The following is a 57,671-nucleotide window of genomic DNA, read 5'->3' on the forward strand; positions in this document are numbered from 1 at the left end:
GCGACGTTCTCGATGATCTCGCGTCGGGGCACCCGATGGACCGCATCGTCTGCGGCGATGTCGGCTTCGGCAAGACCGAGGTCGCGTTGCGCGCCGCTGCGGCCGCCGTCCTGGCGGGAAAGCAGGTTGCGATCGTCGTTCCGACCACGGTGTTGGCGCGACAGCATGTCGAGACGTTCCGCAAGCGCTTTGCGACGCTCGGCATCGAGGTCGGAAACCTGTCGCGGATTGCGTCGACGGCCGAGGCGCGCAAGGTGCGCGAAGGATTGAAGAGCGGTGAGCTCAAAGTTGTCGTCGGGACACTGTCGCTGGCTGCCAAGGAGATCAAGTTTGCCGATCTTGGCCTGATCATCATCGACGAAGAGCAGCATTTCGGTGCGGCTGACAAGGCCATGCTGTCCGGTCTCAACAAGAACGGTCATAGGCTCTGGATGAGCGCGACGCCCATCCCACGCACGCTCGCTGCAGGCTTGACCGGCCTGCGGGATCTCAGCGTGATTGCGACGCCCCCGGTTCATCGTGTTCCGGTCGTGACCAAGGTGGCGCCGCTTTCCGACATCGCGATCGCCGCCGCCCTGGTGCGCGAGCAGCGGCGCAATGGCCAGAGTTTCGTGATCTGCCCGAGGATTCAGGATCTGGATCCGATGCTGGCCCGGATCCACGCGCTGGCGCCCGAACTTCGGATCATTGCGATTCACGGCAGGGTGCCTGCAGACGAGATCGACGAAAGGCTGATGAAATTCGTCGAAGGCAATGCGGACGTCCTGCTCGCGACCAACATCGTCGAGAGCGGTCTCGATATCCCGCGGGCCAATACCATCGTCGTATGCTGGCCTGAAAAATTTGGCCTGGCGCAGCTGCATCAGCTCCGCGGTCGGGTGGGGCGGGGCGGCATTCGCGCGTTCGCGCATTTCCTGACGGAGGGCGGTTCCGACCGGTCGGAGAAGCGGCTGTCCGTTCTCGAGGAGCTGAACCGCCCGGGCGCTGGCTTTGCGATCAGCGCGCGTGATCTCGACCTGCGCGGCGGCGGCGACATGCTGTCGGATCGGCAGTCCGGCCACGTGCAGGTCTTCGGCCCGACTCTGTATGGCCATCTGCTGACCCTGGCGCTCGAGGGCGACCGCGAAGGGATGTCCGCTCTTTGGGTTCCGGAGCTGAACCTCCCCATCGCCGAGCTGCTTCCGTCGGATTATGTGCAGTCGGAGGCGCTCAGGCTCGAGATCTACGCGCGCGCCGCGCGGTGCCGGACGGATGACGAACTCGAAGAACTCGAGGACGAAACGCAACGCCGCTTCGGCACTCTGCCACCGGCGGCCTGCGACTTTTTCGCTGTGGCCAGGCTCAGGGTGAATTGCAGGGAGCGCGGGATCATGCGTCTCGATGTCGGGCCGGAGGCGATTGCTGCCATGCTGCTTCCGGGGCGGATTGGAAAATCGTGCTCACGCCTGCTGCAGCGTGACGGCAATCGGCTCATCTATGCCGAGCGCAGCGGCGAGCCTCCCTTGCGAAGGATCGAACGGTTTCTGGACCTCCTGGACGAATAGCGGATGATACGCGAGTCCAGTTGTGGCGCTACGTGATAGACTAGGCGCCCTGCGGATCCCGAGAAGAAACGTATTTGAGGGGAAAACATGACTGGGCTTTCTGGGGTCTTCTTGCTGAAGGGGGAGGACGCTCTGGTCGCGATGGAACCAGGCCAGTTTGCGACCGAAGACGACTTCCAGCGCTTGCTGGCTCGATTTCCGGAGTTGCTTGTTGGCGATCAGATCGATCCGCAGAGCCCAAGGCGATGGCTCCTCGTAAAGCGCGAGCAGCCGATCTCGACGGGGGAGGCGAGTGCGTCTCTATGGTCGATCGACCACGTGTTCATCGACCAGGATGGCATCCTGACCTTGGTGGAGATTAAGCGGCAGAGCGATAGCCGTCTCCGGCGGGAGTTCATTGGTCAAATGCTGGACTACGCCGCCAACTGTGCGTCTTACTGGTCAGTAGAGGGGCTGCAATCCTCTCTGGACAAGACCACCCTGGAGCAAGGCCTTACGTCGGAGGCTGCGCTTCGAGAGCTGCTCGGCACCGAGACCAGTATCAACGAATTCTGGGAACGGGTCGGCACAAATCTTCAAGCGGAAAAGATTCGGCTCATTTTCCTCGCTGACGTGATACCCGTCGAATTACGCCGTGTCGTAGAATTCCTCAACAGACAGATGAATCCTGTGGAAGTTCTGGCGGTCGAGCTGCGTCAGTTCGTCAACAAGGATCTGAAGACGATCGTACCAACAATCTACGGTCAGACTCAGGCCATGACCCGAAAACGTCTAGGGGGCGTGACGAGGTGGAATGAACAAAGTCTGTTCGAGAAGTTGTCCCGGACCGTCGGGCCCGATGAGCTGAATGTTGCGAGGGAAGTCTTTGCATGGATGGCCAAGGGAGGAAAACGTCCCCTCGTCTTTGGGACGGGAAAGGAGAATGGCTCGGTCTATCCGGTATTCAAACCAGGCGGGGTGCTGATCAATCCAACATATCTGTCGTCGGACGGAAAGCTATGGCTCCAATTTGGGGCCCTAGAGAACAAGCCGATATTCGGATCGATGGATGCTCGACGCAAGCTGCTGGAGCGGTTTAACGCAATCAAGGGGGTGGACCTTCGCGAAGCTGATCTGTCGAAATACCCGTCAATTTCATTGAGGACGATCGCACAGGACCCTGCGGGCAGAGCCAGCTTGATAGCGGCCTTGAAATGGATGGAGGAACAAATCTACCCATCCAACGAGCTTGCCGAGCTGGGATGACAAGCCTCGCGCTTGGGCGCCGGCAAAGCCGACCTCGTGCTCGGGACGGCATGTCGAGGATGCATTCCGCCAACATGCGGAAGCGGCCTCCGTCGGTCCAGCTTATCATCAACCCAGCGATCCAGGTCTCGGTCTGATTGACCGAGACGAGCGATATCAGGGAGCAACTGCTGAGGAAGGACCGTGCACTCTTCGAGGTCACGGGACATGGCGACAACCGGCGGCCATACCGAGGGGCGCATTCTCACGACCGACACGCAGACTTGTCAGCGGCCCGGAATTGGCGTCTGCTTGCTTGGACAACCCGTCGGAGGCGTGATCAGTGTCAAACGCACTCGTCGTCCGTGAGACCCACCTCCCCCGATCCCTCGATGGGCGCGCAGCGCAATATGTCCGCATGTCCACGGACTATCAGCGGTACTCAATCCAAAATCAGGCTGCAGCGATCGCGGCTTACGCGCATGCCCATGGACTTGCGATCGTCAAGACCTATGCTGACCATGGTGAGAGCGGTCTCAAGATCAAGAACAGACCGGGACTTGCCAAGCTGATCGAGGATGTCAGCAATGGACGCGCCGAGTTCAACCACATCCTCGTCTACGACATTAGCCGGTGGGGGCGGTTCCAGGACGCCGACGAAGCTGCACACTACGAGTTTATCTGCAAGCAAGCCGGGATCAGTGTCAACTATTGCGCCGAGCAGTTCGACAACGATGGCAGCATGCTCTCTAACATCGTCAAGAACCTCAAAAGGGTCATGGCCGCCGAATACAGCCGTGAACTGTCGGTCAAGGTGCATACGGGTATTTGCCGCTTTGTTCGACTTGGATTCTTGCCCGGCGGGCCCATTGGCTACGGCCTTGAACGCGTTCTGGTCGACGAGCGCCTTCAGCCGAAGAGGGTCATGGGAAAGGGAGAACGGAAATATCTTCAGACCGATCATATTCGTCTGCGGCCTGGCGATGCACACGAAGTCGCCATTGTGAGGCGGATCTTCGCTCGCTTCCTTCAGGTTAAGTCCGAGAAGGCCATCGCAAAGGAATTCAATCGCAACCGGGTATGGTGCCGAGGGAAGCCCTGGAGAGCCCCCACGATCAGCCGCATGCTGCGAAACGAAAGTTACGTCGGCAATCTGGTCTATAACCGGCAGTCAAGCAAGCTGGGCGGTGAGCGTATCAACAATCCCCCGAACCTATGGGTCCGTGCTGAACATTGCTTTGAACCTATCGTTTCGAATGACGTCTTTCTTGCTGTTCAGAAAATCATGAAAGAGAGGCGCGTCGACATCAGTGAAGAGGAGATGCTGCTCCGTCTGAAGAAGACATTGAAGAAGGAGGGGCGTCTCACCCCGACGATCATCAACGCAACGGCCGAGCTCCCGTCCGCCCGAACCTTTGTTGATCATTTCGGGACTTTGCGAAACGCCTACAGGCTGATTGGATATCAGTCGCAGCGACGCTGTGAGTACATGGACATCCGTCAGGAGTGGGTTGAGCCACTCTCAGCTCTCGCCATACGCATTTGCCAAAGGATGGAAAAAGAAGGATGCGGCGCAAACCTTCACAGCGTGAAAAGCCGTTGGATCAACGTCGGTGTTCCAGAGCAGCATCTGATTGTTGACAAGAAGTGGCAGATCTATTTTCGGGTGGCTTACTGGACGGCTGGAGCGCGACCGGGATTTTCTCCCTTTTGGACGGTCTCGTGTCGACGTCTACCGGTCGGGTGGATCGTAGCAATCCGGCTAGATGAACATAATAGGGCCATTCTCGACTACGTCCTGATGCCAACGGTTCCAAACGACAGCAACATGATCAGATTCCGTGAACATGGACGAGCCGATCATGGCGTCGCCTACTTCAAGACGGAAAGTGAACTTACCCGGGCGCTGGTCCGCCTGCTTACCAAGGACAGGCGTGTCGTGCGAACAATGCAGCGACAGCGGTCCCGATCAGTGAAAACATCCCGATCCGCCGAAAAGGGCGCTGGCGTACGGCTTCGATAGAGCGCAAGTAGAGATACGCTCCAAGGAACGGTCCGTAGTTGCGTCGGAAATCGCCGTTCATTTTGGAGATTTGAACAAGGTCGGATGCCGGATCTGATTGTTCGGCCATCACTGTCTCCCGAGTTGAGCCAGCACCTTATTAACCACTGATTTGCCCGACGGCGCAAGGCAAAATTCCGTTTAGGCGAAATCGGTTCGACGGTTACGGCTGCCCAGGTGAGGCGATCTGCTCCGAACCCGCGCTGGCCGCCTCCTCCGGAGCAAAGCGAATGCGGACTGCCCGGTAGACGGTTTGTGCGCTCATGGCTCTCCTAGAGGAAGAGTGCAGGCCGAGTTGGCCGTGACGGGTTGGAAGCGGCGAGAGAGTTTTGCCGCGCCCGTCGCGGAGATCCGCGATGCAGGGACGGAGAGTTGGAGCGCATGCCGGTGAAGGCCGGGCGAGCCTCTATGAGGAGATTACGAGCAAGATCATCAGTGAGCTGGAGGCCGGCCGCGTGCCTTGGATCCAGCCATGGGGAAGGCAAGCTGCGAAAGCTCAGCTTACCTTGCCCGGTAATGCCGCGACCGGGCGATCGTACTCAGGGATCAACGTCCTGATACTCTGGGGAGCGGTGATCGAGCGCGGTTTTCGCAGCCAGAGCTGGCTGACGTTTCGACAGGCTTTGTCTCTAGGCGGCCATGTCCGCAAGGGCGAACGCGGTGTCACGGTCGTCTATGCCGATCGCTTCGTCCCATCCGACGAACGGCGGCGTGCGCGCGAAACCGGCGATGAGGCGCACGCCGTTCCGTTTCTGAAGCGGTTTACTGTCTTCAACACCGACCAATGCTCTGCTCTGCCGGACGATATCGCGACCGCGGCACCGCCGGCGCCGGCCGGTGCCATCCAGCCCGCCGTGGAGTCGTTGATTACGAACAGTGGCGTCGACTTCCGGATTGGCGGTGACCGGGCTTTCTATGCTCCGGTCGAGGACTTCGTGCAGGTCCCGCCGCCTGCGGCGTTCTTCGAGCCGATCAACTGGCACCGCACAGCCTTGCATGAGCTCGCGCATGCCAGCGGTCATGCCTCCCGGCTCAAGCGTGATTTGTCGGGGCGGTTCGGCAGCCGCGAATACGCCTTCGAGGAGTTGATCGCCGAGATAGCATCAGCCTTCAGCTGCGCGGCGCTTGGCATCGTGCCGACCCTGCGCCACGCGGACTATATCGGCTTCTGGCTCGATGTCCTGCGCGAGGACAGTCGCGCTATCGTCCGGGCGGCGAGCCAGGCAAGCCGCGTGGCCGACTATCTCCTCGGCTTCGCACCTGGTGCGGCTGGCGGCACTGAGGCGATCGGACCGGTTTGCACCGCTGCCTGAGCGTGCTCAACGAGGAGGAGAGGAAGAGGGCGAGAGGTGCTCTGCGAGGGGTGAAGGCCTGAGAGAGAGGCTCCGGGCTACCCTTCGCGGAGAACCAAGAGATGACCAAAGCCGCCCAGAAGATCACGCTGTCGCCGTCGCGCGACATCCCCTTCAACAAGCTGGTGCTGAGCCAATCCAACGTACGCCGCGTCAAGGACGGCATTTCCATCGAACAGTTGGCGGAGAGCATCGCCGAGCGGACGCTGCTGCAAAGCCTCAACGTTCGGGCCGTCCTCGATGCTGACGGCAAGGAGACCGGGATGTTCGAGGTGCCGGCGGGCGGCCGCCGCTACCGTGCCCTCGAACTCCTCGTCAAGCAGAAGCGGATGGCGAAAACGCAAGCTGTGCCTTGCGTGGTGCGCGATTCCGGTTCCGCCCTGGACGACTCGCTTGCCGAGAACGACCAGCGTGTCGGTCTGCATCCCCTGGATCAATTTCAGGCGTTCCAGGCCCTGCGTGACGGCGGCATGGGAGAGGAGGAGATCGCGGCGCGGCACTTCGTGACCGTTGCGGTGGTCAAGCAGCGGCTGCGGCTGGCCGCGGTCTCGCCGGCGCTTCTGGACGTGTATGCCGCCGACGGCATGACCCTGGAGCAGCTGATGGCGTTTTCGGTGACGACGGATCATGCGCGCCAGCAGGAGGTCTGGGACAAGGTCAGCCGCTCCGGTGGCGATACGCCCTACCAGATCCGCCGGCAGCTCACCGAACAGACGGTTCGGGCGTTCGATCGCAGGGTCCAGTTCATAGGGCTGACTGCCTATGAGATGGCCGGCGGCGCTGTGCTGCGGGATCTGTTCGAGGCCGACGATGGCGGCTGGCTCCACGATGTCGCGCTGTTGGATCGGCTCGTGGCGGAGAAGCTGAAGGCGGAAGCGGAGCGGATAGGCCTTGAGGGCTGGAAGTGGATCGCGGCCGCAGGGAGCACGGCTGATCGGGATATACGATAGCCAGGTGACGGCCGGGCAATCGCGCGTGCTCCTGGTCTGGACCAGGCTGATCATGCCCAATGGCCGGTCGATCGTCCTGGAACGGCAGCAGGGCGCCGACGCTGCCGGTTATTCGGGCCTCTCGGACGAGGTCGATAACCACTTCTGGCAGCTGGTTGGCGCAGCGCTGCTCTCGACGCTGCTCTCGATGGGTAGCGAGGTCAATGCGGGCACCAATCAAAATACGAACAATGCCGCGATCATCCAGGCGCTCCGCCAGGGCTTCGGCAGCTCCATGAGCCGCACAGGTCAGCAGCTGGTTGGTCAGCAGATGAACGTCCAGCCGACTCTGACAGTGAGGCCGGGCTTTCCGGTCCGCGTGATCGTCAATCGTGATCTCGTGCTCGAGCCGTATCAGGGGTAGCAGTCATGGCGAAGCTGAAGATCTCGGAACTTCCCGATGAGAAGCCGGTCAAGATCACGGTCGAACTGTCAGCGAACGTGTTTCGCGATCTGCAGGCCTACGCCGAAGCTGTCGGCCGCCATTCGGACCAGCCGGCCAATGATCTTGGTCGCCTGGCCTCGGCCATGGTGGCACGTTTCATGGCGACTGATCGGGCGTTTGCCAAGTCGAAGCGAGCACCCGCCATCAAGGCCAGATAGACCCGGAGCCGCGCATCGCGTCGGCTTGCTCCGCAATGCATACAAACCAGGACCGCCTGGCGCTCAAAGTTGATACATTCGGCGTTCCTGAAGCAGGAAGCTTGTGAGCGCCAAATCCAGCGTGGCGGGCTTTCTTGAGCGAAGGAGCCGACGCGTTGATCGCCACCGATTGCGGTGATGCCGCATCTTCTTCAGAGACCGTCAATCGCGCTTAGGCCCAAAGCCTGATGCAAGCGCTGATCGGCCCTCGCTGGCGGGCCCTACGGCGGCAAGATGGTCAAAGGTTCGGGATCGCGCTCATCCAGCCTCCAAGAGCCCTTCCAACTCCGGGCCGCAGGCCAGTCCTTTGGGCTCCGATGGAGCATCCTCTGCCAAGCGCGGGGACAGTGCTGATGCGGCAGGTCCAGGAGAAAGGCTCTCATGCAGCGCCCTCGGAAGGCCGGTATGCTGGCGAACCAATTCCAGCACGGCTGATGATACCTCGATATAGGCTGCCCCTATGTCATGCCCCGGAAACGGCAGCTTCGCTCCCAGTGGCCTCACCGGGCAGCCATGGGCAGCGATGACATTCTTGAAGATCCAGCTGGGCATGACACCAAGATAGGACGAGATGCCGTTGGCGAGGCCGAATTCCTGACAGGCCTGTATGAGCTGCCCGATCACTCGGCGCCGTCCGCCGGCGCTCAGCGCACGATCGCAGCCGAATCGCGATGCTTCCCAGATTTCGTCTGAATGCGGCAGCAAGCCTTCAACCAGGTTGGGCCACAAGGACTTGACCATGTAGGGGCGTGTGGTCGGAATCAGCCGTGCAGTTCCAAGCGCCTGATCTCGCTCGTCCACGACCAGGATGTAGGTGGCTGCCGGTGTGTCGAACTCATCATATTCCATGCCCTGATAATGAGGCACGGACCACCCCTGGCGCTCGACGAACATCCGGTACCGCAACCGATGATGCGAAATCCAGGCTTCGCCATATCGATGGACGGTTTCCCACCTGATCAAAAGGGTACGCATGAGCATCTTCCAATGTGCCACGTGACGGGAAGATGCAGACTAATCGGCACAGCGTCAGCGAGGCAGCTACCCAGTCGAGTAGTTCATGCGTCTATGGAGCGGCTGCAGTCCTACCGGCTGCCCAGTGGAAGACAACTGTCAGACATCGCCCCAATATCACCTACAATCTGACGCAATTCTGAGTTGCATTGGGGTGTAGTTCTTGGCTTTTGCAAGGCTCGTCCAGGCCCGTTTGAACGGGTTCAGTGTGGGATGGCCGCGAGGCCTGACTTGCGCGTGCTGCGTGCCGGGAAGAATGTCCCTAGTGCGCATGATCCGATCGAAACTTAAGCCGGCAATCTCATGCATGCTGACACAAGTGCCGAGGAGCGCTTATCAAACAGGCACTTTGCTGCGCGATCTGGTTGCCTGAGTCGGCAAGACCGTCAGGGCCGCCGCTTCCGGAGGAGGGCGATGTTGATGACATAGCGACTTCTGAAAAGATCAATCGAATATGATCGTCAATTGCACGATGAAGCGTATCATGGTACGGTCTACCTCAGGTTGGGTCGGGGTTTGGACAATCGAGCGCCTGCTTCTCGCCTTGATAGAGGCAGACGAGGGGGCAAGGACGGACCGTCGGCAATCGGGACATTCAGACGGATTCGTTTTCACGATTACATCTGGGCCGAAGTTTGCGCAGCTTTGTCTGCCGTGAGGTAGCAATGGACCTCTTCAGCTTCATCGATTGTGCAAACCGCACGCAGTCGCTGTCCGACCTCTTCGATCTTCTCGTCGGTTCTGCAGCCGATGAGGGGTTCGGCCAAGTGGCTTATGGCGCCCTGAACTATGAAGAGACGGTACGGCTGCCAGAGCATCCTATGCCGGCCGTCGCTCTCAACTTTCCGCTCGATTGGCGAGAGCACTATTTCGAGCGCAAGTATCACGAGATCGATCCGGTCGTCAGGCGAACCCCGTTTCATAGCAGTCCATTCATGTGGGATCAGCTGCTCGAGCAGAAGCAGCTGCAGGACGGTGAGCGGTTGGTCCTTCGTGAGAGCCGCGAAGCCGGTCTCAAGCACGGGGTGAGCGTGCCGCTGTTTGGGCCGTCGGGGCGCATCTCCGTTCTATCCTTTGCATCCAGCTTCGACGATGCCGAGCCGATCCGGCACATGAAGCATCTTCACGCCTTGGCGTGTCAGTTCCATGTTGCTTTTGGCGAGCTTGCCCAGCCAGCGATGGGTAAGAAGGCGATTGGGCTCTCGCAGCGCGAACGCGAATGCCTGAAGTGGACCGCAGAGGGCAAATCCTCCTGGGATATCGGAATCATCCTCAAGATCAGCGAAAACACGATCAATTTTCACCTCAAGAAGGCGATGAGAAAGCTTGGCACGAACAGCCGGACGGTCGCCGTCGTGAGGGCAATAAGGCTTGGTCTCATTGAGATCCCTGGATTATCCGGCTCATCCGTGTCGGCGTGGACCGATACGCCACCGACTGAAGCCGACGCCGCCCAACCGTTGCCGCTTTGACACTCACGAAGAAGCGCCGGTCCTGCGCGGCGCGCAATTGGCGAAACGGCGCGATGGTCGCGCGCAATCGCTAGCTTTGAGATCGATCGCTTCCGTAAGCCAACCACGGCGCGTTCTCCGCCGATGCGCGCGGCGGTGTGGCCGCACTCGGTTCCGCGTGCCGCCTGTGACGGAGCTATGCTCACGCTCTCGTGCGGGCCGTTCCGGATTGAGGCGGCGCGCTCCGGGTAGACGATTCGCCGGGTCTGCAGTCACTGCCGCCGCCTGGATCCTGGTACTCGAACTTTTCCTGCCGCGGTTGAGCTTCGCCGTTAGCCCATAACGCCCAAGAATAGGTCTCCTTGATTTCGGACTTTGACAGAGACGCGGGACTCTTCCAGCCTGACGCGTGGGCAACGGGCGAGGCACCGGATGAAGTACGTCTCTACGAAGTACGTCTCTATGAAGTACGTCTCTATTTTGGCTTTCTGCATCGCCGTCACGGTGAATGCGACCGGTGATGTGTCTGCAGCGGAAGCCCCGGGGACCACCCTGCAAATCGGGGCCGGTGGATCAGACATTACCACGCTTGACCCCCATCGTGCGACGACCAGCACCGACAAGCCGCTGATCGGCCTGATGTTCAACGGCCTGGTTCGATTCAAGCCAGGGAGCGCGGACCCCAAGGATCTCGAACCCGATCTCGCCGAGCGGTGGGAAACGTCTCCAGACGGACGAGTCTGGACCTTCTTCCTCCGGAAGGGCGTCAAGTTTCACGGCGACTGGGGCAGCCTCACCGCAGATGATGTCGTCTACTCGCTGACACGTGCCGCAGACCCCAGCCGATCGAGTTTCGCTGCAGACTTCTCCGCGGTGGATAGCATCGCCAAGGTAGACGGGTCCACCGTTCGCATTGCCCTGAAGTATCCAGATCCGAATTTCCTCGGCCGCTTGTCCAACTATCACGGTGGAAACATTGTCTGCAAAAGAGCAGTGGAGGAGCTCGGAGACAAGTTTGCCTCCAACCCCGTTGGTACGGGTCCGTTTGCGTTTTCAGAGCATGAAACGCAGCGGCATGTGAAGCTGGTCGCAAACGAGGGCTATTTTCGCGGCCGGCCGCAGATCAGCAATATCATGTACCGTACGATCCCCTCCGACAGCGCCCGCGAGCTCGCCTTTGCGTCCGGAGAGCTCGACGTCATCCAAGGCCGGCGCGAGCAACGCTGGGTCGATATGACCCGCCAGCGCGGCAACATGGTCGTTGATGTCTTCCGTCCAGGAGAGTTTCGAACGCTTCACATCAACAACAGTATTCCGCCGCTCGATGACCTGAAGGTCCGACAGGCAATCGCCGCTGCGGTCAATCTCGACGATCTCGTGCAGTTTGTCGGTAAGAGCGTGAGTCTGAAAGGCTGCTCGGTCGTGCCCCCGGGCTACATCGGAGAGGATTGTTCATCTGGGGCTTATGCTTACGATCCGGTGAAGGCCAAGGCGCTTCTGGCCGAAGCGGGCTACCCAAATGGCCTGACGCTCAAGGTCGTGGTGTCCAATATCTCGGCTATCCTGCCGACAATGGAAATTATTCAGCGCCAGCTCGCAAAGGCCGGTATCAAGCTGGATATGAGCGTTGTCGATCACGCCACCTATCAGAGCCAAATTCGCGGCAATGCCAGTGCTCTGGTGTTTTATGGCGCCGCCAGATTTCCGGTCGCCGACACTTATCTGACCGAGTTCTATCACTCGAGCTCGAGCATTGGAAAGCCGACGGCGGTTGCAAATTTCTCCCATTGCGAAGTTGCGGACGCCGACATACAGGCGGCGCGGGTGGAAGGCAGTGTGGAGCGGCAGCAGGAGCTGTGGAAGGAGGCTCAGCGCAAGATCCACGACGCCGTCTGTTCTGTTCCGCTGTTCGAGCTTCAGCAGGTCTGGGGGCACAGCAAGCGTGTCAACTACGGCTATGAGCTCAAAGGAGCCATGAATCTCGCTCCGCCGATCACCGAGGCGACGACGCTTATGCCGCGCTGAGCGACTCCTGGGAAAGCCGTGCGGCCGTCGTGCGCGCCTGCTGCAGGAAGGCGTCGACCAGACTTGCATTGCGGCTGTCGCGCATTCGACAGAGCTGGAAGTCGTAAGACAAAGCGGGCTCGAAGCGTCTGATGGCCAGACGATCCTGAAGCCCGCTGAACATCAAAGGGTGCACCAGCGCGACGCCGAGGCCAGCTGCCACGAATTCGCACAGGGTCGGCGAGACATTGGCAACGAGCACGGTGTTGGGTCTGACGTTGTAGGCGTCGAACATCGTTGCAATGCACTGACCGGCCTGGCTCTCAGGGTCGAAAGACACGAAGGGAATGTTGTCGAGATCATCCGGCTCCACAACGTTCTTCATGGCGAGGGGATGATCGGTCGGCATGATGCAGACGAGCGGGTGCTGGGTCAGCGGTTCGGCGATCACATAGGGATTGTCGATCCGCGAGCTGACAAGGCCGACATCGAGCTTGCGTGTGACCAGCCAGTCCACGATCCATTCCGAGCTGCGTGACTTGACCGAGCAGAACACGTTGGGATGCTGCTGAAGGAAGCCCATCGTCGCCTGCTGGATGAACGAACGCGACAAAGCCGGCATGACTCCGACAAGGAGCTGCCCCTGCTCCTCGCGGCGGATGGCCTCGACGGCATTCTCCACCTGGCGGACACCTGAAAAAATCCGATCAATCTCCTTGTAAAGCCGCATGCCGCGTTCTGTCGGAGCAAGGCGCCCCTTGACGCGATCGAACAGGCTGAGCCGGGTATCCTCTTCGAGATGAGCGATCAGTTTGCTCATCGCGGGCTGGGAGATGTTGAGGATCAAAGCGGCTCGGCTGATCGAGCCGCTCTCGATCACCGCTTTGAACGCCTCAACCTGTCTGAGATTGATCTGACGAGCCATCCCATAACCCTGAAGAATACAGCCAGAGATTTTCGACTTTGACCAAATATCTCTTTTTGTCGTCATATTGGGCAAGAGGAAATCTGATGCATCCTGAGATAATAGTTATCGGTGCGGGCACGGTTGGTGCTGCGATCGCTTATGGGCTTGCGCGAAGACAACGCCGAGTACTCGTGCTCGACGGTGACGATCGCGACCATCGTGCGGCGCGGGCCAATTTCGGCCTTGTTTGGCTACAGGGCAAAGGCCAGAACATGCCCGCCTATCAGCAGCTGTCACGCCGTAGCGTCGACATGTGGTCCGACTTTGCGTCGGAACTCACTGATCTGGCCGCGTTGGATCTTCAGTATGAGCAGAATGGCGGTTTGGCGTTCTGCCTCGGAGATGACGCGTTCGAGAAGCGCCGCTTGGACCTTCAGCGGCTGCAGAATAAGCTCGGCGGAGCGGAGGCGGATTGGCGGATGCTCGATCGCGCTGAACTGGGCAAACTGCTTCCGAAGGTTCGATTGGGGCCCGACGTGGCCGGCGCCAGCTTCGGCCAGCGGGACGGGCATGCCAATCCGCTCCAGCTCCTTGCGGCTCTTCATGCCGGAATCCTGCGTCTGGGTGGGGATCTGCGCCGAAACGCTGCGGTGCGGCAGATCGTGCCCAGCGAGGCGGGCTTTACGGTGACGTTCGGAAACGAGACCGTCAGTGCGCCGCGCGTGCTGATCGCTGCGGGTCTCGGGTCTCAGGCGCTGGCGCGGCAAGTGGGTCTTGATATCCCGCTGCGGCCTCAACGCGGGCAGATCCTGGTGACCGAGCGCCTTGAACCATTTCTGCCTCTGCCGACGAGTGGCTTGCGTCAAACCCGGGAAGGCACTGTGATGATCGGTGCTACCCATGAGGAGACCGGTTTCGATAGTTCCGCGACCGCGATCGCGGCGGCAGATCTCAGTCGGCGGACGCTTCGCATCGTGCCGGGGCTTGCCGAGGCTAAATTGGTTCGGCAGTGGGCTGGGTTGCGCATCATGACCCCTGATGGGTGTCCCGTCTACGCCCAGTCCCAGAAGCACCGGGGAGCCTTCGTGGCGTTGTGCCATTCAGGCGTCACGCTTGCAGCTCTGCATTCCACCGTCTTGGCCGATGCCATCTCGGCCGGCCAGTTGCCGGATTCGCTCGATATCTTTCATCAGAGTCGCTTTGATGTTCCGAAAGCTGCATGAGCCCGCTGAGACCGTGACTGTCTATGTCGAAGGCAAACCTGTTACGGCGGAGCCCGGCGAAAGCTTGGCAGCTGTGCTGCTCCGGCAGGCTGTCGTCTGGTCGCGCCCCACGCCGGTCAAAGGGAGCGGGCGAGCTCCCTATTGTATGATCGGCGTCTGCTTCGACTGTCTCGCTCAGGTGGATGGAATCGCCTCGGTTCAGACCTGCATGACCCCGGTTCAGGACGGCATGAAGGTTGAGCGCCAGCAGCGTAAGCGGTGCTTGCCGTCATGAGCACCACCGATCTTCTCATCGTAGGGGCTGGCCCTGCTGGCATGACAGCGGCCACCACAGCCCGCGGCTATGGAATTGACGTCCTGGTTGTGGACGATCAAAGTTCGCCTGGCGGGCAGATCTGGCGCTCGGTCGAAACCCAAGCGGCGACCCCGAGGGGAGCCATCCTTGGAAGGGCTTATCAGGACGGAAAGGCTGCGACCGATGCATTCCGCGCCAGCGGCGCGCGGTACGAGCCTCGTACACAGCTTTGGCAGGTCGAACCTGGTTTTCGTGCCTTCGTGACCCATGATGGCAAAGCCCGGACGATCGAGGCGCGCGCCATCATCCTCGCAACCGGCGCCCAGGAGCGGCCTGCTCCCTTCCCAGGCTGGACACTGCCGGGAGTCCTCACGGTAGGTGCCGCTCAGGTCCTGTTGAAGACCGCCGGGCAGATCCCCTCCAAGCCAGTCTGGGTCGCTGGTTGTGGCCCGTTGCCGCTTCTCTACCTCGTTCAGTTGCTCAACGCCGGAGGTCAGATCGCCGGCTATCTGGACACGACACCGGCCGGGAGTCATTGGGCGGCGCTCCAGCATCTGCCGAAGGCCCTGCGTGCCAGTGGGGCGCTCCTCAAAGGACTCGCGTGGAAGGCCGTCCTTCGACGCCGGCGTGTGCCCGTCGTCCGTCATGTCGTCGACCTCGTGGCGCACGGATCGGACCGGATCGAAGCCATCAGCTATCGAACGGCCGATGCAAAAGAGAAGACCGTTTCCGCGGATAATCTGTTTGTGCATGAAGGTGTCGTGCCGAACGTCCATGCACCGCTGGGGCTGGGCTGCGCGGTTGAATGGCGTGACGAGCAGGATTGCTACGTTCCGGTTCTCGATCAATGGGGTGAAACGACCAAAGCCGGTATCTTCATTGCCGGGGATGGCGCGGGTATTGCTGGTGCGAAGGCCGCGCAATGTCGCGGGGCGCTCGCAGCACACAGGCTGGCGGTCAAGCTCGGCTATGCGGGCGAGCAGGTCGTGCTCAAGGAAGCGTTGCGCGTTCAAAGGAGTTTGGCTCGCGAACTTGCCTTGCGGCCCTTTCTTGACACCATGTTTAGACCCCACGGCAGGATTTTCAGTCCGTCTGATGAGACTGTCATATGCCGCTGCGAGGAGGTCACGGCAGGAGAGATCCGGGCGATGGCGCAGATCGGCGGCTCCGGCCCGAACCAGATCAAGGCCTTCACGCGTGCAGGGATGGGCCCCTGCCAGGGGCGGCAATGCGGTTATAGCGTCACCCGCATCCTCGCGGAAATCCAGGATTGTCCCGCAAAGGAGGTCGGCTTCTATCGCGTCAGGCCCCCGCTCAAGCCCGTGACGCTTGGAGAGCTGGCCACACTCGATCAAAAGGAGGAGGTGTTGTGAGGCACTTTCCTTGTCTGGAGAGAAGAGTTCAGTCCGAACATTCTGGTTTCTGTTCGCGAATGTGCTGGGTGGTCCAATGATCAGCTTTGCCTTCAAGCGGCTGTTGCTGGCCATCCCCACCTTGCTGGTGATGCTGACAGCAATCTTCGTGCTGGTGCGTCTCGTTCCGGGTGATGCGGCATCCGTCATCCTTGGCGACCAGGCAACCGAAGCCTCGCTTCGCGCGATGCGAGCCCGGCTCGGGCTCGATCAGCCGATCCAGGTTCAATATCTTCACTTTCTCGGTGAGGTGCTCACTGGAAATCTCGGGCAATCGCTCAGCAGCGGCCGGACTGTCGTGCAGGAGGTCCTGCTGGTGTTGCCCTCCACGATCCAACTCACCTTGGCGGCCATCGTGATCGGAATCGTCCTGGGTCTGCCGCTCGGAATTCTCGCCGCGCTCGGCCGCAACAGCTGGATCGACTACGTCTCGCGGCTGGTCTCGTTGGTCGGGCTATCGTTCCCAGCGTTTGTGTCAGGCATTCTGTTGCTCATCGTATTCGCGATCCAGCTGGGATGGTTCCCCGTTCTCGCGTCCGATAGCACTGATCCGATCGAACGGTTACGAAGCCTTGCCTTGCCTGCGCTGAATCTCGGCTTGATCCTGATGGCCTATGTGGTGCGTGTCACGCGGTCATCCATGCTGGGAGTTCTTGGCGAGGATTACATCCGCACGGCGCGCGCGAAGGGAGTGACTCCCACGCGCCTCGTCATGCGACACGCTCTGCGCAATGGCCTCATTCCAGTGGTTACCGTTGTTGGCCTCTACTTCGGTACGTTGATCGGAAATTCGGTGCTCACGGAGATCATCTTCAACCGACCCGGCCTCGGCAAGCTGATCTTCGGGGCACTCAACGCTCGCGACTATACGCTGCTCGAGGGGCTGATGATCATCTTTGCCATCTGCGTCATCGTCGTGAACACGCTGACGGACATTACCTATGGGCTTATCGATCCGCGGGTGAAATACAAATGACGGTCGGGGTTGCATCGGTTGCAGTGTCGCAGCCTAGTCGATTGTGGCTGGCCTTCTCCAGAAATCCTCTGTTCTGGCTGGGTGCGTTGCTCCTCGCGCTCATCGTCGTCGTGGCGGTGCTCGCGCCGCTGATCGCACCTCATGACCCGCTGGAGCAGAATATCGTGGCCAGGCTCGAGCCGCCGTCAGCGGAGTTTCTGTTCGGAACGGACAATTACGGCCGAGATGTCCTGTCCCGTCTGATCTATGGAGCCCGCATCTCCCTGATGGTCGGCTTCGTCGCCATCCTGATTGCGATGACAATCGGCTGCACGATAGGAATCGTTGCGGGTTATGTCGGAGGAGCGCTGGATCAGCTCGTGATGGGAGTGCTCGATGTCATGCTCTCGTTTCCAGCGCTCCTGCTCGGCCTCATGATTGCGGCGATGCTCGGTGCCAGCCTTCAGAACCTGATCATTGCAATCGCAATCACGGAGATTGCGCCGTTTGCACGAGTTGCCCGGGCGCCAACGATTGCCTTGAAGCAGCAGGACTTCGTGATCGCGGGCCGAGCGCTTGGGTTCGGGCCCGTCCGGATCATGGGGGTTCATATTCTCCCCAATCTCATCTCGGATGTCGTGGTGATGAGTTCACTATGGATGGCTTCCGCGATTCGTACGGAAGCATCGCTGAGTTTCATCGGGCTGGGCGTTCCGCCACCGACACCGACCTGGGGCAGCATGATCCGCGAAGGGTTCGACAACATCCTCGACGCCTGGTGGCTCGCGGTCTTCCCGAGCCTTGCGATCTTGTTGACCGTGCTCGCCCTCAATCTCCTGGGAGACGCTCTGCGAGACGCCATCGATCCAAAGCTGCGGGGGGAATAGCAGGCATGACATCGTTTCCTAGGCCAGCTCTCGACCTGCGCAATCTGCGGACCGAATTCCGAATCGGCGGCCATTGGTACCCCGCAGTACGAAACGTCTCGGTATCGCTGATGCCAAACGAGACGCTCGCGGTCGTCGGCGAGTCGGGCAGTGGCAAGAGCGTTACGGCCCTGTCCATCCTACGGCTGCTTCCGCATGCCGGTGCTCGCATCCAAGGCGGAGAGGTGTTGTTCGAGGGGCAAGATCTGGTGACCTTGTCCGAGCGGGACATGAGCGCGATCCGGGGCAATTCGATTGCGATGATCTTCCAGGAGCCGATGACGAGTCTCAATCCGACCATGACCGTGGGAGACCAGATCGCGGAGGCGATCCTCATTCATCGCGGAGGGTCGCGCATGGAGGCCAAGGCCGAGGCGCTTCGGCTCTTGGCGGAGGTCAAGATTCCATCGCCGAAGAGCCGTCTGGATGAGTATCCGCATCAATTTTCGGGAGGGATGCGCCAACGCGTCATGATTGCCATGGCACTTGCCTGCCATCCGAGGGTTCTTCTGGCCGACGAGCCGACGACGGCACTCGATGTGACGATCCAGGCGCAGGTGCTGACTCAACTCGAAGAGCTCAAACAGGCCTACGGAATGTCGATGCTGTTCATCACGCACAATCTTGGCGTGGTTGCGCAGATCGCCGACCGCGTTGCCGTGATGTATGCGGGCGAGATTGTCGAGCTTGCGACTGTCGACGCGCTGTTCGCAAAGCCAATGCATCCTTATACGGCGGCGTTGCTGCGCGCCATGCCGCGAGCTGACCGGGCCAGCGAGAGTCTGGAGCCGATCCCCGGCAGCGTTCCGGCCCTGTCTGCTGTTCCAGCAGGCTGCGCCTATGCGCCCCGCTGCCCGTTCAAGGACCGCAGCTGTACCGAACTGCACCCAGAGCTCGTATCATCAGGTGATCCCGGACATTTGGTGCGCTGTCCCGTCAGACCGGTCGGAGGAGTGCATTGATGACGACATCCCTGGGAAGCGGCGACTTTGTTGTACGTCATCTTTCGAAGACCTTCGTGAGAAACGGAGGTTCAGGCGCTAGACGCGTCCGGGCGGTCGATGATGTGTCCTTCCGCATTCCAAAGGGGGCTTCCCTTGGCCTCGTGGGCGAGTCCGGTTGTGGCAAGTCAACCGTCGCGCGTGCCATCCTGCGGCTCATTGAGCCCGATAGCGGATCAATCTTATTCGACGGCATCGATGTCCGCGCCGCCAAGGGGGCCACCTTGCGAGCGTTGCGGCGCCGGATGCAGATCGTGTTTCAGGATCCGTATTCTTCGCTCAATCCGCGCCGGACAATCCGCCAGACTCTGGAAGAACCCCTTCGTGTTCATCTGCGACTCTCGTCCAAGGACATCCGCGAGAAGGCAGAAGCCGCCATGCTCGAGGTCGGGTTGCCGCGAGAAGCACTGGAACGCTATCCGCACGAGTTCTCCGGCGGGCAGCGGCAACGGATCGGCATTGCACGGGCGCTGGTCTTGGATCCCGAACTGGTCGTCGCAGACGAGGCCGTTTCTGCTCTCGATGTGTCGGTCCAGGCGCAAATTCTTCGACTGCTGGAGGGGCTGCGCGAACGCCGCGGCCTGTCGTTCTTGTTCGTTTCACATGATCTCGGGGTGGTCCGCCATTTCTGCGACCGGGTCTCCGTCATGTATCTGGGGCGCATCATCGAAGAGGGGCCGACGGCGGATGTTCTTGACCGTCCGTTGCATCCTTACACCAGGCTTCTGCGCGACAGCTATCCAGTGCCGGATCCGAGGGCCCGCCGGCCTCTGATCCAGATCGTGGGAGAGGTTCCTTCTGCAGCCAATCCGCCTCCGGGCTGTGGCTTTCATCCGCGTTGCGCGCGAGCGGAAGGTCTGTGTTCCGTCGAACAGCCGCAGTTGGAGACGTCGGCGGACGGCCGATTCCGGGCATGCTACTTCCCAGAAACAAGCGAGATCGCGTGGGGAAGCTTGCGCATCGGAGCGCGATGATCAAAGCCCCGCCAAAGAAGTTCATTGGCGAGTATGCCGTGATCGTAATCCGGTCGCCCAATTCCTTGGATTGAAGTGGACCGAGCGGAAGCTTCGCTGGAGGCGAGCGCCAGAGCCGCTCCCTGGTCAGCGGCGAGCGGGGTTTACCCGATCCGATCGGTGCAGCATTCGCGCGTTGCTGACCGGCTCAGGTCGGGGAAGGTAGGTGGCAGGTCCGTCCGGGGCGAAGTCGAGCGAATAGCCCAATCCTCGCACCGTACGGATATAGTTCGGCTCGCCACGTTCGCAAAGAGCCTTGCGAATGCGGCTGATATGAACATCGATCGAGCGAACGGCGTTCTCCTGAGTATGTGCTCGGATGCCGGATAGGATCTGCTCCCGAGAAAAGACCTTTCGGGGGCATTCGAGGAGCTGTCGCAAGATCCGATACTCGACGGGGCAGAGGCGAATGCAGCGCGCGCCTCGGGAGACGCGATGCGCGTCGGCCTCCATGACAATGTCGGCAAATCGAAGCACTTTGGGACTGGGACATGTCGATTCGCGCAGAAGACCATGCAGCCGGTCGATGAAGATGTCCGGAAGAAACGGCTTCAATATATAGCTTGTCCGATCCGTATGGACGCACGCCTCCTCGAGGTGAGGCGATACGCTTGCCATGATCAGCGCCGGGACATTCTGCGTTGCAGGGTCCCGGTGCAACTGTTCGAGCGCGAAGGCCACGCGATCCCCGCACGATACATCGTCCAGGGCAATCAAGCCGGGGCGCGCGGCGGTGGCGGAGGCGATCGCATCTGTCAGGGTGTCTGTCAGCATGCAGTCGAAGCCGTTGCTCTCGAGAATGTATTTGAGCAGGCTCGTGAATCCCTTGTCGCCGACCAGCAGGACGCGTGGTCTCGAAGGCACGGAGACGGAGCGTCCTCCGTCGCGGGCTGCAGGAGCAGACATCTGGCCGCATCCCGCCGCAGGTTGGTTGGCCCCCGAATCCGGTGTCCAGCCGGTCGCGAATGCAAGGCTCTTGTCCTGATTTTTAGCTGAGTTTGCGACACCGCAGAACTCTTCTGCCCGCTCGTCACTGCCAGCTAGGATTGCCCTGTGCACCATTCCCATCTCCATCATGTGTCTGCATCGTCAGATGCAGTAGAGCAGCTTCCGGCGCGCGCGGAAGCTACCAAGCCGGATAGGGGGCCGGACGTGTACGGCTGCCGTCGGCAACCATGGGACGGGTACGGATCCGTCAATGGTGATGCAATTCGGCATATGCGGTCGTCGCTGCGGAACAAGAAGTCTCCGCTCCGGACCGCGGACCTCTACCAGGGTTGGTAGTGGCAGTGTGTGGTCGGTCGCCCTATCTTTGCGGTGCAGGCTCTCCGTGCCGCAGCCGGTCGCAAGTCATCAAGCTTTGGCGCGTCCAGTCGAAGGATCCATGATATGATTTTCGGAGAGGCGCAGATGGTCAGCCGCATCGGATTCATGCAGGGTGATCTGATCGAGCCGGCTGACAAGAGAGGACGAGGCTTTCTCACGGACTGCTGGCGCGAGGAATTCTCGGTTGCCCAAAAAGTCGGCTTCGAATTGATCGAGTGGAGGATTGGTGAAGAGCCGATCCTGATGAATCCTGCGATGTCTTCCACTGGACGAGATCAGATGCGGCAGCTTAGTCGCGAGTGCGACATCTGCATTCCATCGCTGTCCGCCGACTTCATGATGCAATCCCCCTTCTACAAGGTCACCGGCCGTGAGCATTGGGCGAGGCTCGATCTGCTCGGTGCCGTGATCGAGGCGTGTGCTGAGATCGGCATCAAGCTCCTGGTGGTGCCACTCGCGAACGGTGGGCAGCTTTCCTCCCGCGAGGCGGCGGCACTTCGATCCGGACTGGATCGGCTTGCGCCGCTCCTCGAGGCTTGCGGCGTCGTCCTCTCCCTTAAGTCTGATCTCGATCCGCCGCTCTTGGCATCGCTGATCGAACCATACCCGGCAGACCGGTTCGGCATTACATACACGGTTGGATGTCGACCTTCGACGAGCGCTGATGCGCATGAGGCCCTTGCCGCTTGCGGCAACCGGATCGTGAACGTCCACCTGAAGGACTGGAATTTGCACGTCAACCGCGCTTCGCCGTCTCGTCAGCGAACCAACCTCGCCGGCGCGCTCAATCAGCTGAGACTCGCAGGCTATCGGGGCGATCTTGTTCTTCAATCGACCCCTGGCAACTGTCGAGCAGCATTGCTCGCCCAGTACGGTGCCATGGCTGCGACCTGGTGGAGCTTCGGCGGGCCGGATCATCTCAGTCTTGCTCCAGGGATGGTCGAGGCGAACGAGAACCTGCAACTGCTGTCGCATACGCGGTGAGCTTGGAGCTCGACGCCACGCCGAGACGAACTCCCTGCAGGCTGTGACTTCGCGCCTCTCTGCTCTGCATGAATTGGTGCATCCCAGAGCTCGCTTTGGACGAAGCATGATCCTGGCGGTTGCCCTTGGCCGAGCGGAGGATGACGCCTCCGCGCGCGTGAGCCAGTCGTGCAAGGATAAAGGCGATCTATTGACTGCACAGGCAAGTCAATGCGCGCATCTTTGTGTTTCCTCGCCAGCCATTTATTAGTGTCCGAGGCGCGTACGTTAGCGAGATGCTTCCGTATGTTTACAGGATTATTATGTTGACCGGATCGCGCTGCTCCAAGAATATTTAAATCTACGTTAGGTTGCGTAATGGAGCAGCGACATGCAGACGTCGGTTTCGATCATTGGTGCCGGGAATTGCGGATGTGCCTTCGCGGCCGATCTTGCCAGTCGAGGAGCGAACGTACTGTTGTACGCGCACCCCGAACATCGCCGGCACGCGGAGACAATCGACCGCAACGGCTATCTGGAAGCAGGCCTCAAGATCGAGGGGCGCTTCCATCCGGATGTCAGCTCGGACATGGCCGACGTCGTCCGGTTCTCCAAGTTCATCATCATCACGGTCCCGTCATATGGCCATGAGGCCGTCCTGAGCGAACTCGCAAAGTTCGACCTCAGCAAGCATGTCGTCATTTCGATCACGGGCAACTTCTTCGCTCTCATGGCGCGCAGACAGATCAATGCGCGGTACATCCTCGAAACCGCCACGGCGCCCTACGCCTCGAGAATGCAGGATGGCAAGGTGACGGTGATGGGCATCAAGAGCATCATGCCGATCGCAGCGATGCCGGTCGATGTCAGTGAAGCGTTGCGCGATGAGATTGGCGCGATCTTCCCGATGCCGCTGGAGTGGCGCAGCAATGTTCTCGAGATCGGCATGTCTTGCATTACCGGCGTGATTCATCCGACGCCGGCGCTGATGAACGCCGGATGGATCGAGACGCGAAAGGGCGACTTCTATTTCTATCGTGAAGGCATGTCGACGTCGGTCGCCCGCGTCATCGACGAAGTCGACAAGGAGAGAATGGCGATCGCCAGGGAATTTGGCTTCAAGCCGCAGCCTGTCGTGGCGATCATGAACAGCTACTACGACAGGGCCTTCACCAGTTTCGGCGAGTTCGCCAGAGAGACGGTCGAACACAACACGACCAAGATGGCCCCTCAGCACATGCGCGACAGGTTTATTGTGCAGGACGTTCCATACGTTCTGGTTCCCTGGTTCGAGCTCGGCGTCAAGGTCGGCCTCCATTCCACCGCGATCAAGTCGATCATCGATCTGGCCTCCATCGTCAACGAGACGGACTATCTGGAGACCGGCCGAAATCTGCGCAGGCTGGGACTGGATGCGGCTTCCAAGGGCCAGGTGATCGAGACATTCAGCGCGCCGCTTGCGCCCTGGGACGATGAGCTTCGCCGTATCGCGTAGATCTTGGCCGCTTCTCGACCATGAGGCTTGTATGACGATCATCAGCAGCCGGCAGGACGTGACAAACTCGGTGTCATCTCACCTGCCGGCAATCGGCTATAAGGTGCTCTCGGCAGCGGTGCTCGCCGTCATGTTCGCCTTGATCAAAAAGCTGGGCGGCGAGTACCCCGTGGGACAGATCGTCTTCGTTCGGAGTTTCTTCGCTCTGCTGCCGATTCTCTGGCTTGTCCGGCGTCTCGGAGGTTATCGTCTGCTTCGCACCGAACGGCCGGGCGCTCATCTGCGCCGCTCCGTTGCCGGTCTTTGCTCCCTCTTCTTCAGCTTCACGGCGGTCGGGATGTTGCCGCTCGCGACCGCGACGGCGCTGGGCTACGCGGCGCCGTTGTTCATCACGCTGTTTGCCATTCCCTTGCTCGGGGAGAGCATTCGCCTCCATCGCCTTGTTGCCGTCGTTTTCGGATTTGGCGGCGTGCTGCTGATGGCCCATCCCGATGGCCGGGGGCTCTCCTCGGGAGTCCTGTTCGCGCTGGCCGGTGCGGTGGCTACGGCCCTTGCATTGATCTCCATCCGCAAGATGCGGGACACCGAGACGAGCATGGCCATTGTTTTCTACTTTTCGCTCTCGGGCACATTGGTGAGTGCAGCGACACTGCCGTTCTCTGCAGTCTGGCCGAGCGTGACTGACCTGCCGATCCTCGTCGCAATTGGCGTTCTGGGCGGCGCTGCCCAGATTCTGCTCACCAAGGCCTACCAGATGGCGCCGGCGAGCGTCGTTGCACCCTTCGAATACGCCACCTTCGTCTTTGCCTTTCTGCTTGGTCTCCTCGTCTGGCGTGAGATGCCGGTCCCGATCGAGCTGGCCGGGATTGCCGTCGTAATCGCCTCAAATCTCTTCATAGCGATGTACGAGCAACTGGCCGGAGTTTCGTCAAAGCTTCGCCTGCCCGGCAAGTGGCACGACACCGCGACGGCCCGCGCCAAAACCGACTGAAAGGATCGGCGCGGATCCGGCTCAACCCCATAACTCCGACGAATAGGTGCTCACAAAATTCGACTTTGACTTCCTGCTGCCATTCGCGCGGAAGATGCTCAAGGCCAGCTTCGTGCCACTTCGATAGAGTTCGGTTTGCCAATCATGGGTCGGACGGATGCGCTAGCTCACCTCGTCCGATCTGCACACATGTTGAAGAATCCCTGGAGGCCCGCATGACATACACCGCTGCCGAGCTGTTGGCCGAATGGGTCAGCGCGAGCAAAGTTCCAGAAGAAGCCCGGATCAGCGCGGCGAAATGCGTGCTCGATTTGATGACCGCCGCGATAGCCGGCCATGAGACGCCAAATGCGGTCGCCGTGCGCCGAATAGCGAGCGCGACTTGGGGCCATGGACCGGCGGCGATGTGGTTTTCAGGAGAGCGGTCGACCGCTGCGGGGGCAACCTTCGTCAATGCGGCCTGCGCGTGCTCGCTCGACCTGGATGATGGCCACCGCGCCGCTTCGGGGCACCCCGGCGCAGCGATCATTCCGGGGGTATTGTCACTGCTCGGCAGTCCGTCCTTGGATGGGCAACGGGCGCTTGCAGCCATTGCCATCGGATATGAGATCGGCGTTCGTATTTCTGCTGCCCGGGATCTGCGAAGCGTCCCGACGGTGAACAGCGGCCTCTGGAGCGGTCAAGCCGTTGCGGCAGCGGTGGGCTGGCTGAGAGGGCTGTCGCGGAGCCAGATCGCACACGCGATCTCGATCGCTGGGACAACGGCACCGAGCCAGTCGGCTACTCCATACACCCGGTTCAGAGGCAACAGCGTCAAGGAGGGCATCCCATGGGGAGCTGCCAATGGCGTCCTGGCGGCCGATCTGGCCAAGCAGGGCTTCACCGGACCGATCGACATTCTGGACAGTTCAGAACGTTACGATCGCGCGCGGCTTCTCGACGGGCTCGGAACGAGTTGGCTCATCAACAGCACCTATTTCAAGCCCTATAGTTGCTGCCGTTGGATTCACGCGCCGATTGACGCGCTGATCACATTGCTGAACGATCATGACATTCATCCGAAAGCCATCATCAGCATCGATGTGGAGACCTTTGGGAGGTCGTTGACCCTGAGCAACGAGGCGGCGCCGCGTACGCTGGAAGGAGCGCAATACAGCCTTCCGTTCTGCCTCGGTGTCGCCGCGATCAGCGGCGCACCAGCGTTGCTCCCCTTGAGCAACGAGTCGCTGACAGACCAACGAGCCATCGAGATCGCTGGACGCGTCCACATGACGGTCAATCCCGAATTTGAGCTGATGTTCCCGGCTGCGGTTCCTGGGCGGGTTCGCATCAACACGGCTTCGGGCACCTTTGAGCGGACCGTGTTGGCGCCGAAGGGAGAACCTACGAACCCCATGAGCTGGGACGACATCGGGTACAAGTTCCAAGCCATTGCAGCTGGTCGCGCCGATGCTCGTGTCGCGGCTGGGATTCCAAATGCGATCGGCGCGTTGCGAAGGGGAGACGTTGCGCCGTTGCAATCGATGCTGGAGGCAAGGCTGTTCGCCAGCTCGAATGACGCGTCGCCCGTCGAGCGGCTTGCGGTCGCCCAGTAGGCGCAGCGGGCGATGAGACGGCGGCAAAGGTCTTCCTGGCAACAGGTCTATACAGATGGCTTTGTCCCATCCCCTGGACGGGAGCGTACGTGTGAAGCCGGCGAGGAGGGACCGGCCACTCAGTTTCTGCATATCGGGAAATCCTTCAGTGCGAAGACGACGCTACGGTCGCCGTCGACGTGAAAGCGCCATACGTCAATCGGATCGACCTTTAGTCTCTGTTTGAAATCTTGTTTTGAGCAGCGAGAAGGCCGGCATGGTCAAGACACCTGTTTTCATCGGACCGAGCGTCGCAATGGATGCTCCCGCCCTTGCACGAGCGGATACTGCCCGTCTGCTCTGTCCCCATCGGGCAGATTGCGGGACGAACTGGCGGGGATCAAGGGCGAACCTTGTGTTCGCAGCAAAGCTGCTCGGCTGCTTGCGCACGGGAACGTCACCGCCACCATCTGCGCTCGAATGGTCCGGATTTGTTGAGCACTGGACTGTCATCGTTCGCGACGACATATGTGTGCTTGAGGGAACGGTATGGCGTCTCCCATTCTGCCAGGGCAGCTTGGCTGCACCTCTTTTGGCAATTGATCCTGCCGCAGGGTGGGCGCGCGCGCTCGGGGAATGGCTTACGATAGGGGCGCCTCACAGGAGCACCGGCGTAGCCGGACTTCGTCCGGAGCTGATCTCTGATCGTGCGGCACGATGGCTGGAACATCAGCTCGCCCCCGCAGATTGAGCTGTGGCCAGATCGCTTGACCGAAATTACCAAGGGCGGACGAAGCACTTCTCAAACGGATGTGAGCGCCATTTGAGAGCGCGCGTGAGCTTCGAGCGTAAGCAAACTTGATAGGGTCGCACGGCCGCCGTCGATTCTGCTGAAATCCTTGGCAAAGTGGACCCGAGGCAAGGCCAGTATGGCGCAGACAGCAGCGGGGCCTCATCATCGCTGCTCGGAATCGCGCGATTTGAGTGAAACCGAAAGTCCCAGGAATACGCAAAATCCACCGTGTTGCGCTCGATCGGTGCCAACTCCGCAGATTGATAGCCCCGTGCAGAAGCCCTCGTTGCTAGCCTCTGCAAACGTTGTTGAGAGAGCGGAAATGGCAGGGACGAGTGTGTAATGAGCGAGTTCAACTGGCGGTCGGCCGAGTCCTACAAGAAGCTCGAAACAGCCGATGCGGCCGATTTTGCCTGGGAATGTCTACGTCGTAATCCAGACTATCGGCGAGATTACAGCGATCTGCTTGCACAAGACAAAGACGGCCCGACCCATCCTGAATTCCGGCAGCGATGGGGGCTTTCTTTTCGCGGCTGACCCAATGCGCCGGTTTGATGCTCAGGCCATATTCTGGGCGCCGGAGGTGCTGCCGACCGTGCTTCGCCTTGCTCCGGCCTCGCAAGGCTCGCTTGCGCCATTCTCGCATCTCGACCTTCGCGGATCGCCCGGCGCCGAGCTGAGACGGGCGTCCGATGGCTGGTACGCGGTGCTGCAGTTGGGCGGCGCCACGCACCGGCTGATGCTCTCCCGGCTTCCGGCGAAGGGGACGGCCGTGGCTGTCGAACTGCCGCTCGACCGTGATTTCGATTTGCAGACGCGCGCGGCCTATCGGCTTTGGACGGCGCTGAGACGAGGTCCAATCCGGCTGCCGGCTCACACCGGGCCCGTTCAGCAACGCCGGCGCCTCGTTCTTGCGCTGCGCGCCTTGGATGGCCGCCTCGCGGGCCAGAATTATCGGGCGATCGCCACGGCTCTGTTCGGGTCCGAGCGAGTTGAAGATCGGGGATGGAAAACGCACGACCTGCGCAGCCGGACGATCCGGCTGGTTCAAACAGGTCAGACCCTGATCCGAGGCGGCTATCGAAATCTGCTGCGTAGCCAGCGGCGATCAGCATGATCGGCGCGCTGGTCCGTCTCGCAGCCGCCGCGGACGTCGACCCTTCTGGCAAGGACTGCATGAGGGATGCGAAAACTCAGTCATTCGGCTTGGCCGATGTCCTGAGCGCATTACTCGTCGTCGCGCGAGCGGAGAAGTTCAGCCATCTGCAGCACCTTTCGGCGAAGCCGCTCGTCGGATATGCCGAAATAGAGCTCGAGCAGTTGGCGAGATTCGCGCTTGGTCACAAGCTCACTGAAGTCCGCCCTCTGCTCATGAGACGCCTCTGGCACAGCGGCGCCTGCCTTGACGTCAATCTCGTCAAAGAACCAGGTGATCGGAACAGCGAGCTGGTTTGCGATTTCGTACAGCCGAGATGCGCTGATCCGGGTCTCGCCCGCTTCATACTTCTGAATGAGTTGAGCTGTCACGCCGAGGCGTCTTGCCAGGTCATCCTGGCTGAGATCGAGCAGGTTCCGTCGCAGGCGCAAGCGCGTTCCCACATGCTGATCGACATGATTGGGCTTCTTGGATGACCTCCTGAGCCGCTTGCCTTGGTTTCGGGACACAGCGGGGCGGCCGTCAGGGAGCTGTTTGGAAGTCGCCACGTCCGCTTACCTCATGCCGTATCCAAGATGTTCGTCCATGAAGCATCAATCTCAGCTTGAAACAATCAACCAGAATTATGTCATTCGCGCTACAACTACAGAGGATAGATCAAATGCAATCGTCGCCAGCCACGGTTTGATGTGCGTGACGTAGCAAAGGGCAAGGAATGTCGATGCAGGATTGCTGTCCTCAATCTGGCCGCGTGCCTTCCAATCTGAAGATCGATCATGGTCCGATCGGCCTCCTGGGACGCTTCTTCCTCGCCGCTGACACCGCCGCCCAAAAGCGCGGCGTCAGCGTCTATTTTGCGAGCCTACAGGATTTGCTCGACGTCAACAGCGCAAATTCCGACAGCTGGCGACCGCTGGTGCCGATCTTCCAGCCCGACCTCGGCGGCGCGACAGCTGAGAACACCTTCGTTATGGTCGGAAAAGACAAGAACGGGGAGGTCGTCGCGACACAGGCGGGTCGGTACTACGACTGGACAGCCACGACGCTGTTCGAGGAAGCCATCTCGCTTCGTATGTTCTACGCAGATCCGGCAGCCGCCTTGGCGCGCGGCGACGGTTGTATGATTGCGACCCCGGTGGCGTCGACGATTGCGGGCAGGGTCGTGTTTTCCGGCGCCGGTTGGTACCGGCGCGATTTTCGCGGCAGAGGGTTGGCGCGAATCCTGCCCCGGATTTCGCGTGCCTATGCTCATGCGCGCTGGAATACGGATTTCACGATCAGCATGATGGCCGACGCTGTGATTGCCGGCGGCATGGCGGATCGCACCGGCTACACCCGGATCGAGCGGTCGAGCGTCGAACTGGTCGTATCTCCGCTCGGATCGATGCGCTGTGGTCTTGTCTGGATGCCGGTGCAGGAGATGCTGGCCGATCTGGAGGCCGCCATGGGCGTAAGCTGGCGCGAGGAATCCGATCCGCGCGCAGCGGCGATGTGAGCAGAGCCGGCTCTCAATGGCGGGGGAAAGCATGCAGGGACCGCTGGGTCACCGGGAAGCCGAGGCATATGTCAGGCACCTGTTCGCGTGTATCGACGCTCACGACTGGGCAGGCTTGTCCAGCCTGCTGGACGACGGTGCCGTCTATGAGCGTCCAGGATATGAGCCCTTTGTCGGCAAGTTGGCCATCATGCAGTTCTATCGCCACGAGCGCATCGTGGCCTCGGGCGAGCACCTGCTTGAGCAGGTGCTGAGCAATGGCGAACAGATCGCCTGCTGGGGCAGCTTTGCGGGCCAGGACAAGAATGGGCGGCCCTTGAAGACCAGATTCGCCGATATCTATCATCTCAGCGGTGGCCGCATCGGCCTGCGGCGGACGTTCTTCGACAGTCCGGCGCTCTGATCAGCGCAGTGGCTACGCGCTCTCGGCACCAGTGAACAACTGCTCGCCCCAGGGGGCATCGACAGGATGGGGGCTGCGGTGCGGCCGGCAGGCATTGGCCACAGATGCTTGGTTGGACATCGTTTGGGCCAATGCGTGTACAGCGCGGGCGTCAGGCCGTCATGGCGCGCGTCTCGGAACGCCAGGCTGCCGCCTGCAAGGCCTCGCCGTCCATCCCTGTGCGGGGCAGCCCGAGATGGGACAGCACTGTCGGCGCGATGTCGATGACGCGCGCGGGTGACTTGCGGATCCGACCCGGACTGAAGCCTTCGCCCCATGCCATCAGGAACGGAGCCTGCTCGTAGGTCCCGAGTCCTCCATGCTGTCCGCATCCAAGTCGGTCGGGCTTGCCGAGGGCAGGCTTGGCCGCGAGGCTCGAACCGCGGATTCCGAAGCGGTTGGGGACGTCGCTGGACCGCATGGACACAGCAAAGGCAAGGCCGCCGGTGTGAGCTTGTCCAACGCGGTCGAGCTCGTCCGGCCCGAAGACCTGCCCGGCCCAATCACTGCGTTCCAGAAGCGATCGCACGTTCTGCAGCGAGGGGCCGCGCTGGGAATCGACATAGATCAAGGCCGAGGTCCCGTTCGAGATGGCCAGAATCTCGTCGGACATGGGGTTGGCTTTGAGACCCGCGGTGATCAGCGCTGCATCGATGTCGACGATGTCCTCGACCGTTTGATGACCATGATCGGATCCGATCAGAAGCAGGATGTCCTCGCCCTGGTCGCGCTGTCTTTCGACGGCTGCGATCACCTCGGCCGCCCGACGATCCGCCTCCGCCAGCACGGCAAGATGGTCCGGAGAACCGAGCGGTGCGTTGTGTTGAATGCGGTCCGGTTCGCCAAGCCACAAAATGCCGACCGCCGGGCGACGCTTCACCACCACGTCGTCGATGAAGCGGGCTGTCATCCTGGCGTCACCGCCACTGTCCAGCGTGACGTCCAATCGATCGCCGGCCGCGACTTCAATGCGGCCAGGTCCGAACGAGCCGGCCCGGTGATAGACAAATCCATGCCCGTCGGGATCATGGGCATAGGCAGCCCCGGGGGACACGTTGCTGAAGACGATCTGGCCACCCACGGTCTTGACGCGTTCCGCCAGGGTCGGCACTTGCAGTGAGGATCCCGTGACTCGGCGCTTGTGTTGCAGAAACTGCGGATCTCCGGCGTCGCGCAGCACCAACCTGCCGGATTCGATCAGGGCAACGGAATTGCCTTGCAGTCCATGTCTTGCCGGAGTGCATCCGGTTGCAACACTCGCCGACACGACGCGTGTGCACGAAGGAAAGACGGTCCGGTAGTCCTCGAACCATTCGGCGCGCGCGGCGAAATCTGCGAGATGGGGCGTGGTCGCAGGCGAAATGAGGTCCCGTCGAAGTCCGTCGAGGATCATGATGACAACGCGCTTCATGGTCAAAGGTCCACCTCATTGAGTGCGACACTGAAAATATCGAAATTGCGCAAAGTGCGCCCATCGGGCGCGCCCGGGCTCGCGCGAAGCCGATGAGACAGGATGAAGGGGACGCGCTGCTCGGCGAGACCGCCATGCGAGCGCAGCCTCGCGCCCGCCAGGTTGGAAAGCTCGTGGTCGCATGCCCGGGCGCCCAGTGCGACTCCCTTTGCTGCGATCACGCAGACGTCGCCCTCGCGGTCGCGCGGCAGCTCGAAGCGGGCGGCCGCATCGTCTCCGGTCAAGGCGAGACCGACGCCCGGAAGCCCCGCGAGAAACGAAACGACGTCTGAGGCGCGCAGGACTGGATCCTGGAGGTGAACCCGGACGAAGCCGCCGAGCGCGCCGTGATGGCGGACGAACGGGTCGGTGATGGGGCAGATCACCCGCGTCCGCCCGAGGCCGAAGACTGCGTCGAGCCGATTGCCGAGAAACATGACATTGGGCGAACCATCGGCGTGCGCCATATCACTCATACCGTGATCGGCGACGATCCCGACGAGCGCGCCCTCGGCGAGCAGTGCGCCGAGTCTCTGATCCACCTCGGCCATGAAGGCCAGGGCTTCCGGCTCGTGCGGTGCGTAGGCGTGCTGGACATAGTCGGACAGCGACAAATAGATCAGATCAGGACGATGATCCGCCAAGAGCCTGAGACCCGCGTCCAGGACGAACAGGGACAGGTCCGCCGAATACTGACGAGGGACGGAGCGGCCGATCCGCGCCGGCACGTCTGCAATGCCATTCTCGGCTTCGCTGCAGCAATCGGCCTTCTCGGCCGAGAACACGATGCCCTTGAGGTCCTTGCCAAGCGCCTTGCGGAGCTTGTCCTTGGCCGTCACGGCGGCCACCTTGGCTCCGGCACGGGAGAAGGCGGAAAGGATCGTCGGCGCCCGCATCGGCGATGCGTCCACCATCATCACCTCCTCTCCGCTCGCGGAATCGATGTAGAAGTTGCCCGACACCCCGTGGTGCGCGGGCGCAACCCCGGTGACGATCGAAACGTTGTTTGGGTTGGTGAAGGACGGCATGGCCGAGAGCGCCGTGGTCGCAAAGCCGTCGCGTCGCATGCGATCGAGGGCAGGGACGATGCCCGCGCTGCTTGCCGCTGCGATATAGTCGGGATCGCAGCCGTCGAAGCAGATGATGACGGTGGAAACGCGCGGCCAATTGTAGACCCGTCCGTTCACTTCGATCTGCGTGTCGCAGCACGTTGTCGGCTCGGTGGCGGATGTATATCGCATCAATGATCAACCCGTGTTGGCAGGCGGCAGGTGTGAGCAATCCAGGCGGCGCTCTGAAGCAGCTCACGGTCAGAGCCATGACGCCCAATGAGCTGGAGACCGATCGGCAAGCCGTGTGCGCCGCAGAGCAGCGGCAGTGAGACGACAGGCAGACCGCACAGGCTCCAGGGCATGGCAAGACTCCCCGAGCCGGGACCTTCATCGAGCCTTGTCGCCTCGCCCGGCGCCGAAAGGGTCACAAGCACATCGTGCTGCGCGAACAGCTTCGACGTCAGTCCGATCAAGCGATCGGCCGACGCGTTCAACTCGATGTAACGTTTTGCGCCGAGCGCGATGCCTGCGGCAATTCCATCCCGCAGCGGTGGACACAGCTTGGCAGCGAGATGCTGGGGTAGATCCCCGAAGCGAGCCGCCAGATGAGCGTTCAAAAGGCCAAGAGCCACCTCGATCGCATCGCCGAACTCGCTCGGAAGATCCAGCTCGTGGACCGCGACCGGCAACGCACCGATGAAGGCCGTCAAAGCCTCGCCCGCGTCCGGAGCGACCTGCTCGAATCCCGGTCCGCGCACCACAGCGAGCCTCGGAGGGCGTCCGATCCGATCGGCGGCGCTGTCGACAACGGGATCAAATGCGCCGGCAAACAAGCAGAGATCCTGGACGGATCTCGCGAGATAGCCAATCTGCGCAAGCCGCGGCACCAGGATGTTGGAGCCTTCCATGCTCGCAAACCCGAACGACGGCTTGAACGCATGCGCTCCGCAGAATGATGCCGGCAGCACCGTCGACGCCGTGTGCTGAGTCCCGAGTGCAAGAGGGACCATCCGGTCGACCACAGCTGCCGCCGAGCCGGCCGAAGACACACCGGGTGAGCGCCCAAGATCACTGGGATTGCGGGTCGCGCTCGGATGATACATGCCGAACTCCGACGTCGTCGTCTTGCCGATGATGATGGCGCCGGATCGCCTCAGCATCGCGACCGCCGCGGCGTCCGCTGCCGGGCGACGGTGGCGCAGCAGGCTGCTGCCATATTCCGATGGCATGTCGATCGTATCGAAGACATCCTTGACGCCGACGGGCAGGCCGTGGAGCGGTCCGGAGAGCCGGCCTTCCGATTGCGCCTTGTCGGCGAGGAACGCCTGTTCGCGCGCCGCGTCCACCGCGACATGAGTGAAGGCGTGGACCTCGCCGTCGCGTGCCGCGATGCGAGCGAGGCAGGCCTCGAGTAGTGTGGCCGCGGAGAGGCGTCGTTCGCGTATGGCCGAAGCTGCAGCCGTGGCTGTCAGCTGCGAAGGATCGCCATCCATCTGGCAAAGCTGACGCCGACTGTGTGGGATCGCCATGGTCATGATCGGCCCGTCTCCTCGAGGGTCTCGGCAGGTGCGAATGAGCTGGCGTTGGTCCCGCGGAGCCGCGAAGGCCAGGCGAACGCGTGTCGAGGCATCATCCCGTCACGAAAGGTCAGGACGCATGATGCGAAGACGACGCCCTGGAGCACCTGCACCCAGGCCCCATAGGGAGCGAGAAAGTGCTGCATCGTGACCAGGACCGTGGCGCCGACCAAGGGTCCGCTCAATGTGCCGAGGCCGCCGATGAGGCACATCAGAACAGCCTCTCCGGAGAGGTGCCAGTGTGCGCCGGACAAAGTCGCGAGCTGAAAGGCAACCGCACTCAGTGACCCGGCGAGGCCGGCACAGCCGGCGGCGATCGCAAAGGCAAACAGCTTGAGGCCCCGGGCATTCTGACCAAGAGACAAGGCGCGCCGCTCGTCGTCGCGGACCGCGACAAGCATCATCCCAAGCTGAGACGACAGCAGCCGCTTGATGCCGAAATGGACGGAGCAGAAGGCTGCCACGGCAAGTGCATAGACGGCGAGGTCGTTGCGCAGATCGATCAGACCGAACAGGAGGCCGCGCGGCACCGCCTGCAGCCCGTCCTCGCCATGCGTGAAGCTCGACTGGACGAACACGAAGTAGACCATCTGGGCGACGGCGAGCGTGATCATGGCTTGATAGATGCCACGCCGCCGGATCGCCAGCGCTCCCATGACGATGCCGAGCAGAATAGCGGCAGTGATCCCCGCCAGCATGGCCAGCTCCGGCGACATCGCCCAGTGCTTCAGCGCATGCGCGGTGACATAGGCGGCCGTCCCGTAGAGCGCCGCCTGTCCGAACGACATGACCCCGGCGAACCCCAGCAGGAAGTTGAACGACGCGGCAAGAATCGCAAAGCAGAAGATCTTGACCAGGAAGATCGGGTAGAGCAGTGCCGGCAGGACAGCGAGTGCAGCTGCGATGATGACGACGATCAGGATGCGCTCGTATTTTCTGTCCGCGCGTACATCCGGCGTGGCCGTGACCGGGGGAGGAATGCCGGCAAAGGAATGATGACGCAGCACCTCGATGCCGAACAGGCCCTGCGGCCGGACCGACAGGACGATGCACATGAAAGCGAAGATCATGACATTGGCCGCTTGCGGGAACACCGCCAGTGTCGCGCTCTCGAGCAATGCCAGGCAGTAGGCCGCCAGGATTGTTCCTCCGAGGGAGCCCATCCCGCCGATCACAATGATGGCAAAGACAACAAGCAGGACGTCGGACCCCATCAACGGACTCACCTGATAGATCGGCGCCGCAAGAGCGCCGGCGAGGCCCGCAAGAGCCGCGCCCAGCCCAAAGGTTGCCGTCATCACCGCAGGAATCGGGACGCCCAGCGCTTCGGCCATCTTGGCGTTCTCGGAAGCCGCCCGAAGCGTCGCTCCAGCCTTTGTTCGTGCGATCGCGATCCACACCCCAAGGCAAACAATAAAGGCGACCATGACGACCCACAGCCGGTAGACGGGGAATACTGCAAAGCCGAGATCGACCACGTCCGACAGCCAGGCGGGCGTCGTGAAGGGCAGTCCCGTAGAGCCGAAGATGACCTGAAATCCGCCCTGGATCGCGGTTGCGAGTCCGAAGCTCAGCATGAATCCATAGAGCGGATCGAGACTGTAGGTCCGCCGCAATAAGAGGCGCTCCAGCACCATCCCGGTCGATCCAACCAGAACGGCAGCCGCACACAGGCCCACGAGATAGGGAAGACCAAGGCGCGCAACGGCCGCCCACGCGGCAAATGCACCCATCATGTAGAGCGCGCCGTGAGCCATGTTGAGGATGTTCAAGAGCCCGAAGATCAATGCGAGGCCGAGGCAGAGCAGGGCATAGAACGATCCATTGACCAGACCGATCGTGAGATAGGAGAGAACGAGGTTTGACATAAGTTTCACACGGCAACGTATTTGGAGAGGCGCGCTTCGATGCGCTCGGCCTCGCAGGTCGGGCAATTGTCGACAACCAGTCCGTTCTCGATTGCAACAACCCGGTCAGCGACGCCCAGCACGAAAGCGAGGTTCTGCTCGACCAGCAGGATGGTGTAGCCGCGCTGCTTGAGCGCGGTGATCGCCTGTTCGATCTGGTGGATGATGATGGGTGCCAGCCCCTCCGTCGGCTCGTCCAGCAGCAGAGTCCGGGCACCGGATCGCAGGATCCGCCCGATCGCCAGCATCTGTTGTTCGCCGCCGCTCAGCTGCCCGCCGAGATGGCGGGTCCGCGACCTGAGATTCGGAAACAGTTCGAAGATCTCATCATCACTCATGCCGGAGCCGCCCAGCGTGGGCGATAGCGCCATGTTCTCGGCCACGGTGAGGCTGGCGAAGATCCCTCGCTCTTCCGGACAGTAGCCGAGACCAAGATGCGCGCGCTCCGATGGACGCAGCGAACGCACCTCTCGCCCCTGCACCAGCACTTGCCCCGACTGCCGCTGCAACAGGCCCATGATGGCGCGCAGGATGGTGCTCTTGCCGGCGCCGTTGCGGCCCAGCAGCACGACGACCTCACCCTCCGATACGGTGAAGTCGATCCCGAACAGCGCCTGGACCTCGCCATACCAGGCCTTGAGGTTGGATATCGCAAGGGGAAGGCCTGCTTCGCTTCGTTCCGGATCAAGCATCAGCGGCTGCACCCAGATAGGCGGCGCGGACGCGGTGGTCGCGCGCAACGTCCTGATAGGATCCGTCGCTCAGAACGGCCCCGTTCGCCAGGACGGTGACGTGGTTCGCGAGCCGCTCGACGACCTTGAGATTGTGTTCAACCAGCAGGACGCAGCAATCCTGCGCTGCGTCGGCAATCATGTCGACGACTGGACCGATGTCTTCCCGGCCGAGCCCCGACATCGGCTCGTCGAGAAGCAGGAGGCGAGGTCTGAGGGCGAGCGTGGTTGCAATTTCGAGCAGGCGCCGCCGGCCATAGGAGAGTTCACGCGCCTGCCTGCGTCGGTCGGAGATCAGGCCAGCTCGTGCGAGCAGAGTCTCGTTGTGAGGGGCGAGATCGCCTCTGACGCGGCGGCGCAACAGCCGGAGTGGTGGGCTGGCATGGGCCTGCGCCACCAACATGTTCTCCTCGACCGACAACTCGGGAAATACCGCGCAGATCTGGAAAGATCGGGCCAGCCCGAGCCTGGCCAGCCGATTGGCAGGCCAGGCCGTGACGTCGCGTCCAAACAGTTCGATCTGGCCGCGGGTGGGCTTGATGAAGCCGCTGATCGCGTTGAACAGCGTGGATTTGCCTGCTCCGTTGGGACCGATCACCGCGTGAATGCAGCCTTCCCGAAGGTCGAGCGACACCTCGTTCAAGGCGACGAAGTCCTTGAACTGAACCGTCAGAGCACGAACCTTCAGCACGGGATTGGTCGGCAGCGGAGCAGAGACAGCTCTCGGATCTTCGAAAGCCTGGAGCGAGGCGCTGGCTACCATGTCTATTGCGCCTTGGCCGCCTGCGAGCCGCAGCCGGATGCCGACGCGGGACGGAATGCCGCGTTCGCAGGAACCGTGGCCGTGCGGACGTAGAAGTCCCACGGCTCCTTGCTTTCGGCAGGCGCCTTCACGCGATAGACGCCGATCTCATAGGTCACCCGTCCATTCGCCTGAATGTGCGCTTCGCGGCCGAAGCGGTCGACCGGCAGCTGCCGCATCTGGTCGTTGACAGAAGCGGCGTCGTCGCTGTGCCCTGCCCGTGCGGCCTTCAAATAGTGCAGGACGCTGACATAGACGCCGGCCTGCTCACGCGTTGGCATCCGTCCGTGGGCGGCAAAAAACCGCCGGGCGAATGCGCGCGTCGCATCATTGTCGTTCCAGTAGAAGCCGGTGCTGATGATCAGGTTCTGCGCCGTCTCCAGACCGATACTGTTGATATCCGTCACGAAGGCATGCAGCGCGGCCAGCTTCTGCCCGGCCCGCCCTATCCCGAATTGGCCGGCTTGCTTGATGGCGTTGACGGTGTCGGCGCCGGCGCTGGCAAGCGCGATCACCTCGGCGGAGGAGCTGCGGGCCCTCACCAGGAGAGTGGAAAAGTCGGCGGTGCCGAGCGGATGGCGAGCGCTGCCGATCACCTTGCCGCCGCGCTCGTCCACGACCTGTTGCGCCGCTCCCTCCAGATCATGGCCGAAGGAATAATCCGCGGTGAGGAAGAACCAGCTCTTCAAGCCCTGGTCGAGTAGCGACGCCGCAGTGCCGCGGGCCAGCGCATAGGTGTCGTCGGTCCAGTGCGTGACATAGGGCGAACAATAGCGGCCCGTGATGTCGGTGGAGGCTGCGCCGGAAATTAGAAGCGAGCGCTTCTTGTCGGTTGCGAGCGGGATCAGTCCGAAAACCACGCCCGAATGCGGCAGATCGACGATGGCATCGACGCCGCGCCGGTCAAACCATTCGCGGGCGATGCCGGATGCGATGTCCGGCTTGTTCTGATGATCTGCCGTGATGATCTCGATCGGGGTGCCGTCGACGGTTCCCCCGAAATCGGCAACAGCCATCCGGGCCGCGAGGATCGAGCCAGGACCACCAACGTCGGCGACCACGCCGCTCTGATCTCCCATGACGCCGATCACGACCTTGCCGTCCGAGAATTCGGCCAATGCGGCACTCATCGAGACGGACAGAAATGCAACGGACAGCAGTAGGCTTCGCATGGTCAGGCCCCCCATTTTTGGTAGGGGGTACTTAACCCGCTTCGCTGACACATTTGTGACGTGTAAGGTACAAATGGGCTGTCCGGTATGGCAGTTGTCGTAGCGACCGCGACGGGGCACACATGGGTCCTGACCCAAACCCGACTCAGGCTGTGACGTGACCACCTCAAACCTGAAACTGCGCGACGGCGAGACCGACAACGCCGATACGATCCTGGAAGACCGGGTCCTGGTTGCCAGAATATGCTGGTACTACTTCAAGGAAGGGCAGACCCAGGAAGCGATATCGCAGCGGCTGAACATGACGCGGAAGCGCGTCAACCGGATCCTCGGGCTCGCGCGGGAAAGCGGCTTCGTACAGATCACGATCACCGATCCCGCCGGGCAGAGAACGAAACTCGAGGCGGAGCTCGCTGCACGATACGGCTTGACGCAAGCCATCGTGGTCCCAACCCCTATGACCGACCCGGACGTCAGGTCGTTTCTGGGAGCGGCAGCTGCCAACTACGTTGCTGAACAGCTCCCCGCGGATGGCTCGCTTGGGATCACCTGGGGAGGGACGATCAACGCAGCCGCCCAGAACCTGCGGCCGCGTCAGGGTCAGAACACCAAGGTCGTCCTGCTCTGCGGCGGATTGGCGGAAAGCGCGCCGATCAATCCGTACGACAACGCTGCGATGATCGCTCGCGCACTTGGAGCCCGCTGCTATTATCTCACCGCGCCCATGTTCGTCGACGACGCGGCCTTCCGAAACCTGATCGTGGACAGCGAGCCGGTTCGCTCCGTGCTGGCCATGGTGCCAAGTCTGGACATGGCCCTCTTGAGCGCGATCGACCTTTCCGAGCAGTCCAAGGTGCTCGAATACAACGTCATCTCGCGCAAGACCTGGACATCGCTGCGAGCGGCCGGTGCGGTCGGAGACATTTGCGGCCACTACCTCGATCGCGGTGGCAAACGGGTGGATCATCCGCTGTCGCGGCGGACCATCAATCCGCCCTGGGAGCATATTCATCGGATCAAGCACCGGGTTCTGGCAGCGGGAGGACTGCAGAAGGTCGCGATCATTCGCGCCGCGCTCCTCGCCAGGCTCTGTCATGTTCTCGTGACTGATGAAAATGCGGCGGAGAAGCTGCTGGTCGACTAGGTGGGCATTGCATGCGCAGCCGCTTCGTTCCTGGCGCGGCGGCTCGACCGCTTACTCGCTCGGTGGCAGCCGGCGAGCAGGTCGAGGCCCTAGACCGGCCAGGGCAGGGAGTAGGTTTTCACCTGCGTGAAGCTGCGCATCGCCTCCAGGATGCCCTCCTTGTGACCGAGGCCGGACTGCTTGATGCCTCCGAACGGAGTGAGTTCGGTGCGATAGCCGGGAACTTCCCACACATTGACGGAGCCGACCGCGAGGCCCTCGATGAGCCTCGTGACGTGATCGAGGCGGTTGGAGCAGACGGCGGCGGAAAGTCCGAACTTGGTGGCGTTCGCAATCCTGATGATCTCGTCGATATCATTGTTGCATCGGATGATCGGCAGAACCGGGCCGAACGTCTCCTCGGCAACGAGCTCGCAAGCGGGCGAGACATGATCGAGCAGGGTGGGAGGATAAAAGGCGCCGCGAGGTTCACCGCCGAGCAGAAGCCTGGCACCTGCCGCGACCGCACCGGCCACGCGTCTGGCAATCAGCTGAGCTGCGTCTTCGCTGATGACGGTGCCGAGATCAACGCAAGGATCGCTGGGGTCGCCTGTTGAGAGCTGCTGCATGTGGTGCAGGGCACGCTCGGCGAAGTGATCGGCAAGCTCCTCCACGACGAGCGCCCGCTTCACGGCCGTACAGCGTTGACCGGAATGTCTGACTGCGCCCTGCACGGCCAGATGCGCGGCCCGATCGACGTCCGCATCCGAAAGGACGATGAACGGATCGTTCCCACCCAGTTCGAGGACGAGCCGCCGGTAACCTGCCCGTTCCGCGATCTGGTGCCCGACGCGAACCGACCCCGTGAATGTCACGAGCTCGGCGTCCTCATCGGTGAACACGCAATCTCCAAGATCGCGCGGCGTTCCGGTCACGATCGAGAGCATGCCCTCCGGCAAGCCTTGTTCGCGGAGGATCCTGCCCAGCGCAAGTGCCGTCAGGGGCGTCTGCTCCGACGGCTTGAGCACCACGCGGTTGTTGGTCGCAATTGCCGGCGCCAGCTTGTGGCTGACCAGGTTCAGCGGATGATTGAAGGGGGTGATGGCCGCGATGACCCCCGCGAGCGGCGTACGCATTGAAAAAATGCGCCGCTGATGAGGGGTTCCGCCGATGTCGCCAGGGTAGATCTCGCCATCAGCTTGAATCAGCGCATGGCCGGCAAACGACCAGACGTCGCAGGCGCGCCTGGTTTCATGCAGGGAGTCCCTCAGACAGAGACCGGTCTCGGCGGTTATGAGTTGTGCGAGCCGGTCCTGATCTCTTGCGATCGCGCGCGCCGTGCCGAGCAGGATATCGGACCTTTCGCGGCGGCTCAGCTTCGGGCGGAAGCGCGCGGCCGCCGCGAATGCAGCCCGTATTTGACGTGGCTCTGCCTGCGGCACCGTCCCGACGAGCGCGCCGGAAAAGGGATTCCTGACTTCAATGACGCGATCTGCGTCTGCTGATGCTCCAGCCAGGAGCATCGGCTGGTAGATCGGCTCAATAGCGTCCATGTATGGCTCCTCAACTCAAAGGCTGCGCCGGCTGACGCTTGCTTGCGGCTTGTCGGCCTCGTCGATCTGGCTGAAAGGCGCTCTGGCCGGCTTGTTGCGCGAAGGCCGCTCTTCGCGTTGCCAGATCACGACCGTGACGCCCATGATGATCAGCAGGCAGGCAAGAACCGTGCGCAACGCGAGCTCCTCCCCCTGCAGGATGAGAGCTGAGATCAGCGCGACGACGGGAATGAGAACGAGGCTCTGAGATGCGATCCGCGCCGGAATTGAAGCCAACGCATAGTACCAGGCAACGAATGCGAGGCCGGTCGCTACGATACAGTTGAACGCGATCGGGAAGGCGAGAGCTGAAAGGCGCTTGACCTCGAAATGCGGCTCGAGGACGGCTGAGGCCGTCATGACCGCCATCCCTGCCGCTGCAAGCTGGAATGTGGTCCGGCTCCAGACGTCGATATCGCTGTGAGCTCGGTTGGCGAGCCACGTTCCCAAGGCCCAGCAGATGGCCGCAATCAGCAGCAGGGCAACCCCTTCCGCGTTGTCGAAAGTCATTGCCGCAGCCATAGGCCCGAGGCCATTGGCGCTCAACAACATGATTCCACCAAGCCCGCTCCCGATCGCTGCAAGCTCGAAGCCGGTCTGCCGCCTTCCGTCCAAAACCCACTCAATGATCGCAAGCCAGAGCGGCATCGTATAGAAAATGAGAGCACTTCGGCCGACGTCCAGATATTGGAGCCCAACAAGGCTCAGGCCCAGCCCGCAGGCCATCTGCAGCATGCCCACGGCAAGCAGGTTGAGCCGTCCGCGATCGCCGATGCGGAGCTGATACCCCAAGGCAAGGCGCGCCACCGCGATCGCCACCGCGCCGCCGAGAAGACGCAGTCCTGTAAAGAACAGGGGCGGCGCGATCTGCAGCGCGTCCTTGATGACGAGCCAGTTCATACCCCAGATCAGGATCACGAAGATCAGGCAGAGGGCTGCCGAAGCAGACGTCTTGCGGACCATCACATCGTTTCCCCTTTAGCCGGCAGCTGAAGGTTCAAGAACGTAGCGCCCCATGGCGTCCTGGAATCGGCGCTTGTTCCCGACAGGCGTATGGCGGGTGGTCACGCGCGGAAGCGTTGCGGGATGGGAACGATTGATCTTGCAAAGCAGGAAATGCGGACCCCGCGTCGTCGCAAAGTGCTCCATTGCTTTCAGGATATCCCCGGCTTCAGCACAACGCACCGACGAGCGATAGCCGCAGGCGGATGCGACAAGATCCAAGGACGAGCTTCGTGACGTCGAGGCCTGGCCACCGGTGGATGCGTAGCTTTCATTGTCGAGCACGACGTGGATGAGGTTCTGGGGTTGGGTGTGGCCAATCGTGGACATGACTCCCATGTGCATCAGCGCGCCGCCGTCGCCATCCAGTGCGAGCACGGGACGGTTGGGCATGGCGATGGCGAGGCCTGCCGCCAATGCGCTGCAGTGCCCGAGCGAGCCCTGCATGTAGAAATTCTCGGGACGATCGTTGACCCGGAAGAGCTCTCTCGTGATGAATCCGGTCGTCGAGACGATCGACGTGGTCGGATCGAGCCGCTCGCAGATCAGTTCGATCGCCTCTCCCGCGCTGAGCGGGTAATCGAGCGGTGCGTCAGGGGTCGCCCCTGCGGCGCTCGGCGTGAGCTGGCCCTTTCGCAACAGCACAGCAAAAGGTGCCTCCTGCCGATGCGCTTCAGCGGCGCGGACGAGAAGCCGATCCAGTCCGCCCGTCGTTCCGTCGAACTCGTCCCAGTCGATGGCGAGCTGATCAAGGATCGCCTTCGTCGCGGCACCCATGAAGATGTGCTGCGGCTCATCTGCGCTCTCGTCGGGATGTCCTCGGACCGAGATCAGCAACAGGACCGGGATCCTGTTGACCATCAACAACGAGGTGAGTGGATTGACGACGTGACCAAGACCGGAGTTTTGCAGCGCGACAACGGCGCGCTGGCCGGACAGCGCGGCGCCGGCGGCGAGCGCCACCGCGCTGCCCTCATTGGCCGCGGGTACGTCGGTCAACGCGCTGCTTTCGGTCGCCCTCTCAAACAGGTCAGCGAAGTGCGAGCACGGAACGCCCGAGAAGAAGGTGTAGCCTGCTGCACTCAATCTCGATAGAAGAACGCTCGTCGGCACGGACATGTCTTTTTGCTCCTGCACAAGGGCATTGGGAGCGGCTCTGCCGCCCCCAATGAATCGACGTCCTGTGACCTCAACTGAGTTTCTTCGCCACGATCAGGCTGCGATTGCAGAGCGATCTGTGGTACTCGACCTGCCCGAATCCGGCCTGTTCGAGCATCCCGCGCATGTCTTCAAAGCTGTAGCAGCAGCCTTCGTAGCCCGTGGTCAGGAGCACCGAATATTCAGCTTCGGCGGCCGGGGCCGGACGCCCGCCGCGATCGTCGGGATGGCAGCTGTAGACAGCAATGCGGCCACCGGGCTGGAGGCTGCCGTGGGACTTGCGCATCAGCAGGCGGACCTTCTCGGGTCCCCAATTGTGAAGAACGTGGGAATAGAGATGAAGGCTTGCATCGCGTGGCAGCGGGTCGACAAACATGTCGCCAGCGACGATACGGACGCGGTCGGGATAGAGACCCCGTGCGATCAGACAGGATCGCGCGAGCTCGTCGACCGGGGGGCGCTCGAAGATGGTCGCGGATAGCCGAGGATATCGCATCAGCAGATGAGCGGAATAGACGCCGGAGCCGCCGCCGATGTCGAGCATGGACGTATCGCCGCTGCAATCGAGCAGGGTAGCGAGATGCGGGGCAAAGATCCGGCCGCGCTCCTCCATGCCGCGCGTGTTGAGGTCCGCGAACTCATCCGTCTGCATCAGATCGTCCCAGCTGGTCGTGTCGCCGCGCGCGACATGCCAGGTGTCGGAGCCGTCGTTCCGCAGGACGTCGTACAGCTCGCGAACCGACGACTTGTACTTCATTGTGGCGATGTAGGAGGCGACATTCTCGTCGGATCGGCTGCTGAGATATCGGACGGCTTCGATGGTGGCGTGAAGTTTTCCGCCCTCGCGATCAATCAGGCCCCAGGATTCGAAAAGCCTGATCATTGTACGTGTCGGCCGGTCACGAAGCGAGAAATGCTCCCGCAGTTCGTCTTCAGAGACGGGGTGACCGTCCAGATAGGTGAACAGGTCGAGCCAGGACACCGCTGCAATGTAGAGGTCGGCGGCGTATGAGCCGTCCCGCCACTTGATGACCTGGGCAATGTCGGGGCGGTCGACCTGTGAGACATCGGTCGGCGTGTCGATGCGAGATGCGAGTGCAGTCGGGGTCATGGGTCTGATCCTTTACGAGAACGGCATGAGTTGTTCGGCTAGTCTGGCTGGCCTGGCGCGGCATTGACGGGCAGGTATCGGGCCTCGGCGCGCGCCAGCTCGTCGTAGTGAAACAGCGAGAAGACATCCTCGAGGGTCGCGACCTCAGCCTCGATCCCCGCGATGCTCTGCTCGGTGATGATGCGCTGGCAGACATTGCGCATCGCGCTTGTCGCGGCGCGCATCGAGTGATTGGCCCAGATCACGGTCGAGATGCCGGCAGCACGAAAAGCGGACGCGGGAGTCCGATAGTATTTCGTTGGGACGATCACGACAGGGAGGCGGTTCTGCCAACCATTGGCGAAGGCGAAGATCTCGTCCGCCGTGCTCTTCCGGGAATGGATGAGAATGGCGTCCGCTCCGGCGTCCGCATAGGCGTGAGCGCGGTGAAGGGCCTCGTCCATGCCATGGCCGGCGATCAAGGCCTCGATGCGGGCGACGAGGACGAGTTCGTCTCCAACCGCATCCTTCACGGCACGCAGACGCCCGGAGAATTCGCCGGCAGCGGCGAGCGGATGACGATCGCCGACGAACGAGTTCATCTTCGGAAACTGCTTGTCTTCCAAGGCCACACCGGCGGCACCCCGCTGACGGAGCTTGTGGGCCAGAATGCGCGCATTGTTGAAATTGCCGAAGCCGCTGTCACCGTCGACGAGAACCGGGAGATCAGTCGAATCGACCATGCGTTCGACGACGTCGATGAGCTGGGTCCAGGACGCTTCACTTGCATCGCGATAGCCGAGAGAGCAGGCGATCGACAGGCCGGATGCCCATAGACCCTTGAAGCCGGCGCGCTCGGCGACAGCGCTTGAGAGCCCATCATGGGCCTCCATCAGAAAGCTCAGATCTCGATTGCAGCAGATCTGCTCGCGGAGCGCTGCGGCGCGAGTGGCGAGCTCCGGACGATGATCTGCAGCGTGACGAATCGATTGCGGTCGCGTGAGCATGCAAGGTCTCCCTTCCCCGTGCGGGTCTGTTATCAACCACTAGTTGACAATTTTGCGATGCCCGGATCAATTACTAACTCTGGTAGTCACACCAGTGCATAGGTTCCGGTGGGGAGGGGCGAGGGAGACGATCTCGCACAAGGGCGAGCACTGCCGGCGAGCTGGCCCGGGTTCGTGCCGGCAAGGGGGCCGCGGCCCTGCCGTGGCCGCTTGCGCCGCCGGGAAAGTCGCGTGCCTGGAGGGAGGGCGATGGCCGGCCGCTACCTAAGCTTGTAGTAGCGGCGCGGACCGATATGCGTTCAACTGGTTGCTTCGTTTGGCATCCGGATCCGCCGTTCCGCGGATCTGATGACGATACATCAATGGGCGCCAGAGACGCCGGCGCGCTGGCGCGTTCGTGTTGAAGATGGCGTGGATCCGATGACAACCATCCTTCTGGACGACCATGGGCGGGCTTGGGATGCTCATTCGCCTGTTTTGCGGAGATTCCTGCAATGCCCGGTGTCAGATTTTGATTTGTCGTCCTATGTGGTCGACAATCTGGGATTCGTCGCTGTCACCATGATCGACAGCCGATCGGCCCGGATCCGGCTCAGGCCGAGGACCGCCTGCGGGATCAGCATCGCTTCGGCGCTATATTTCATCGCGGATAGGGCCGTGGAGCGAATCATCGTTGTGAAAACGGGCGATGAAGTTGTCGAGCGAATGTTCCCGAGGGTCGGCCAGGCGATGACCTATATCGGGGATGAGGTTGCGCGAGCCCGCCTGCATCTGTCGCCGGTGTTCAGAAGCCGTGAGTTGCCCATCACTGCGCTTGCCAAAGAGGCAGAGCCTCTTGCGGTCCTGTTCATGCGATGGCTCGAATGTGATCAGGGCCGCGACAATACCGAACTGAAGGGCCTCCTCGATCTACACTCGCTGCAGCGCTTCGTCATCATCGAGCCTGTCGACGGCCGGCTTATTTTCGCTGACATCGGCTCGGGGTTTGAAAGCTTCGGCAGAACCTGGCAACAGCATGCGCCGGGATTGCCGCTCGAGGAGCAGCCGGACTATCATTACGGCCAATGGGTCCGTGGCGTTTACGACCATGTGCTTCGTACAGGCAAGCCGCTCTTCGACGACGTTGACGCCGTCATCCGGCGCCCGCACCGAAATGACAGGTTGCGGGTGCACTACAGGCGCCTCATCCTTCCCTGCGGTTCGACTGGCTCCAGACCAGCTCGGCTTGTCGGTGCGTCGCTCGTCGAGAACGTTGCACTAACCCCTTGATAGCTGCGCCATGCAGTAAGAGGATGATTGATGCACCCCAGATGGCGAGTGGCTGAGTGCCGTCTTGCGAGCTTTCCGGCTGTTGAGCGGCCCGCTTGCAATGCATCAATTGTCTTGAAACCTGGCAGTTCGTGCTTGGGTCCGCAGCAACGCGACGCGGCATGCCTCGGCTCAATTCAGGCGCGACATGTCGCAGCCGTCTGCTCAACCGGAGCCTTTGATTGCGCCGTCCCATGATATGATAGAGGCGTTCAGCGCCGTGCCAAGTGAGGCGAACAGGCGTTGGCTACTCGCGTAAGACGGGTAGTGATGATGGTGGCACGCAGCAATAGGCCGCACTGCGGACGCCGGACGAGCTTTCTGGCCAGTGACTCCGCCGCTGGTGTAGCACCACCAATTTCGGTAGCTCGCCAAGCGCAGGCTTGCGTGGCATGAGTGGGCCAAGCTGGCCGAGCGCAACCTCTCTCATGTCGGCACGTCGCGTGAAATGAGCCGGCGTCAAAGACAACGCCGTTTCCTGCGTCGCGATGCGAGCTCTCCGCATTGCGTCGTGACGGGACTCTGGCAGTCTAGGACCTATTGATTACGGCCTGAAACAGATATTGTATTGATGTTGATACGACTGGGCGATATCGTCTCACGTCGAGAAGGAGAGGCGGACTTTGTCCGCTGGGTGCAGGTCGATCCCTTGCAACCGATCGGCTGTCGGCGACCTTCCACCGACCGTTTTCGGCCTGGAGTTCGGTGATGTCTCTTGATGAAACCCTGCGGATATTGGCAACCGTCGAGCCAGGTGGTCTGACGCTCGATGAGCAAGCCATCGAAAGCAATCCCGACGCCGTGCTCGTTGCCCTCGGACGCAGCTTTGAAGCGCTCTCCGCAGAACTCGCAACTCTCCAGCAGCAAGATGCGCAATCAGCTGCGGCCATGTGGGATGCAAAATCGCAGATCTCCGCCGTGGTGGTGCCCGGTGTAGAGCGCATCGAAGCGGTCCTGAGCTCGCTTGACCCGATTGAACGCGCCATCATGGCGATTCCGGCCAGAACGGTCGTCGGTCTGGGGGTAAAGGCGCGACATGCTGCACATGTGCTCTCAAATTACTGGGCGGATGTCCCCGAGAGGCTCGACTGGGATGCCCGGACCGTGCGGCATCTGATCGAATCCGCTTGTTCAGTCGCCGGTGTAGAGCTGAGCTGAGGTCTTTGCCGGCGGGCCGTCTTCGTCATGGCGCGGTGCGATGGCCCGTGGCGAGGGGCGTGTGCCGGCGCTCTCGCCCCTATGGGCGGCCAAGTAGGTCGATTGAGCAGCGAAGCTTGTGAGCCTCAGCGGCGCTGTGCAATGAGGACCTGGGATTCAATGACTTCTACGACGCCGCCGGCGGTTGCGAATGGCGACATCTCCATCGTCAATTCCTGCGCGAGCTGACCTGAGAGAGTGCCCAGCTGTTCAGGGGAGGAGGTCGACATCGATAGTGCGCGGTCGATCAGGCGCGCGACAGGCACGAGACGCTGCTCAATGACACCAATTCTGGTGAGCTGGCCGAAGCGCGACTCCAGCAGGATCGGTTCGTGACGTAGGCGCTCGGGTGCGAAACCGACACTCTTGTTGGTGAAGCGATCGACGACGTCCGAGTAACGCTTGTACCAGGCGTTCTGTGGGACATCGGGACGTACGTCATTGAACAGCAGGACTGCGCCGTCCTCCTCGATCAATGGATCGAGCTTTCGCAGCGTATCGGCGCGATCCATCCAATGAAAGGCGCGTCCAATCGCCACGGCGCGAAAGCGGCCGAGCTGCGGGCTGAGGTCGAACGAGCTGCCTTCGATCAGTTCGATCTCAACGGCCGCCGCGTTGGCGATCGCCTGAGCAGCCTCCAGCATGGCAGGCTCCGGATCTATTCCGATGACCTTGCCGACCAGGGGCGCAAACGCGATGCCGAGCCAGCCTGGTCCACAGCCGAGATCCATCAATCGGTGGTCCTTGGTCAGACGAAGGTACTCCGCCACGACTTGGATGAGCGCGGGAGCGTAATTCGGTCGCCCGGCCACGTAGTGAGGGACCGTCGATTGAAAGCGAGGGAATGAAGGGGAAACTGGTTCGGACATCATCTGTATCGTTCGGCCGCCGTGCAGAGGCTCATGTCTTGTGATGCCTCCCGGTGTGGGCCGGTCCGCCCACGGCGCGGCCCCATGAGATCGTGAGCACTTCTCCTTCGCACGCGCACCGAAATGTCAGTTTGGACGGGCCGTGCTCGGGACTTGGCGCGCTTACAGCAGGCTAGAAGTCTTTCAATGGCATGCGAAGCTCGTAGGTTGCAGGTGGAGCCAGCAGCTCGAAGTGCTGAATCGGGCGTCCGGCGCTGTCGAAATGAATGCGCACCACCTTCAAAAGCGGTGCGCCTATCGCGACATTGAGGCGTGCTGCGACAATGGGGTCGGCTGCAGCTGCCGTCACAACCTGCTCGCCAGATGTGAATGTGATGCCGAAGCGCTGCAGAATCGCATAGAGCGACCCTCCTTCCATGTCTTCAGGACCAAATTGTCGTCCGATCGCTTCCGGAATGTAGGTCGTGACCTGCATGATTGGCCAGTCATTCATGTAACGGATGCGAACTGTGCGCTGGAAAAGGTCGCCTGGCTGGGCTTGAAAGTGCTCGCGAACGTGACGAGGGGCCACCTTGAACTCGAACTCGACCACGTGAGCTCGTGTTGTGCGCACGATCTCCCTGTTTCGAGCAGCGAGGTCCATCATCGGCACCGTGAGAGGCTTCGGCTTCGAGAGCTCCCGCACGAACGTGCCGATACCCTGGCGGCGTTCAATCAGTCCGAGCTCATCGAGAGTATCCAGAGCTGCCCGGATCGTCACGCGCGAGACGCCGAAGAGCACAGCCAGATCCGCCTCCGTCGGCAATGCGTCTCCCGGTGCATAACGGCGTTCTGCAATTTCATCCTGTAGAACCAAGAACACCTGATGATGAAGTGGAATGTCGCGCCGCCGTCGTGCAAGGGTCGCGGGCCGTCCTTTTTGGCGCTTGGACTTATCTGTCGGGCGCGATTTGCGCGCTGCCTTCTTGACTGCGGAAGCAGAAGCTTCCGAATGCTGCGGAACTCGGCGCGCCACTACCTAGCCTCGATCCCACAGTGCCGCGGGCGTGTTCATCAACTCGAGCTTTCCGCGGTGCTATTTCGATGCCAGCGTCTGGAGAGCCTTTTCGACGAATCTGTTCGTATACGTCTCTGCCAGATCGACCTTCACGCCACGCAATTGCGGGTCGACCGTCGATAGCACCTGAAGTGCGATGCCTGCGCTGTCGGCGCTGAACCGGCCATCGGGCGAAAACATGTCTCGCGTGCCCCGGATAGAGGCGAGAAAGATGTTTCGATCAGGTTTGGCCCATTCCTCCGGGAGCGCATCGGCGATCTCGTCGACCGACGCGCGATCAATCCACTGCAGGGCGCGCACCATCGCGAGAACAAAGGCCTGGAGCGTATCGGGATTGCGTTCGATGAAGTCTGACCGCGCGTAGATCGTCCCTGACGGATAGAGACCGCCAAAAATGCCGATCGTCCCTTCGTTGGTGCGAGTGTCCGCGACCAGTTGGACGTCACCTGCTGATGTCAGCGCCGTAAGCGCCGGCTCACCCGTGACGACCGCATCGACAGCGCCGTTGCGGATCGCTGCTACCGCACCTGTGCCACCTCCGACACTGACGAAGGAAATGTCGGCCGGAGAGACACCAGCTCGCAAAGCGATGTACTCCACCATGAACTGCGTTTGGGATCCCAGCGCCGTGACCCCGATCTTCATGCCTCTCAGGCTGCTCGGGTCGCGATAGGCCGCAGCCTTCTCCTTTCGCAGGGCCAATGCGAACGTCGGATGCCTGCCAAACAGCACAACCCCGACGATCTTTTGTCCCTTGGCATGCATCTGAATCGTGTGGTCGAAAGCGCCAGCGGTGAGTTCAGCACTTCCTGCCACGAGAGCCTGGAGCGCCTTGGATCCGCCGCTCACGTCAAGAAGCTCCGGGTCGAGGCCCGCATCCTTGAAGAAGCCGAGGCGCTCGGCAAGTGTCACTGGTGCGTATTGTAGAAATGCTTTTCCGCCGATCGTCACTCTGATTCTCGACGTCTCGACGGAATTGCCCGCCCAGGCCAAACTCGTCGAGCCACACAATGCCAATAGCGGAAGCCCGAGAAAACTGCGTCGCTGTAACACTGGTCGGGTCTCGCGAGCATTGGGAGGGAATGTGCCGGTAGTGAACTTTCCTCACGATCGGATCACATTCGAATCATACGAACGATCATCCGCACGAGCAAGGCAAAAGCTCGCCGAGGTTGCACAAGTCGAGTGCAAGCGGAGCGATAATCGTCATAAACTGCGACCAAAAATTGTTGAAAGTAGTTGATCAGCATCAATTATGACCAGCGGGTCGACCGCGCAATTGCGCTGAATCAGTTCGACGTGCTGCGTATGAGCTGGCGACGCTCGCGACTTGCAAAGCACACGTATCAGATATGCATGCCGCGCAGATGCGCAGAGCGGGTGTCATCAGACTGCAGCGGCCGCTGCGACAGTCGACGGGGCAGTTCTGGAAGGCTACCGCCTTCTGTGCCGGACGTGTCAATGGCGGCCGGGTCTCCGCGGTGCATCCACGACCACGAGCCTTGCGGTCGCCGCTCAAAGGTCAACCCTAGATTGAACCGCAAGATCGTGTTCGCGGACTGCAAACGGAGGGGAGCCTGGAGCCTTCCTGAAACAAGGTTGTTGAAAGCGCCGTCTATTGATCCCTCCACAGGCAAATTCAAGGAGCTTTGTCTGCAATGCAGAACCATACGCGAAAGTCTAACGGTCTCGCCGACCTTTGCGACGCTAGCCGGCCGACTTATCCGCCTGACGTTCTCGTTGCCGTCGTCTAAGCTGTCGCCGCAGGTGATGTTCCGGCATCGCTGTTTCGATGGCCAACCCCCACATAGCTGCACGCGCGGGTGCGGCGGGACTCGAGGTCTCAATTGCGCCCGCTGGGGCTCTGCCGATCGAGCCAAACTCTGTAGGCCTGGCCACGGTGGCGCAGGCAGTTCCCTGATAGGCCACGCTTTCCCGCAAAGCGCGCCGCGTCTCGTCGCAGAACAGGGGGCTCGCCGTTATCAACAACAACCGCCGGGCGGAGGAGTGTGAAGCTCTCATGGCAGCCGAGCATTTCATCGAGGCAGAGAATCCGGATTGTTCGCGGCACTACAGGGACCTCGATATCGTCGCTGAGATCGAGGCTTCCGGCAGCTTCGAAGAGATCTAGCGCCGAATGGCCTTTGGTGGACTCGCCCTTGCCAATGATGACTAACTACTGCGTCGCCGCTTCGCGCAGAAATGCCTGGTAGGCGAGCCCGACTCCCACTTCCAGGGAAGTCGTCGCGCGCCAGCCAAGCTCCGTCAGGCGGGAGACGTCGAGAAGCTTGCGTGGTGTGCCATCCGGCCGTGACCGGTCAAAGCTGATGCTGCCCTTGAAGCCTACTACGGCGGCAACCACGCGGGCGAAGTCGGCAATGGTGATATCCTTGCCAGTGCCGATGTTGACCAGCGCGGTGTCGGAATAGGTCTTCATCAGGTGCACGCAGGCATCCGCCATGTCGTCGACATAGAGGAACTCGCGCCGCGGCGTGCCGGTGCCCCAGACCACGACCTCCGGCGCATCCGCGAGCTTGGCCTCATGGAAGCGGCGGATCAGCGCCGCGACGACGTGGCTGTATTCGGGATGATAGTTGTCGCCCGGACCATAGAGATTGGTCGGCATGACGTTGATGAAGTCGGCGCCATATTGGCTGCGATAGGCCTCGACCATCTTGATGCCGGCGATCTTGGCGATCGCATAAGGCTCGTTGGTCGGCTCGAGCGGTCCTGTCAGCATCGCGTTCTCGCGCAGCGGCTGAGGAGCAAGCTTCGGATAGATGCAGGATGAGCCCAGAAACATCAGCTTCTCGGCGCCGTTCACGTGGGCAGCGTGAATGACATTGGTGGCGATGGCGATGTTGTCGTAGATGAACTCCGCGCGCAGCGTATTGTTGGCGACGATGCCGCCGACCTTGGCGGCCGCCAGGACCACGACTTGGGGCTTCGCGCGTGCGAACCATGCGAACACCGCGGCTTGATCGCGCAGATCGAGTTCTCGGTGTGGCACCGTCAGAAGCTCGACGCCCTCGGACGACAAGCGGCGTATCAATGCGCTGCCAGCCATGCCGCGGTGACCTGCGACAAAAACGCGTTTTCCAGAAAGATGAAAGCGGTAGGACACGAGTTACCCTCTGATATGCAGCATCAAAATCGTCTTCGGTCTGATTTTATGGCATAGCAGCACCGGCGATCCAGGTCGATGACGGTGACCGCCCACACATTCCGATTGTGCGGAGCCAGCCTTCGCGTTGCCATGTCTCCAAGGCTTGGACGGGGCGTTCTGCTGCACGGGTCCAACAGCATGACCAGACTCCGGCTGACGATATCCGGACTCCGGGTTGTGTTCGAATGGTGGTTCGGAACACATGGCGCAACGATGCTACCCGACGAGCCTCGCCGCAGCGTCCGGCGCCCGGCTAACGGAACCGTCAACTACGGAACGCTGATCTCCGAGGCAGTGATGCGGCACGAGGTCGCGGCACGCATGACGAACTCTGCAAAGCGTCTTTGCCTGCATGATCGTTGCCAAATGGACGAAGTTCAGAAGTATGGCGGTAGCAAGCAGCAATCTGAATTCTCCGCTGCTCTAAATTCTCGGCTCCAACGGGTCGCAACGACGGCGCTGTCGTCACGAACCGCCAGACGCCATTGGCGTTTGGGGGCACGACGACCCTGCGACGCAATCTTCGAACAGCCGGTGACATTGCGACGATCCGCATCCCACCCTTCTTCTCGCGCGAAGATCGCTTGATGGTCAACGGCTGAATTGGCGTCACGAGATGGTCCGGATCAAGATCGTAGTAGCAGATCTATCGCAAGGCTGCTGGCATCGATGCGCGTGAGACACTGTTCCAACGCAATCGATATCGGCTCACGGAGCCCTCTCGCTCCGTCTGAGCGGCCGCCTTGTCCTGACATGGGCAGGGGCCGTGTAGACGTCAGCAACGTTGCGGTTGGCCAGTTGGCAGTTCTTGCGGGGCCGGGTTCAACAGCTGACGCTGTCTCCGCCTTCGGCCGGCGGGTCTAGAACGCGCCCGTTGCGGGGCGATACACGTTGATCGAGACCCTTCAGTCGATTCCGACGATCGAGTTCGTCGAGGCGGCGGCTCTAACAGGCGGTGCCGAGAATCCACCTTAGCGAGGACGAGAAGGCTAGCTACCAGTAGGAAGCCGGATTCCATCTCAGGCCTGAGCGTGTGGAAGCCCAAAACCAGAACAATGTCGATCAGGACTTACCCAAGCTGAGAACCGCAGGGATGATCGGAGCCGCGACTCCAAACTTGGAGGCTGCATGCACCGAGAAGTTGCAGCGCCTCAATCTGCGTGCCGATCTGGCCTGAGACAGGTTAAGTGTCCTGCTGTACTGGATCGGAGGCGCCATTTTCCGGAGGGGATAAATTTGCACCGCTCTCAACGATGCTATAGCCGCACTCACCGAGCCAATCGAGTACCCGGTCGGCCGTATTGTAGTCCCAACCAGGGTACGACCTCGCGATGATGTCTCTCGGAGAAAGTCGGCGGAGGGCCAACGACGGTTTCGCAGAGTTTCCGACCATTACAAACACCATACTTAATTTGTCTCATTGTTACGCAATTCGGCATTTCTTAACTAGTGAAAAAAATCAACAGTTGAGTCGAAACTGGCATCAGCTGAGCGCCGCTCCTTCGAAATGCGTGAGGCGCAAGTCCGAGCGTCGCGTCGCGTTGCGCGCAAAAGTTGTTTGCAGTTTGTGTGCTTCGTTGTTGACCTCACGAGCTTGTTCAAGCGCGTCGACCATGAAGGTGACAAAGTTCGTCCTTCGGGCGCGAGGGGATGCATGGCCTTGCTGCGCAAGCGGATTTGGCCCGGTGCGTGCGTTGATCAGGCTGGAGGCCGCTCATTGGGGGGCACTCTGAGCCCAACTGTTCGCTGAATTGCCGAGGCGGCGCAGGGCCAATATCCGCCATGAAACCTTCGAGGTCCGGCGGCCGAAGCACGTATCTGTCGACATCGAGGTGGTCGAATGGATGACTTCCAGTTCTGGAATTGCGTCAGATCGGAGAGTTGTGGCCCGCGCAATCACAAGCATCGAAATGCGGCAGGTCGCTGATCGAGCAGCGCTGCTGCTTCTAGCGTCAGCGCAAAGGTCAAAGCAATTTGGGGCCGTGCCGCCACCAAAGGATCAACGTTCGGACTCTTCATCCACCTCTGACGAGGATCACCAACGATTCCAGCAGCGCCTTATGGCACGAGCCGATGTGAGCTACCGAGCCAACGGCAGATCAATACCCTGCCTTTCGGGATTTCTAGCTGGCCTCCGAGCATCAGTCAGGGCGATGGTCAAACGACTGCCCGGGAGCCGGACGCCCCTTGCAAATCCGTTGCGAGACGATCACTGCGATCGGCCTGATCGCGCCAGGAGCCATTAGCTCCCCTGTCTTCGCCAGATGCACAGCTCATTCCCGCGCGCTCGGCTGGGGGAGGGATCTGCTCTTTCAAGTCATAGAAATCTTTCGAGTCATACAAAGCGTCACTATCGAGCAGTCGGACGGCGTACAATAGCACCGAAATCCCCACTATCGCCGCCAAAGCAACAAGCGCCCATACCATTCCGGCCCAACCATAAACCGATGAAATATGGTGAAACAATACCCGTTCACGAATGCGAAATCAATCCCAGCGTGAGGATTAGCCGCAAGTCTACCAGACCGATTCCGAGGCGAGCGGAAGAAATACAACCACAAGTCAAAGGTGAGCGCGCAATCCTGCGCAGCAGCAGCCCGGCGCAAAACGGAGTCCCGATGCCCGGCTCGCCCTTTGCGGGTGGTCGGCGCATCGAACCACTCCAGGTCTGCGTCTCATTGAGTGGTTTCGCTGCCATGGTGAGGCGCCGGGCTGATTAGCCCGCCACACGATGGGATCGCCGCTTAAAGACGCGATGGCTCCATAGTCATTTAAGGGACGCGCTGGACGGCCCACGCGTCGTTCTGCTCGAGCAGGATCTCGCCGACGAGACGAACGATAGCATCTTCGTTCGGGAAGATGCCGACGACCTCGGTGTGCGCTTGATGTCGCCGTTGACCCTCTCGATTGGATTGGGCGAGCGCAGCTTGGCGCGGTGCTGCGCCGGGGCGGCTCATATGGGCGAGCTCCGCCTCATTCATGACGGTTGCCAGCTTGGGCACCTTGGTTGGGATTGAGCCGATCGGCGACCTTGCGCCGTTGCGCCCTGGCCATCGGGCCACTATCCGGCCCGATATGATCGGCTGTTGAAAGTCCGAAAGAACGGAAGTTTCAGATGTGACGGGGCGAGCCACATGTTCCGGGGTCAAGACTTTTTATCTGAAAACTACTTGGTGAGCTCAGCAAAGGTGTTGAGGTCGACTTGGTGTGCTCGGGTATCGCGGCCTTGAAGCTCGGCATGGTCGGAAATACCGTAAGTGAAAAAGCTCACCTTTCTAAATCCGATGTGCTCAGCGATAAGTCGGAGCTCTTCCTTTGCATAGAAGTGAATGTGGTCCCAAAACGCATAGGCCTCAAACTCGCCTTCACGAATCCTCGTCTCGGTCGGTGGCGAGTAGTGGCGGTGTAGAACTCCTTCCAGCCCAGGAAAGCTGAAGCGCATCACGCCGCCAGGCTTTAGAGTCCGATAGATCTCAGCTACTACGAAGATCGAGGCGGCTTGGGGGAGGTGTTCAAGCATATCCTCCGAATAGCCGAATCGAACAGTGTTGTCGGCGAACGGGTGTTTGTCCAGCAAGTTGACCTGATAGTAGGCTGGGTGGTCGTGCTCGAACAGGTCGATGTTGATCCAGTCGTCGAGGATAGTGCTGCCGCAACCGTAGTTCACCTTCAGATCGCTTCCCTCGATTATCTTCCGGGGGGCAGCGCGAAATCCCGCCTTGGTCCAGGCTCCGGAGTCCGGCTCATACGTATACTGTTTGTAGGTCCGGATCTTGTCTTCCCAATAAGGAATTTGCGACAGCCGGTCCAGAAGACCCTGTTGCGAAACGATCGCTGGTTCAGCTACCGGCTTGCGGGTCCGTGCTGCAACGTTGACGAGTCTCGGCGCGATGAGGCGCTTCAGGTATCGTGTCGCGCGTCTTAGCATTGGTTCCTCTTGAGTCGCACCGAGACGGATGGACGTAGGAATCGTGATAGCCAAGTAACGAGGAAGGGCGTTTAATCGAATGACATATTTACAACTGCGGCGCAACGATCGGCTTGGTCTGAGCGCCAGGCGATACTCCGGCGCGGGTGGGTACTCCGGCAACCTAGTCTTACGGCGATCCTCGCAGGCGCAAATGTCCCTGGAGGTCAGCCAACAGCAGCGTGCCGAGGGCAA

General features: G+C 61.2%; 47 protein-coding genes and 4 pseudogenes (2 of these 51 cut by a window edge). 27 read left to right on the plus strand and 24 right to left on the minus strand.

All coding sequences use genetic code 11. The features are described 5' to 3' along the window. The 7 genes and pseudogenes from QX010_RS23915 to QX010_RS23945 all read left to right on the plus strand — a co-directional run. Positions 1-1,544 carry the 3' portion of a DEAD/DEAH box helicase gene (locus QX010_RS23915; RefSeq protein WP_316182336.1) on the plus strand. 1,288 nt of this gene lie to the left of the window's left edge, so only the last 1,544 of its 2,832 coding nucleotides appear in the window; the start codon falls outside the window, past its left edge; its stop codon occupies positions 1,542-1,544. An 87-nt stretch (positions 1,545-1,631) separates the two neighbouring features. Continuing rightward, entirely contained in the window at positions 1,632-2,789 is a 1,158-nt protein-coding gene (locus QX010_RS23920) for a hypothetical protein (protein ID WP_316182264.1), read from the plus strand. A gap of 322 nt (positions 2,790-3,111) precedes the next feature. Continuing rightward, complete coding sequence (locus QX010_RS23925) at positions 3,112-4,791, plus strand: recombinase family protein (RefSeq protein WP_316182266.1); 1,680 nt, start codon at positions 3,112-3,114, stop codon at positions 4,789-4,791. A gap of 395 nt (positions 4,792-5,186) precedes the next feature. Then, a complete protein-coding gene (locus QX010_RS23930; protein ID WP_316182268.1) occupies positions 5,187-6,143 on the plus strand; it encodes an ArdC family protein in 957 nt (318 codons plus the stop codon). Between the two features lie 101 nt (positions 6,144-6,244). Further along, a pseudogene (locus QX010_RS23935) lies at positions 6,245-7,102 on the plus strand (ParB/RepB/Spo0J family partition protein); the annotation flags it as partial. Continuing rightward, positions 7,098-7,535, plus strand: a pseudogene (locus tag QX010_RS23940) (TrbI/VirB10 family protein); the annotation flags it as partial. The pseudogenes QX010_RS23935 and QX010_RS23940, both read left to right, overlap by 5 nt. A 5-nt stretch (positions 7,536-7,540) precedes the next feature. Beyond that, positions 7,541-7,774, plus strand: coding sequence for a DUF2274 domain-containing protein (locus tag QX010_RS23945; RefSeq protein ID WP_315716438.1), 234 nt, complete (start codon positions 7,541-7,543; stop codon positions 7,772-7,774). 297 nt (positions 7,775-8,071) lie between these two features. Here the strand turns inward: QX010_RS23945 and QX010_RS23950 are convergent, their stop codons facing one another. After that, positions 8,072-8,788, minus strand: coding sequence for an acyl-homoserine-lactone synthase (locus QX010_RS23950; protein ID WP_316182270.1), 717 nt, complete (start codon positions 8,786-8,788; stop codon positions 8,072-8,074). A gap of 704 nt (positions 8,789-9,492) precedes the next feature. On the opposite strand from QX010_RS23950, the gene QX010_RS23955 reads away from it, so the two are divergent. Continuing rightward, positions 9,493-10,299, plus strand: coding sequence for a LuxR family transcriptional regulator (locus tag QX010_RS23955; RefSeq protein WP_315801442.1), 807 nt, complete (start codon positions 9,493-9,495; stop codon positions 10,297-10,299). A gap of 411 nt (positions 10,300-10,710) precedes the next feature. Then, a complete protein-coding gene (locus QX010_RS23960; RefSeq protein WP_316182272.1) occupies positions 10,711-12,303 on the plus strand; it encodes an ABC transporter substrate-binding protein in 1,593 nt (530 codons plus the stop codon). Here the strand turns inward: QX010_RS23960 and QX010_RS23965 are convergent. Beyond that, on the minus strand, positions 12,290-13,207 hold the full coding sequence (locus QX010_RS23965) for a LysR substrate-binding domain-containing protein (protein WP_315801440.1): 918 nt from the start codon (positions 13,205-13,207) through the stop codon (positions 12,290-12,292). The genes QX010_RS23960 and QX010_RS23965 overlap by 14 nt on opposite strands. Positions 13,208-13,245: 38 nt before the next feature. Here QX010_RS23965 and QX010_RS23970 point away from each other — a divergent pair, with 38 nt between their 5' ends. The 7 genes from QX010_RS23970 (at position 13,246) to QX010_RS24000 (ending at position 19,975) form a co-directional block, all read left to right on the plus strand. Next, positions 13,246-14,412, plus strand: a complete 1,167-nt coding sequence (locus QX010_RS23970; protein ID WP_316182274.1) for an FAD-dependent oxidoreductase — start codon at positions 13,246-13,248, stop codon at positions 14,410-14,412. Further along, the gene (locus QX010_RS23975; protein ID WP_316182275.1) at positions 14,393-14,686 is read left to right on the plus strand and encodes a (2Fe-2S)-binding protein; all 294 of its coding nucleotides are present in this window, start codon (positions 14,393-14,395) and stop codon (positions 14,684-14,686) included. The genes QX010_RS23970 and QX010_RS23975 overlap by 20 nt, the downstream gene beginning before the upstream one ends. Then, positions 14,683-16,080 (plus strand): NAD(P)/FAD-dependent oxidoreductase, encoded by a 1,398-nt coding sequence (locus QX010_RS23980; protein WP_316182277.1) that lies wholly within the window; start codon positions 14,683-14,685, stop codon positions 16,078-16,080. Before QX010_RS23975 ends, QX010_RS23980 begins: the two co-directional genes overlap by 4 nt. A gap of 76 nt (positions 16,081-16,156) precedes the next feature. Beyond that, positions 16,157-17,095 (plus strand): ABC transporter permease, encoded by a 939-nt coding sequence (locus QX010_RS23985; RefSeq protein ID WP_315754288.1) that lies wholly within the window; start codon positions 16,157-16,159, stop codon positions 17,093-17,095. Beyond that, complete coding sequence (locus QX010_RS23990) at positions 17,092-17,961, plus strand: ABC transporter permease (RefSeq protein WP_315801436.1); 870 nt, start codon at positions 17,092-17,094, stop codon at positions 17,959-17,961. Before QX010_RS23985 ends, QX010_RS23990 begins: the two co-directional genes overlap by 4 nt. A gap of 5 nt (positions 17,962-17,966) precedes the next feature. Continuing rightward, complete coding sequence (locus QX010_RS23995) at positions 17,967-18,962, plus strand: ABC transporter ATP-binding protein (RefSeq protein WP_315801435.1); 996 nt, start codon at positions 17,967-17,969, stop codon at positions 18,960-18,962. Further along, positions 18,962-19,975 (plus strand): oligopeptide/dipeptide ABC transporter ATP-binding protein, encoded by a 1,014-nt coding sequence (locus QX010_RS24000; protein WP_316182279.1) that lies wholly within the window; start codon positions 18,962-18,964, stop codon positions 19,973-19,975. Before QX010_RS23995 ends, QX010_RS24000 begins: the two co-directional genes overlap by 1 nt. A gap of 126 nt (positions 19,976-20,101) precedes the next feature. On the opposite strand, the gene QX010_RS24005 is transcribed toward QX010_RS24000, so the two are convergent. Then, entirely contained in the window at positions 20,102-21,091 is a 990-nt protein-coding gene (locus tag QX010_RS24005) for a response regulator transcription factor (RefSeq protein WP_316182280.1), read from the minus strand. 312 nt (positions 21,092-21,403) lie between these two features. Here QX010_RS24005 and QX010_RS24010 point away from each other — a divergent pair, with 312 nt between their 5' ends. The 6 genes from QX010_RS24010 (at position 21,404) to QX010_RS24035 (ending at position 28,273) form a co-directional block, all read left to right on the plus strand. Continuing rightward, positions 21,404-22,324 carry a sugar phosphate isomerase/epimerase family protein gene (locus tag QX010_RS24010; protein ID WP_316182283.1) on the plus strand — a complete coding sequence of 307 codons (921 nt, stop codon included), beginning with the start codon at positions 21,404-21,406 and terminating at the stop codon, positions 22,322-22,324. A gap of 370 nt (positions 22,325-22,694) precedes the next feature. Then, positions 22,695-23,798, plus strand: coding sequence for an NAD/NADP-dependent octopine/nopaline dehydrogenase family protein (locus QX010_RS24015; protein WP_316182285.1), 1,104 nt, complete (start codon positions 22,695-22,697; stop codon positions 23,796-23,798). 31 nt (positions 23,799-23,829) lie between these two features. Continuing rightward, complete coding sequence (locus tag QX010_RS24020) at positions 23,830-24,789, plus strand: DMT family transporter (RefSeq protein WP_316182287.1); 960 nt, start codon at positions 23,830-23,832, stop codon at positions 24,787-24,789. 215 nt (positions 24,790-25,004) lie between these two features. Beyond that, entirely contained in the window at positions 25,005-26,384 is a 1,380-nt protein-coding gene (locus QX010_RS24025; RefSeq protein ID WP_316182288.1) for an MmgE/PrpD family protein, read from the plus strand. 1,114 nt (positions 26,385-27,498) lie between these two features. Then, positions 27,499-27,693 carry a transcriptional regulator domain-containing protein gene (locus QX010_RS24030; RefSeq protein WP_315801428.1) on the plus strand — a complete coding sequence of 65 codons (195 nt, stop codon included), beginning with the start codon at positions 27,499-27,501 and terminating at the stop codon, positions 27,691-27,693. Positions 27,694-27,697: 4 nt separating this feature from the next. After that, positions 27,698-28,273 (plus strand): DUF2285 domain-containing protein, encoded by a 576-nt coding sequence (locus QX010_RS24035; protein ID WP_316182290.1) that lies wholly within the window; start codon positions 27,698-27,700, stop codon positions 28,271-28,273. A 110-nt stretch (positions 28,274-28,383) separates the two neighbouring features. On the opposite strand, the gene QX010_RS24040 is transcribed toward QX010_RS24035, so the two are convergent. Beyond that, entirely contained in the window at positions 28,384-28,860 is a 477-nt protein-coding gene (locus tag QX010_RS24040; protein ID WP_316182292.1) for a helix-turn-helix domain-containing protein, read from the minus strand. A gap of 167 nt (positions 28,861-29,027) precedes the next feature. Here QX010_RS24040 and QX010_RS24045 point away from each other — a divergent pair, with 167 nt between their 5' ends. Together QX010_RS24045 and QX010_RS24050 are read left to right on the plus strand one after the other, a co-directional pair. Further along, positions 29,028-29,807, plus strand: a complete 780-nt coding sequence (locus QX010_RS24045) for a hypothetical protein (protein ID WP_316182294.1) — start codon at positions 29,028-29,030, stop codon at positions 29,805-29,807. A 31-nt stretch (positions 29,808-29,838) separates the two neighbouring features. Further along, complete coding sequence (locus QX010_RS24050) at positions 29,839-30,210, plus strand: nuclear transport factor 2 family protein (protein ID WP_316182295.1); 372 nt, start codon at positions 29,839-29,841, stop codon at positions 30,208-30,210. Positions 30,211-30,361: 151 nt separating this feature from the next. On the opposite strand, the gene QX010_RS24055 is transcribed toward QX010_RS24050, so the two are convergent. The 8 genes and pseudogenes from QX010_RS24055 to QX010_RS24090 form a co-directional block, all read right to left on the minus strand. Continuing rightward, positions 30,362-31,660, minus strand: coding sequence for an alkaline phosphatase family protein (locus QX010_RS24055; RefSeq protein WP_316182296.1), 1,299 nt, complete (start codon positions 31,658-31,660; stop codon positions 30,362-30,364). A 2-nt stretch (positions 31,661-31,662) separates the two neighbouring features. Next, a complete protein-coding gene (phnA, locus tag QX010_RS24060; RefSeq protein ID WP_316182297.1) occupies positions 31,663-32,940 on the minus strand; it encodes a phosphonoacetate hydrolase in 1,278 nt (425 codons plus the stop codon). After that, complete coding sequence (locus QX010_RS24065) at positions 32,940-34,286, minus strand: amidase (protein WP_316182298.1); 1,347 nt, start codon at positions 34,284-34,286, stop codon at positions 32,940-32,942. The genes phnA and QX010_RS24065 overlap by 1 nt, the downstream gene beginning before the upstream one ends. Continuing rightward, positions 34,283-35,335, minus strand: a complete 1,053-nt coding sequence (locus QX010_RS24070) for a branched-chain amino acid ABC transporter permease (RefSeq protein ID WP_316182338.1) — start codon at positions 35,333-35,335, stop codon at positions 34,283-34,285. The genes QX010_RS24065 and QX010_RS24070 overlap by 4 nt, the downstream gene beginning before the upstream one ends. A 6-nt stretch (positions 35,336-35,341) precedes the next feature. Continuing rightward, positions 35,342-36,196 (minus strand): annotated as a pseudogene (locus tag QX010_RS24075) (branched-chain amino acid ABC transporter permease); the annotation flags it as partial. 5 nt (positions 36,197-36,201) lie between these two features. Further along, positions 36,202-36,927: an ABC transporter ATP-binding protein gene (locus QX010_RS24080; protein WP_410051981.1), complete on the minus strand. Its 726-nt coding sequence runs from the start codon at positions 36,925-36,927 to the stop codon at positions 36,202-36,204. Beyond that, positions 36,920-37,729, minus strand: a complete 810-nt coding sequence (locus QX010_RS24085) for an ABC transporter ATP-binding protein (protein ID WP_316182302.1) — start codon at positions 37,727-37,729, stop codon at positions 36,920-36,922. Before QX010_RS24085 ends, QX010_RS24080 begins: the two co-directional genes overlap by 8 nt. Positions 37,730-37,731: 2 nt before the next feature. After that, positions 37,732-38,940: an ABC transporter substrate-binding protein gene (locus QX010_RS24090; protein ID WP_316182340.1), complete on the minus strand. Its 1,209-nt coding sequence runs from the start codon at positions 38,938-38,940 to the stop codon at positions 37,732-37,734. Between the two features lie 157 nt (positions 38,941-39,097). Here QX010_RS24090 and QX010_RS24095 point away from each other — a divergent pair, with 157 nt between their 5' ends. Beyond that, a complete protein-coding gene (locus QX010_RS24095) occupies positions 39,098-40,084 on the plus strand; it encodes a sugar-binding transcriptional regulator (RefSeq protein WP_316182303.1) in 987 nt (328 codons plus the stop codon). 89 nt (positions 40,085-40,173) lie between these two features. Here QX010_RS24095 and phnY read toward each other — a convergent pair whose 3' ends face one another. The 5 genes from phnY to aepX form a co-directional block, all read right to left on the minus strand. Then, entirely contained in the window at positions 40,174-41,616 is a 1,443-nt protein-coding gene (gene phnY, locus QX010_RS24100) for a phosphonoacetaldehyde dehydrogenase (protein ID WP_316182305.1), read from the minus strand. 15 nt (positions 41,617-41,631) lie between these two features. Beyond that, a complete protein-coding gene (locus tag QX010_RS24105; protein WP_316182307.1) occupies positions 41,632-42,618 on the minus strand; it encodes a DMT family transporter in 987 nt (328 codons plus the stop codon). Positions 42,619-42,633: 15 nt separating this feature from the next. Continuing rightward, a complete protein-coding gene (gene aepY, locus QX010_RS24110; RefSeq protein WP_316182309.1) occupies positions 42,634-43,776 on the minus strand; it encodes a phosphonopyruvate decarboxylase in 1,143 nt (380 codons plus the stop codon). Between the two features lie 70 nt (positions 43,777-43,846). Then, positions 43,847-44,926, minus strand: a complete 1,080-nt coding sequence (locus QX010_RS24115; protein WP_316182311.1) for a methyltransferase — start codon at positions 44,924-44,926, stop codon at positions 43,847-43,849. 38 nt (positions 44,927-44,964) lie between these two features. Continuing rightward, the gene (gene aepX, locus QX010_RS24120) at positions 44,965-45,912 is read right to left on the minus strand and encodes a phosphoenolpyruvate mutase (protein WP_316182312.1); all 948 of its coding nucleotides are present in this window, start codon (positions 45,910-45,912) and stop codon (positions 44,965-44,967) included. A gap of 348 nt (positions 45,913-46,260) precedes the next feature. On the opposite strand from aepX, the gene QX010_RS24125 reads away from it, so the two are divergent. Then, positions 46,261-47,181 (plus strand): hypothetical protein, encoded by a 921-nt coding sequence (locus QX010_RS24125; RefSeq protein ID WP_316182314.1) that lies wholly within the window; start codon positions 46,261-46,263, stop codon positions 47,179-47,181. 747 nt (positions 47,182-47,928) lie between these two features. After that, the gene (locus QX010_RS24130) at positions 47,929-48,378 is read left to right on the plus strand and encodes a hypothetical protein (protein WP_316182316.1); all 450 of its coding nucleotides are present in this window, start codon (positions 47,929-47,931) and stop codon (positions 48,376-48,378) included. A 125-nt stretch (positions 48,379-48,503) separates the two neighbouring features. Here the strand turns inward: QX010_RS24130 and QX010_RS24135 are convergent, their stop codons facing one another. The 7 genes and pseudogenes from QX010_RS24135 to QX010_RS24165 form a co-directional block, all read right to left on the minus strand. Next, entirely contained in the window at positions 48,504-49,286 is a 783-nt protein-coding gene (locus QX010_RS24135) for a class I SAM-dependent methyltransferase (RefSeq protein ID WP_316182318.1), read from the minus strand. A gap of 172 nt (positions 49,287-49,458) precedes the next feature. Further along, positions 49,459-50,301, minus strand: coding sequence for a GntR family transcriptional regulator (locus QX010_RS24140; RefSeq protein ID WP_316182319.1), 843 nt, complete (start codon positions 50,299-50,301; stop codon positions 49,459-49,461). 60 nt (positions 50,302-50,361) lie between these two features. Beyond that, entirely contained in the window at positions 50,362-51,294 is a 933-nt protein-coding gene (locus QX010_RS24145) for an ABC transporter substrate-binding protein (protein WP_315801412.1), read from the minus strand. Between the two features lie 1,225 nt (positions 51,295-52,519). Then, positions 52,520-53,467, minus strand: coding sequence for a GDP-L-fucose synthase (locus tag QX010_RS24150; protein ID WP_315716394.1), 948 nt, complete (start codon positions 53,465-53,467; stop codon positions 52,520-52,522). Between the two features lie 2,769 nt (positions 53,468-56,236). Beyond that, positions 56,237-56,575, minus strand: a pseudogene (locus QX010_RS24155) (transposase); the annotation flags it as partial. Positions 56,576-56,675: 100 nt separating this feature from the next. Continuing rightward, a complete protein-coding gene (locus QX010_RS24160) occupies positions 56,676-57,437 on the minus strand; it encodes a class I SAM-dependent methyltransferase (protein ID WP_315801411.1) in 762 nt (253 codons plus the stop codon). 169 nt (positions 57,438-57,606) lie between these two features. After that, positions 57,607-57,671: the final stretch of an NUDIX hydrolase gene (locus QX010_RS24165; protein ID WP_316182322.1), read on the minus strand. The gene runs 436 nt beyond the window's last position; only the last 65 of its 501 coding nucleotides appear in the window; the start codon falls outside the window, past its right edge; its stop codon occupies positions 57,607-57,609.

Origin of the sequence: Bradyrhizobium sp. SZCCHNRI1009, assembly GCF_032487575.1 — a bacterium.
Classification (GTDB): domain Bacteria; phylum Pseudomonadota; class Alphaproteobacteria; order Rhizobiales; family Xanthobacteraceae; genus Bradyrhizobium.

Bases quoted from the DNA above. Each gene is read 5' to 3' on its own strand.
- QX010_RS23920 (WP_316182264.1), top strand. From the start codon at position 1,632: ATGACTGGGCTTTCTGGGGTCTTCTTGCTGAAGGGGGAGGACGCTCTG.
- QX010_RS23930 (WP_316182268.1), top strand. From the start codon at position 5,187: ATGCAGGGACGGAGAGTTGGAGCGCATGCCGGTGAAGGCCGGGCGAGC.
- QX010_RS23945 (WP_315716438.1), top strand. From the start codon at position 7,541: ATGGCGAAGCTGAAGATCTCGGAACTTCCCGATGAGAAGCCGGTCAAG.
- QX010_RS23950 (WP_316182270.1), bottom strand. From the start codon at position 8,788: ATGCGTACCCTTTTGATCAGGTGGGAAACCGTCCATCGATATGGCGAA.
- QX010_RS23955 (WP_315801442.1), top strand. From the start codon at position 9,493: ATGGACCTCTTCAGCTTCATCGATTGTGCAAACCGCACGCAGTCGCTG.
- QX010_RS23960 (WP_316182272.1), top strand. From the start codon at position 10,711: ATGAAGTACGTCTCTACGAAGTACGTCTCTATGAAGTACGTCTCTATT.
- QX010_RS23965 (WP_315801440.1), bottom strand. From the start codon at position 13,207: ATGGCTCGTCAGATCAATCTCAGACAGGTTGAGGCGTTCAAAGCGGTG.
- QX010_RS23975 (WP_316182275.1), top strand. From the start codon at position 14,393: ATGTTCCGAAAGCTGCATGAGCCCGCTGAGACCGTGACTGTCTATGTC.
- QX010_RS23980 (WP_316182277.1), top strand. From the start codon at position 14,683: ATGAGCACCACCGATCTTCTCATCGTAGGGGCTGGCCCTGCTGGCATG.
- QX010_RS23985 (WP_315754288.1), top strand. From the start codon at position 16,157: ATGATCAGCTTTGCCTTCAAGCGGCTGTTGCTGGCCATCCCCACCTTG.
- QX010_RS23990 (WP_315801436.1), top strand. From the start codon at position 17,092: ATGACGGTCGGGGTTGCATCGGTTGCAGTGTCGCAGCCTAGTCGATTG.
- QX010_RS23995 (WP_315801435.1), top strand. From the start codon at position 17,967: ATGACATCGTTTCCTAGGCCAGCTCTCGACCTGCGCAATCTGCGGACC.
- QX010_RS24000 (WP_316182279.1), top strand. From the start codon at position 18,962: ATGACGACATCCCTGGGAAGCGGCGACTTTGTTGTACGTCATCTTTCG.
- QX010_RS24005 (WP_316182280.1), bottom strand. From the start codon at position 21,091: ATGATGGAGATGGGAATGGTGCACAGGGCAATCCTAGCTGGCAGTGAC.
- QX010_RS24010 (WP_316182283.1), top strand. From the start codon at position 21,404: ATGATTTTCGGAGAGGCGCAGATGGTCAGCCGCATCGGATTCATGCAG.
- QX010_RS24015 (WP_316182285.1), top strand. From the start codon at position 22,695: ATGCAGACGTCGGTTTCGATCATTGGTGCCGGGAATTGCGGATGTGCC.
- QX010_RS24020 (WP_316182287.1), top strand. From the start codon at position 23,830: ATGACGATCATCAGCAGCCGGCAGGACGTGACAAACTCGGTGTCATCT.
- QX010_RS24025 (WP_316182288.1), top strand. From the start codon at position 25,005: ATGACATACACCGCTGCCGAGCTGTTGGCCGAATGGGTCAGCGCGAGC.
- QX010_RS24030 (WP_315801428.1), top strand. From the start codon at position 27,499: ATGAGCGAGTTCAACTGGCGGTCGGCCGAGTCCTACAAGAAGCTCGAA.
- QX010_RS24035 (WP_316182290.1), top strand. From the start codon at position 27,698: ATGCGCCGGTTTGATGCTCAGGCCATATTCTGGGCGCCGGAGGTGCTG.
- QX010_RS24045 (WP_316182294.1), top strand. From the start codon at position 29,028: ATGTCGATGCAGGATTGCTGTCCTCAATCTGGCCGCGTGCCTTCCAAT.
- QX010_RS24050 (WP_316182295.1), top strand. From the start codon at position 29,839: ATGCAGGGACCGCTGGGTCACCGGGAAGCCGAGGCATATGTCAGGCAC.
- QX010_RS24055 (WP_316182296.1), bottom strand. From the start codon at position 31,660: ATGAAGCGCGTTGTCATCATGATCCTCGACGGACTTCGACGGGACCTC.
- phnA (WP_316182297.1), bottom strand. From the start codon at position 32,940: ATGCGATATACATCCGCCACCGAGCCGACAACGTGCTGCGACACGCAG.
- QX010_RS24065 (WP_316182298.1), bottom strand. From the start codon at position 34,286: ATGACCATGGCGATCCCACACAGTCGGCGTCAGCTTTGCCAGATGGAT.
- QX010_RS24080 (WP_410051981.1), bottom strand. From the start codon at position 36,927: ATGCTTGATCCGGAACGAAGCGAAGCAGGCCTTCCCCTTGCGATATCC.
- QX010_RS24085 (WP_316182302.1), bottom strand. From the start codon at position 37,729: ATGGTAGCCAGCGCCTCGCTCCAGGCTTTCGAAGATCCGAGAGCTGTC.
- QX010_RS24090 (WP_316182340.1), bottom strand. From the start codon at position 38,940: ATGCGAAGCCTACTGCTGTCCGTTGCATTTCTGTCCGTCTCGATGAGT.
- phnY (WP_316182305.1), bottom strand. From the start codon at position 41,616: ATGGACGCTATTGAGCCGATCTACCAGCCGATGCTCCTGGCTGGAGCA.
- QX010_RS24105 (WP_316182307.1), bottom strand. From the start codon at position 42,618: ATGGTCCGCAAGACGTCTGCTTCGGCAGCCCTCTGCCTGATCTTCGTG.
- aepY (WP_316182309.1), bottom strand. From the start codon at position 43,776: ATGTCCGTGCCGACGAGCGTTCTTCTATCGAGATTGAGTGCAGCAGGC.
- QX010_RS24115 (WP_316182311.1), bottom strand. From the start codon at position 44,926: ATGACCCCGACTGCACTCGCATCTCGCATCGACACGCCGACCGATGTC.
- aepX (WP_316182312.1), bottom strand. From the start codon at position 45,912: ATGCTCACGCGACCGCAATCGATTCGTCACGCTGCAGATCATCGTCCG.
- QX010_RS24125 (WP_316182314.1), top strand. From the start codon at position 46,261: ATGACGATACATCAATGGGCGCCAGAGACGCCGGCGCGCTGGCGCGTT.
- QX010_RS24130 (WP_316182316.1), top strand. From the start codon at position 47,929: ATGTCTCTTGATGAAACCCTGCGGATATTGGCAACCGTCGAGCCAGGT.
- QX010_RS24135 (WP_316182318.1), bottom strand. From the start codon at position 49,286: ATGTCCGAACCAGTTTCCCCTTCATTCCCTCGCTTTCAATCGACGGTC.
- QX010_RS24160 (WP_315801411.1), bottom strand. From the start codon at position 57,437: ATGCTAAGACGCGCGACACGATACCTGAAGCGCCTCATCGCGCCGAGA.